This is a genomic window from Streptomyces apocyni (assembly GCF_009739465.1).
GTDB classification, from domain to species: Bacteria; Actinomycetota; Actinomycetes; order Streptomycetales; family Streptomycetaceae; genus Streptomyces; species Streptomyces apocyni.
Genome location: NZ_WHOM01000066.1, coordinates 1 through 57,671, shown reverse-complemented (window position 1 = coordinate 57,671; position 57,671 = coordinate 1). Strand labels below are relative to the sequence as shown.

Below are 57,671 nucleotides of genomic sequence, written 5' to 3'. Positions count from 1 at the left end.
CGCCCCGATGAGCCCGGCCCGCTCCGCGAGGCCGTTCTCCCGGACGTACGCGAGGGTCGCCGCGCCCGCCGCCATGGCGAGTTGGTTCCCGCGGAACGTACCGGCGTGCGCCCCCGGCTCCCAGACGTCCAGATCGTCGCGGTACACCACGACGGCCAGCGGGAGGCTGCCCCCGATCGCCTTGGACAGCACCAGCACATCGGGCACGATCCCGCTGTGCTCGACGGCCCAGAAGGCTCCGGTGCGTCCGACGCCGGTCTGTACCTCGTCGGCGATCAGCGGAATGGAGCGGTCCGCGGTGAGTTTCCGCATGCGGCGCAGCCAGCGGTCCGGCGCGGGGTTCACGCCGCCCTCGCCCTGGACGGGTTCGAGAATCATCCCGGCGGGGGCGGGCATCCCGGACTTGGGGTCGTCGAGCAGCGACTGGGTCCAGCGGGCGGCCAGTTCAGCGCCGCGCTCCCCGCCGACCCCGAACGGGCAGCGGTAGTCCTGCGGATACGGCAGCCGGGTGACCCGTACGTCCCGCGCGCCAGCGGACGCCTCCAGTGCGCCCGCCGTCATGCCGTGGTACGCGCCGGTGAAGGCGAGCAGCCCGTCGCGTCCGGTCGCCGTACGGACGAGTTTCAGGGCCGCCTCGACCGCGTCCGTACCGGCGGGGCCGCAGAACTGCACCCGGGCCCGGTCGGCCAGTTCCCCTGGCAGGGTGGCGAACAGTTCCGTGATGAACGCGTCCTTCACCGGTGTGGCCAGGTCCAGGACCTGTAGCGGCGCCTCCGAGTCCAGGACCTTCCTGATCGCCTCCAGGACCACAGGGTGGTTGTGCCCGAGCGCCAACGTCCCCGCACCGGAGAGGCAGTCCAGATAGCGCCGCCCGTCGGCACCCTCGATCGTCATCCCCCGCGCGCGTACGGGCACGATCGGCAGGGCCCGCGCGTAGGTGCGCGCGGCCGACTCGCGCAGCGACTGCCGCCGCAGAATCGCCTCCTGGGCCGCGCCGTCGGGTGACGCGGGGGGTGCGGTGGGCGGCCCCGCGGGCGCCTGCTCGGTCACGGACACGACGGTGGGTCCTCCAGGAGTACTAGGCGGCTGCGACGGAGAGTTGGGCGCTGCCGGTGCACGGGGCAGGCGCGGACCGGAGCAGGGGGAGGACGCGCGCCGCAGGTCCCCCGTACGTACCAACGACGCTGAAGCCGGAGGATCACGGGCACGGCGAAGATCCTTGCCGTGATCCTTGCCGTGACAGAACCGTTGCGGACCCGTCGGCAGTCCCCGATAGGGCCGTCATAGTGTGTGGGTGCTCAACAGCCCATGAAGTCCGCCGCAGTCCAGGGGGAGATCTCACCATGCGTCCTATTCGCCCACTCTTGTCCGTTCGCCGAGGGAGTGGCGCGCGTCGCAGAGCCTTCCCCGTTCCGGCCGTGGTCGCCGCGTGCGCCGCACTCGCCCTGACGGCGACGGCCTGCGAGTCCGACGACAACGCCGGTGACAAGGCGGACGACCAGCCCTCGGCCTCCGCCCCCGCCGACTCGGGCAGCGACCCGATCACGATCCCGGACGACCTGAAGGACAAGCTCAAGGACCACGGGATCGACCTGGACAAGTGGCGGGACGGCGCCTGGAAGGACTGGAGCAAGGAGAAGTGGCTCCGCGAGGCGGAGGACTACGTCAACCCGATCATCAAGGACCTGTGGGACCAGGACCGGATGCGGGACGCCGACAAGACCCCCGACAAGCCGGTCGATGACGACATCTCCGGTGACGAGAGCGTGACCGACCCGACTCCCGCGCCCGTCCAGGCGCAGGAGGTGGCGACTCCGTACCACGACAACGCCCCGGCGGCGGGCAAGCTGTTCTTCGACACGCCCCAGGGCAAGGCGGTCTGCTCCGCCACGGTGGTCGCGGACCCGGCGAACCCCGGCAAGTCCAACATGGTCTGGACGGCGGGCCACTGCGTCCACGCGGGCCAGCAGGGCGGCTGGTTCCGGAACATCGTCTTCGTCCCCTCGTACAACGACTCCGGGAAGTCGCTCGCCGAGCTCAAGAACGGGGAAGCGACGAAGGAGCAGGTCGCTCCGTACGGCTCCTGGTGGGCCGACTGGGCGCAGACGTCCGAGCAGTGGATCGAGCAGGGCGCCGCGACCGGCGGCCGGGGTGCTCCGTACGACTTCGCGGTGATGCACGTCAAGCCCGAGAACGGCGGCGGCAAGTCCCTTGAGGAGACGGTGGGCGCGTCGCTTCCGGTGGAGTTCAAGGCTCCCGCGGTGCCGGAGATGGACAGCATCACGGCGACCGGCTACCCGGCGGCTCCGCCCTTCGAGGGCCAGAAGGAGTTCTCCTGCACCGACAAGCCCGGCCGGCTGTCGCTGAAGAAGAACGACCCGACGATGTACCGCATCGGCTGCACCATGACCGGCGGTTCCTCCGGCGGCGGCTGGGTCGCCAAGGGCCAGGACGGCAAGCCCGCACTGGTCTCCAACACCTCCATCGGCCCGGTGACCGCCGGGTGGCTGGCGGGCCCGCGCCTCGGCGACGAGGCCAAGGGCATCTTCAGCGCGGTCAGCGACAAGTTCGCCAAGTAGGGCCTGACCCAAGCGCGTACGGTCCGCGGATCACGGGGACACGGCGCGGACAGGCCACGGTTACGGCGGCGGGGCTCTCCACATGATCGGCACGGCCCCGCCGCCGGCCGCCCACAACTCGCCCGGCATAGTGGAATCTCGCGTCTCAGCGCCGGGCACCGAAGTAACACTTCGAGTGACGCGAGCATGACACATAGGCACCTCACGCAGCATCAACCTATCGGGGGTTAACGCACCATGAGATCCATACGTCCAGCCCTGGCAGCGGTGTCGATCGCCGCGGCCCTGGCCCTGACCGCGACCGCCTGCGGGTCGAGCGACGACAAGGCGTCCGACAAGGCGTCCGACAAACCGGACGCCACCGCGAGCGCGGCCGGTGACTCCGGCAACGACGGCGGCGACAGCGACGGCAACGGCGACGACGGCCTGGAGCTTCCTTCGGACGTCACCGACCGGCTCAAGGAGAAGGGCATCGACGTCGACAAGTGGAAGGAGGGAGGCTGGAAGAACTGGGACAAGGACACCTGGCTGCGTGAGGCGAAGGACTTCGCCAACCCGGTCATCGACGGCCTGTGGGACCCCGAGCGCATGCACGACGCCAAGGACCCGGACAACACGATCAGCGCCCAAAGCACCAGCCAGGGCGGCACCGACGCCACCCCACGCCCCGTCACGGCGAAGCGGGAGAAGACCCCGTACCACAAGAACTCCGCCGCGGTCGGCAAGATCTTCTTCGACTCCCCCAAGGGATCGATGGTCTGCTCGGGCACCGTGGTGAAGGACCCGCGCAACCCGGGCAAGTCCAACCTGGTGTGGACCGCGGGCCACTGCATCCACGCCGGCGGTAAGGGCGGCTGGTACCGCAACATCATGTTCGTCCCGTCCTACAACGACCAGGGCAAATCCCCGGCCGCGCTGCGCAGCGCCGACCCCCGGCAGGTGGCTCCCTACGGCCAGTTCTGGGCGACCTGGGGCGCGACCTCCGGCGCCTGGATCAAGCAGGGCGGCACCAGCCAGGCGGCCTGGTCGCAGGACTACGCCGTGCTGAAGGTGAGGCCCGGCAAGAAGTCCCTTGAGGAGACCGTCGGTACCGCGCTCGAGGTCGACTTCTCCACCCCGTCGGCGCAGAGCGTGCGCGCGATGGGCGCCTGGGGCTACCCCGCGGCTCCGCCGCACAACGGCGCGCTGATGTACAAGTGCATCGACCGTCCGGGCCGCCTCACGATCGCTCCGGGCACGGCCACGATGTACCGCATCGGCTGCACCATGACCGGTGGCTCCTCCGGTGGCGGCTGGTTCCACAGGAAGTCCAACGGACAGCTGGCGCTGGTGTCGAACACCTCGATCGGCCCGGCTGGCGGCAGCGGTTGGGTCGCTGGCCCCCAGCTCGGCAGGGGCGCCAAGCAGATCATGAACGCGGCGAGCAAGAAGTGAGCCAGAAGTAGCGGCCAGCATCCAGTAGCCGTACGAGAACGCCGAAGGCCCGCCCCGACCGGGGCGGGCCTTCTTGGCGTTACGCGGACAGGCGGAGAGACTCCCTAGCGCTTGGCGGGTACGAACGTCATCAGCTCCGCGGCGAGCTCCTCATGCACCCGCGCCTTGAGCAGCGTGCCCTCCGCGAGGTGCTCCTCGGAGATCACCTCGCCCTCGGCGTGCGCACGCGAGACCAGCGCGCCCTGCGTGTACGGCACCAGAGCCTCGATCTCGATCTGCGGCCGCGGCAGTTCGACGTCGATGAGCGCGAGCAGCTCGCCAATGCCCTGGCCGGTACGCGCCGACACCGCGATCGCGTGCTTCTCGATCCGCAGCAGCCGCTGCAGGACGAGCGGATCGGCCGCGTCCGCCTTGTTGATCACCACGATCTCAGGGACGTTCGTGGCGCCCACATCGCGGATGACCTCGCGTACGGCGGCCAGCTGCTCCTCGGGGGTCGGGTGTGCGCCGTCCACCACATGCAGGATGAGATCGGACTCGCCGACCTCCTCCATGGTGGAGCGGAACGCCTCGACCAGGTGATGCGGCAGGTGGCGTACGAACCCGACCGTGTCGGCCAGGGTGTACAGCCGCCCGCTGGGCGTCTCGGCCCGGCGCACGGTCGGGTCGAGGGTGGCGAACAGGGCGTTCTCCACCAGGACGCCCGCGCCGGTGAGGCGGTTGAGCAGGGAGGACTTTCCGGCGTTGGTGTAACCGGCGATGGCGACCGACGGCACCTTGTTGCGCTTGCGCTCCTGGCGCTTGATCTCGCGGCCGGTCTTCAGCTCCGCGATCTCCCGGCGCATCTTCGCCATCTTCTCGCGAATCCGCCGCCGGTCCGTCTCGATCTTGGTCTCACCGGGACCACGGGTGGCCATACCGCCGCCACCGCTGGACCCGCCGCCGCCCATCTGACGGGACAGCGACTGACCCCAGCCACGCAGCCGCGGCAGCATGTACTGCATCTGCGCCAGCGCGACCTGCGCCTTGCCCTCTCGGGACTTGGCGTGCTGGGCGAAGATGTCGAGGATCAGGGCGGTGCGGTCCACCACCTTGACCTTGACGACGTCCTCAAGGTGGATGAGCTGACCCGGGGAGAGCTCACCGTCACAGACCACGGTGTCAGCCCCGGTCTCGAGCACGATGTCACGCAGCTCCTGGGCCTTGCCTGACCCGATGTACGTGGCCGGGTCGGGCTTGTCGCGGCGCTGGATCACGCCGTCGAGCACCAGCGCGCCCGCGGTCTCCGCGAGGGCCGACAGCTCCGCGAGGGAGTTCTCGGCGTCGTACACGGTGCCCGAGGTCCACACGCCGACGAGCACCACACGCTCCAGGCGGAGCTGGCGGTACTCGACCTCGGTGACGTCTTCGAGTTCTGTGGAGAGCCCGGCCACGCGGCGCAGCGCCGCGCGCTCGGAGCGGTCGAGCTGGTCGCCGTCCCGGGCTCCGTCGTTCTCGTGGCTCCAGGCGACGTCCTCTTCCATCAGGGCATCGGCCCGAAGTCCTTCGGGGAGGTTCTGCGCGGCGTTCTGCGCGTCCTGTGCGTCCTGGGAAGGGGAAGAAGAGGAGGTCATTGGGTCCTTAGGTCGTTCGCGCCGATGGCTTGTCGCATCGGCTGGGATGTCAGTGTCGTCAACGTACGAGGTGGCCCGGAGATTCCCCGGGTCCGGCCGTGCCGTCGGTCCGACGCCTTGCGACGCCTTGATGGTCGCACGACACGCCTCGTCTCGTCACCTGACTTATACCCCGGAGGAGGCGGGCGACGCGGACGACGCGGTGGAGACCGCCGAGGTCTTCCAGTCCGGGTGCCCGGGCATCGGCGGCGTGGTCGGGGCGTACAGCCACTCCTGGAAGAAGTCGCCGAGGTCACGGCCCGCGACCCGCCCCGCCATCCGCACGAAGTCCGCGGTGCTCGCGGACTGGTCGGCGTACGTGCGCACCCACCGGCGTTGCAGGCGGTCGAAGGCGGACTGCCCGATCTCCTGCCGCAGGGCGTAGAGCACCAGCGCGCTGCCGTCGTAGACGACCGCCCGGAACAGGCTGATCTTGTGTCCTGGCTCGGGCTGCTTCGGGGCCGCGGGCGGGCCGCCCCGGGCGCGCCACTCGTCGGACTTCTGGTAGGCATGCCGCATCCGGGCCTGTAGTGACGGCCCGTCCCGCTCTTCCGCGTAGAGGGCCTCGTACCAGCTGGCATGCCCTTCGTTGAGCCAGAGGTCGGACCAGCGGCGGGGGCTGACGCTGTCACCGAACCACTGGTGCGCCAGCTCATGGATCATGATCGATTCGACGTACCACTCGGGGTACTCGGGGCGGGTGAACAGCGACTTCTCGAACAGCGACAGGGTCTGGGTCTCCAGGGCGAAGCCGGTCTTGGCGTCGGCCAGCAGCATCCCGTAGGTCTCGAAGGGGTAGCGGCCCACCTTCCGCTCCATCCAGGCCACCTGCTCCGGGGTCTTCTCCAGCCAGCGCTCCAGGCTCGCGCGGTCCTTGGCCGGGACGACGTCACGCAGCGGCAGTCCGCCAGGTCCGGTGCGGCGCACCACGGCGGAGCGGCCGATGGAGACCTGCGCCAGCTCGGTGGCCATGGGGTGGCGGGTGCGGTAGGTCCAGGTGGTGGTCCGCTCGCCGTGGTGTCGCGTGGTGGCCAGTCCGTTCGCGACGGCGGTGAGGTGCTTGGGGGCGGTGATACGGAAGGTGAAGTGGGCCTTGTCCGCTGGGTGGTCGTTGCACGGGAAGACCCGGTGGGCGGCGTCGGCCTGGTTGGCCATGGCCAGCCCGTCGGCGGTACGGATCCAGCCGCCGTCTGACCCGGCCGCCGGGTCGCTGGTGTGCCGTACGGTGACGCGCATCGCGCCGCCGGGGCCGATCGGGGTCTTCGGGGTCAGGACCAGGTCCTCGCCGACGCTCTCGTGGCCCGCTGGGGCGCCGTTGACATCCACGGAGTGCACGGTGCCGCGCGCGAAGTCGAGGTTGATCCGGTCGAGCCGGTCCGTGGCCCGCGCGTCGATCTTGGTGATGGCGTCCAGCGGCTTGCGGTGGTCACCGCGGTACGTGAGGGCGATGTCGTACGAGGTGACGTCGTACCCCGGGTTGCCCAGGTGCGGGAAGAGCGGGTCGCCGATGCCGAGCGGGACGGCGGCGGGCGCGGGCAGGCTCGCGGCGAGCAGCGACGCGGAGGCGACGGCGAGCAGAGCGGCCCTGATCCGGGGCGAGAGCAACATGCACCACGGCTATCAGCGCACGTCGCCTTCGCCGCGACGGCGCGCGCCGCGCCCACTCGAACGGGGGCGGCCGGGGCTACTGCGTTGCCGTCGCCGAGTGCTGGGCACGTCCCACGTCGTACACACCCGCCACCTTGCGCATCGCGCGCATCAGGGAGGGGAGCAGGGCGGCGTCCGGGAGTTGCAGGGTGTACGTGTGGCGGACCCGTCCCTCGGTCGGCGGCTCCACGGTCGCCGAGACGATCTCCGCGCCCTCCAGGGCGATGGCTTCGGTGAGGTCGGCGAGCAGATGGGGCCGTCCGAAGGACTCGGCGAACAGCGTCACCCGGCACTCGGCGGTGTCCTCGGGGGCCGCCCAGCGGACGCCGACGGGCTCGCGGCCCGCGGTGGCCATCCGCTGCACGGCTGGGCAGGTCACCCGGTGCACGGTGACCACACCGCCGCGCACCGCGAAGCCGGTCACCGCGTCGGGCGGGACCGGCGTACAGCACCCGGCGAGGCGCACCGTCGCGCCGGGCAGGTCGGCCATGGCGCTGGGCCGCGCGGGCCGGGTGGCGGCCGCGTTGCCGTGCGAGGGCCTGGCGGCGGCCCCAGCGCCCAGGGCTCCCGGGCCTCCCGGGGCTCCAGGGGCTCCCGAGGTGCCTGCGGGAAGGCTGAGCTGCCGGTCATCGGCGGTGCGGGCGGCGGTGTCCGAAGCCGCGGCGGCCGGGTGGGCGGCGAGCCAGCGCCGGATCGCGATCCGGGCGGCGGGCGTACGGGTGTGGTCCAGCCAGTCGGGCGAGGGCCCGGAGCCGGTCTCCTGCGGGGCGAGCAGGAGTTGCACCGTGTCGCCGTCGCGGAGCACCGTACTGAGCGTCGCCAGGCGGCCGTTGACCCGGGCGCCGATGCAGCTGTGCGCGTCCTCGCCGTACTGGGCGTAGGCGGCGTCGACGCAGCTCGCGCCCGCAGGCAGGCCGAGGGTGCCGCCGTCGGTGCGGTAGACGGTGATCTCGCGGTCCTGGGCGAGGTCCTCGCGTAGCGAGGACCAGAAGGCGTCCGGGTCGGGGGTCGCCTGCTGCCAGTCAAGGAGACGGGAGAGCCAGCCGGGGCGGGTGGGGTCGGCGCGCTCGCCGTCACCGCGCTCGCCGTCACCGGGCTCCTCGGCGCCGGACGTGTACGGGTTGCCGAGCGCGACGACGCCCGCCTCGGCGACCTTGTGCATCTGGTGCGTACGGATGAGGACTTCAGCGACCGAGCCGTCCGGACGGGCGACGGCGGTGTGCAGCGACTGGTACAGGTTGAACTTGGGGACGGCGACGAAATCCTTGAACTCCGAGATGACGGGCGTGAAGCAGGTGTGCAGCTCACCGAGCACGCCGTAGCAGTCCGCGTCCTCGTTCACCAGGACCAGGACGCGGCCGAAGTCGGCGCCGCGCAGCTCGCCGCGTTTGATCCGTACCCGGTGCACGGAGACGAAGTGCCGTGGTCTGATCAGGACTTCGGCCTCGATCCCGGCCTCGCGCAGCACGGCCCGCATCTCTTCGACGATGTCCGCGAGGGGGTCGTGGCGTGCGGTGTTCTCGCTGATGAGGGCCTGGGTCCTGGCGTAGTCCTCGGGGTGCAGGATCGCGAAGACCAGGTCCTCGAGCTCGGTCTTCAGGGCCTGCACGCCAAGCCGCTCGGCGAGGGGGATGAGGACGTCCCGGGTCACCTTGGCGATCCGGGCCTGCTTCTCGGGGCGCATCACTCCGAGGGTGCGCATGTTGTGCAGCCGGTCGGCCAGTTTGATGGACATCACCCGGACGTCGTTGCCGGTGGCGACGAGCATCTTGCGGAAGGTCTCCGGCTCGGCGGCGGAGCCGTAGTCGACCTTCTCCAGCTTGGTCACGCCGTCGACGAGATAGCAGACCTCGGCGCCGAACTCCGCGCGCACCTGATCGAGCGTCACTTCGGTGTCCTCGACGGTGTCGTGGAGCAGCGACGCGGTGAGGGTCTTGGTCTCGGCGCCCAGCTCGGCGAGGATCAGCGTCACGGCGAGGGGGTGGGTGATGTACGGTTCGCCGCTCTTGCGCATCTGTCCGCGGTGCGAGGACTCGGCGAGGATGTAGGCGCGGCGCAGGGGGTCGAGGTCGGCGTCCGGGTAGTAGGCGCGATGGGCTTCGGCCACATGGCCGATGGCGGCTGGGAGCCGCCCCCGGGACGTCGTACCGAGCAGCGCGGCCCGTCCCAGCCTGCGCAGGTCGATGCGGGCGCGGCCGCGCCTGCGGGATGGCGCGGGGCTCGGGGGGTTCGGGGGGTTCGCTGGGCTTTCCCTCGCCGCCGCTTCCCCTGCCGCCTGGTCCGAGGCGCCTTGCGCCGCCCCGTTGGGTTCCGTACTCATGGGCACCTCCCGCAGCTCGACCGGCGGCGGGGCGGGCGGCGGCATCCCCCGACCGGGCCGGTGCTTGATGCTACCGAGCCCATCATGTGCCACTCACCGGCTCTCGCCCAGCATGAAACGGATCACCCATTCGAGCGAAGGTTCAGGGGATGAGGGTTGCGAACCACTCCTTGGAGATCTCACCCTCCGCGACGATGACGGCGGGGCCCGTCATCTCGATCGTGCCGTCCGGCCGCTCGGTGATCACCAGGCGGCCGCCCGGCAGGTCCACGGTGTACGACACCGGGGTACCGGTCACCGCGGGGTCGACGCCGTCCCGCCGGGCGGCGGCGACGGCCACCGCGCAGGCGCCCGTGCCGCAGGAGCGGGTCTCGCCGGAACCGCGCTCGTGCACCCGCATCGCGACATGGCGCTCGCCACGGTCGACGACGAACTCGACGTTCACCCCGTCCGGGTAGACGGCCGCGGGGCTGATGGACGGCGCGGTGAACAGGTCGCCCGCGTGGTCGAGGTCGTCGACGAAGGCCACGGCGTGCGGATTGCCCATGTTCACGTTCCGGGTGGGCCAGGTGCGCTCACCGACCGTCGTGGCCGCCTGCTCTTCGGGGAGCAGAGCCCGGCCCATGGAGACGGTGATGTCGCCATCGCTGGTGCTGCCTTCGGCGCCCTTGGCGACATGGACGCGCTTGACGCCGCCGCGGGTCGCGATGGCCAGGTCGCCCGCCGTGGTGTGCCCGGCGTACTGGAGGTAGCGGGCGAAGACCCGTACACCATTGCCGCACATCTCGGCGATCGAGCCGTCCGCGTTGCGATAGTCCATGAACCACTCGGCTTCGCCCGCCATGGCGCTGGCCTCGGGGTGCGCGGCGGAGCGGACCACATGCAGCAGGCCGTCGCCGCCGATCCCGGCCCGGCGGTCGCAGAGTGCGGCTACGGCGGCCGGGGGCAGGTCGATGGCGTTGTCCGGGTCGGGGACGATCACGAAGTCGTTCTCCGTACCGTGCCCCTTGAGGAAGGCGATCCGCGTGCTCATTCCTCGATCGTACGGGGTCGCTACGACAGTCCCCGAAGGCCGTAGCCCGCGGCCCGGAGCCCGGGCCCCGTAGCCCCGGACCCGTGTCAGCGGAGCCGGGCCACCCGCCACACGGCGAGCACCGCGACGGCGCCGACCATCAGGGTGTACGCGGCGATCACCCGCCAGTCCGGACGGCGCCCGGAACCACGGCCCGGCAGCCCCGGCCAGGTGAGGCCGACGCGACGGCCGGCCATCATGGCCCAGCCCGCGGCGCAACAGCTCAGCAGCAGGCCGAGCATGGCCACCACCGCGCCACCGTCGCCGAACTCGAAGGCCAGCGGGAAGGCGAACATCAGGGAGCCGACGGTCGCGAGCACCACGATCGGCGCGGTCTGCCAGATGCGCATCCTGCGCTGCGGCCGCAGCTCGACCTCGACCTCGTTCGCGGACGCCGCGGCGGCCTCGTCGGTGTCGTCCGGGCCGTCGTCGACGACGCCGGTCGTCTCAGGACCGTCGGGACTCAGCTGTCCCTGGTCCTCATGTGCGGTGTCGCGAGGGCTGGCCTCCATCGCCACGCGCCCTCCCAACTCGGACTCCACTGGCTCGATTGAAGCTCGATGATGGCACGCCCCCGCTGGCCGCGATGACCGCCGGAGCGTCCCGATGCCATGACGTGATCAGGCTGTAACCGCTCGTTCGACCAACGTCAGCGCCTGTGCCGGGAGTTCCCGTCGGTCCGCGGCACCGCCGCTGAGCCACTGCACGCGCGCGTCACGGCGGAACCAGGAGTCCTGGCGGCGGGCGAAGCGCTTGGTGGCCCGTACGGTCTCGGCGCGCGCCTCGTCCTCGCCGCACTCGCCGGCGAGCGCCGTGAGTACTTGCTGGTAGCCGAGCGCGCGGGACGCCGTACGGCCCTCGCGCAGGCCCTGCTCCTCCAGTGCCCGCACCTCGTCCACGAGGCCCGCGTCCCACATCCGGTCAACGCGCGTCGCGATGCGCTCGTCGAGCTCGGGGCGGGCGACGTCGACGCCGATCTGGATCGTGTCGTAGACCGCGTCATGGCCGGGGAGGTTCGCGGTGAACGGCTGCCCGGTGATCTCGATCACCTCAAGGGCGCGGACGATACGTCGGCCGTTGCTCGGCAGGATCGCCTTGGCCGCCTCGGGGTCGGCGGCGGCCAGCCGGGCATGCAGCGCGCCGGGGCCGCGCAGAGTCAGCTCCTCCTCCAGGCGAGCGCGGACCACGGGGTCGGTGCCAGGGAACTCCAGGTTGTCGACGGCCCCGCGGACGTAGAGGCCGGAGCCGCCGACCAGGATCGGCCAGCGGCCGTCGGCGAGCAGCCGGTCGATCTCGGCGCGGGCCAGTTTCTGGTACTCGGCGACGCTCGCCGCCTCGGTCACGTCCCAGATGTCCAGGAGGTGGTGCGGTACGCCGCCGCGTTCCTCGGGGGTCAGCTTGGCGGTACCGATGTCCATCCCTCGGTAGAGCTGCATGGAGTCGGCGTTGACGACGTCGCCGCCGAGTCGCTGGGCGAGGAAGACGCCGAGGTCCGACTTGCCGGCCGCGGTGGGGCCGACGACGGCGATGACCCGGGGGGTGGAAGCTGCGGTACTCACCTCCCCAGTCTCGCAAACCACGAGCATTCCCCCGAACGAGCGACGTGACACCACGGGCTCCGCGTCGTTGCCTGTTGCGAGGTTCTGGCCGCCGGTTGTGAGGACCGGAGCCCCGGGCGACGCAATGGGACGCTTCGGGTGGCGCGGAATTTCGCCCACACGAACAGCATCTGGAGTAGATATGGGCGTTTTTGCACGGTTCCGCCGCAAGGCCAAGGACGCGGACGAAGCGTCAACCAGCGAGGAGCCTGCGGCCACTCCCACGGCTGAGTCCCCGGTGAACGCCGATGACGCGACCAAGGACTCGAAGGACTCAGCGGACTCAGCGGACTCAGCGGACTCAGCGGAATCCTCCGAGCCGGTGAAGTCCGCGGAGCCTGCGGGGTCCACGGAGCCTGCGGGGTCCGCGAAGCCCTCGGAGTCCGGGGCCGAGAGCAAGGACGAGGACGAGGGCGACAAGGCGGCCGCCGAGCAGCCCGCGGACACCTGCGCCACAGCGGCCGAAGGAGTCGAGATCCCCAAGCAGCAGTCGACGGACAAGGCTGCCGACAGCGAGGTGGCCGAGGGCGCCGCCAAGTAGGCCAGCCGCCGCCTGACCAGCACCGGGACGGCCGTGGGGCTCGAAGACAAGCCCTCACGGCCGCCGCGGCGCGCTGCCAGCGCCTTGGACCTAGGACCAGGCCGCGACCAGATACCCCACGCCGTACGGAGCGTCGTCGTACAGCAGTTGGCCACGCGGCGAGGCGCCATCCGCCGCGCCCGCGAGCACCTGCCACGGCGCCCGGCCCGCCGCCTTCAGTTCGGCCGCCAGTCCCGCGTCGATGTCCACGAGCGCCGCCACGTCCACGGCCCCGAGCGCACGGGCTGCCTCGGCGTCGAAACCGGCCGCCCGCTCATCCAGATACCCCGGCGCCTTGAGCGTGCGGCAGGCACTGCCGTCACCCATCACCAGCAGGGCCACCCGCTCGGCCTGTGCCGCGATCTCGCCGCCGACCCGCGTGCACCGCTCGGTAGCGAGAGTCTCCTCCACACCGAGCCCTTCGACGGGCGACGCGGACCACCCGGTGCGGTCCAGCAGCCAGGCGGCCACCGCGAGCGCTGGCGGAAGCTCCCTCTCCGGGGACTCCCGCGGCGGGGCCGCCACCCCGAGCCGTACGTCGAAGGGCACACCAAAGCCCCGGAACGAACCCCGGGCACCCTGCGGATACGCACCCCGACCGCTCCGCTCCGCGGGCCCGACGACGACCAGACGGTCCGGCCGGGCCGCCGCCAGCACCCCGACAGCGTCGGTACAGGCCGCCCGCGCGGCGTCGAGTTCCGGTGCCGCGCCCGCGGCGACCTCGGGAACCAGGAGGGGCGGACAGGGACAGACGGCTGCGGCGACAAGCATGATCGGGAGCTTAAGCCCTGGGTCTTACGACGCCGAGCCCCACTCCACCGCGCGGCCCCGGTGCGCCGTCACCCGACCATCGGGCGCCTAGCTCCCCTCGTCCCGGCACCGGGCACCGTGCCCGCCGCAGTGCTGCCGCTCAGTCGATGGCGCAGCCGCCGGTCGCCGCGGGCAGCGGCTCCGGAACGCCCACCTGGGGCAGGCCAAGCAGGACACCGGCGGGCTTGTCGGCAGGCGCCGTGTCCGCGGAGTTGCGCTTCTCCCAGGCGTCGCCCGCGCGGGTGCGGCGTACCGCCAGCGGCTGGCCCTCGGCGAGGAGGTGGTGCGGGGCGGCGTAGGTGATCTCGACGGTGACCACGTCGCCGGGGCGTACCTCCTGCTCCGGCTTGGTGAAGTGCACCAGGCGGTTGTCGGGCGCGCGCCCGGAGAGGCGGTGCGTTGCGCCGTCCTTGCGGCCCTCGCCCTCGGCGACCATGAGGTCCAGAGTGCGGCCGACCTGCTTCTTGTTCTCCTCCCAGGAGATCTCCTCCTGGAGCGCCACCAGGCGCAGGTACCGCTCCTGGACGACCTCCTTGGGGATCTGGTTCTCCATCTCCGCGGCCGGGGTCCCGGGCCGCTTGGAGTACTGGAAGGTGAAGGCGCTGCCGAACCGCGCCTCGCGCACGACGTGCATCGTCTGCTCGAAGTCCTCCTCGGTCTCGCCGGGGAAGCCCACAATGATGTCGGTGGAGATGGCGGCGTGCGGGATGGCGGCGCGCACCTTCTCGATGATCCCCAGGTAGCGGTCCTGGCGGTAGGAGCGGCGCATGGCCTTGAGGATGGTGTCGGAGCCGGACTGCAGGGGCATGTGCAGCTGCGGCATCACGTTCGGGGTCTCGGCCATGGCCTCGATCACGTCGTCCGTGAAGTCACGGGGGTGCGGCGAGGTGAAGCGGACCCGCTCAAGGCCCTCAATACGGCCGCAGGCGCGCAGCAGCTTGCTGAAGGCCTCGCGGTCGCCGATGTCGCTGCCGTACGCGTTCACGTTCTGCCCGAGCAGGGTGATCTCGCTGACGCCCTCGGCGACCAGCGCCTCGACCTCGGCGAGGATGTCGCCGGGGCGGCGGTCCTTCTCCTTGCCGCGCAGGGCGGGGACGATGCAGAAGGTGCAGGTGTTGTTGCAGCCGACGGAGACGGAGACCCAGGCGGCGTAGGCGCTCTCACGGCGGGTGGGCAGCGTCGAGGGGAACGCCTCCAGCGACTCCGCGATCTCGACCTGCGCCTCTTCCTGTACGCGGGCGCGCTCCAGGAGCACCGGCAGCTTGCCGATGTTGTGCGTGCCGAAGACCACGTCGACCCAGGGGGCCCGCTGGACGATGGTGTCGCGGTCCTTCTGCGCGAGGCAGCCGCCCACGGCGATCTGCATGCCGGGGCGCTTGGTCTTCATCGGCGCGAGCCGCCCGAGGTTGCCGTACAGGCGGTTGTCGGCGTTCTCGCGGACCGCGCAGGTGTTGAAGACGACGACGTCGGCGTCGCCGTCGGCGTCTTTGGGGGCGCGGACGTAACCGGCGCCCTCCAGGAGACCGGACAGCCGCTCGGAGTCGTGGACGTTCATCTGACACCCGTAGGTTCGGATTTCGTAACTCTTGGATCCCTGAACGTCCACTGCGAGGCTCCGGTCGCTGCTGCTGGTCATTCGTCCAGGGTAAGCGTTGACGGTGTACGCGACGGACGGCCCGGTGCCTTGGTCCGGTGGGCCAGCCGGTGGGCAGGTCACAGGGCAGGCCTGAGGCACTCATGCTCTCTTGTGGTTACTCAGAAACCATAGGAGAGTGAACGCTGACGTCGAAGAACGCACTTCTCAGTAAACGCACTTCTCAGTGAACGCCTTCTCAGTAGCGGGAGAACCTGATGGTGACCAAGCAGTTCAGGGGCTCACCCGAGGAAGCGGACCTCAGCCGCGCGGATTCCCTGGCGCGGGAGATCTTCTCCGACGTCGCCAACAAGTGGGCGTTCCTGATCATCGAGACGCTCGGTGAACGCACCCTGCGCTTCAGCGAACTGCGGAACGAGATCGAGGGCATCAGCCACAAGATGCTCACGCAGAACCTGCGCATGCTGGAGCGCAACGGCCTGGTCGAGCGCACCGTGCACCCCACGGTCCCGCCCCGGGTCGAGTACGTCCTCACCGAGCCGGGCCAGGGCCTGCGCGCGACCGTCGACGGAATGTGCGCCTGGACCCACACCTACCTCGGCCACATCGAGGCCGCCCGCCGCCGCTTCACTGCCTGACGCCCGTCCGGAAAGCCGTCCTCGACGCCCACGCGGCGGGGAGGCTGTGAGGTCGGGCATAAGGCCTGTGCGCGGGCGGCCCGAGCTGACAGGATCGCGGGTATGTTCCCGGCAATCCCCCGCTTCGGCCGACGCCGTGCCTTCCAGGGCGCCGCCCTGGCGCTGGCCGTGTTCGGACTGCTGGTGTGGGCGCTGCTCCCGGCTGAGAAGTCGCCGGAGGGCAAGGTGATCTTCAGTACGGGTGTGGAGCGCGGGGTGTACGAGCGCTACGGCCAGCTGCTGCAGAAGGCCGCCGCGCGCGATCTGCCCGATCTGCGCATCCGCCTGCGGGGCAGCGAGGGATCGCAGCAGAACGTGGAGCGGGTGGCGACCAGCAAGGCCGACTTCACCATCGCCGCCGCCGACGCCGTCGACCAGTACCAGCGGGACGGCCTGCCAGGCGCCGACCGGCTGCGGGGCTGTGTCCGGCTGTACGACGACTACGTACAGCTGGTCGTGGCCAAGGACTCGCCGGTACGCGAGACCGCGGACCTCCAGGGCCGGAAGGTGGCCGTCGGACAGCCCGCCTCAGGGGTGCGGCTGATAGCGGAGCGGGTGCTGCGGGCGGCCGGGCTCGATCCCGTGCGGGACATCGAGCCGGTCTCCAGTGGGATCGGCCGGGCCACCGAGCAACTGGAGCGGGGCGACATCGACGCGTTCTTCTGGTCCGGCGGGCTACCGACGACGATCATCCGTGAGATGTCGGAGCGGGTCGACATCCGGCTGATCCCGCTGGGCGACCTGGTGGACGAACTGCACCGCCAGGGCGGCGTATCCCGGTACTACCGGGCCGCCGTGATGCCCGCCGACGCGTATCCCGCGGCACAGGTCGGCACCCCCGTACCCACACTCGCCGTGGCGAACCTCCTGGTCACCACGGACCGGGTGGACCCGGCGCTGATCGAGGGCCTGACCCGTACGGTCATCGACAGCCGGGACCACATCGGGTCACAGGTGCACGCGGCGCAGCTGGTTGACCTGCGGACCGCGATCTACACGGACCCGCTCGCGCTGCACGACGGGGCGCGCCACTACTACCGCTCGGTCAAGCCGTAGGCCCCGTCACCTCAGGCCCGGTGGCCTGGCCCAGTGACCTCAGCCCTCCTCTCAGCCCCTCACCGCGCCTCCGTGGGGCGGCTGCGCGGCACCGTCAAGGTCACGCACAGGCCGCGCGGGGCGTGGTGGGCGTAGTGGATCGAGCCGCCGCCCGCGGCCAGCAGAGCTCGGGTGATGGACAGGCCGAGGCCCGAGCCCGTGACGTTCTGGTGGCGGTTGCTGCGCCAGAAGCGGTCGCCGACCCGGGTCAGCTCGTCGTCCGTGAGCCCAGGGCCGCCGTCGGTGACGGTGATCGTGGAGGTGCTGCCGTTGGAGGCGGTCGTGACGGTGACGGTTTCGCCTTCGGGGGTGAACTTCAGGGCGTTGTCGATCACCGCGTCCAGCGCGCTGGAGAGGGCGATCGGGTCGGCCCAGGCGGTGGTCGCGGCGAGGCCCTCGCAGGTCAGTCGTACCCCCTTCGCTTCGGCGACGGGGCGCCAGGCGGCGGCCCGTTCGGTGGCCAGCTCGCCGATGTCGGTGAGCTGGAGGTCGGCTCCAGCATGCTCGGCGAGCGCCAGGTCGAGCAGGTCGTCCAGTACCCGCGCGAGCCGCTTGCCCTCCGTACGGACCGAGGCGATTTCCTCGTTCCCGTCGGGCAGTTCCAGGGCGAGCAGTTCGATACGGAGCAGCAAGGCGGCCAGCGGGTTGCGCAACTGGTGCGAGGCGTCGGCGACGAAGGCACGCTGTTGTTCCAGTACGTCCTCGACGTTGTCGGCCATCTCGTTGAACGACCGGACCAGGCTGCGTAGTTCCGGCGGACCGCCAGCGGCTGGCACCCGGGAGGTGAACCGTCCGGTCGCGATGTCGTGTGTGGTCGCGTCGAGGGTACGTACGGGCCGCAGCACCCAGCCCGTGAGCCGCAGCGCGGCGCCGATGGCGAGGAGCATCGCGGCGGCCTCACCGGCACCGATCAGCAGCCAGCCGCGCAGGATCTGCGAACGCATCTTGCCGGTGGGCGAGTCGGTGACGACGACCGCCACCACATCGCCGTCCAGGATCACCGGCGACGCGATGTACAGCCGCTGGCGCTGCCAGGGCCAGACCTGCTCGGAGTCCTGCCTGCTGTTGCTGTAGCGGGCCTGCTCGAAGGCCTTGTCGGCCTCCTCGGCGCGGAGGAAGTCCGCGTTGGGTTCGGCGGCCATCAACGTGCCATCGCGGTAGATCACGGCGGACCGGATGCCGTACACCTCGTAGTAGCGCTTGAGTTCGCGTTCCAGCCGCTTGAGCCGCTCGCCCTTGCCTGCCCGGCGGGAGCCGGTCGGGCCCTCCATGACGAACTGGGCGTGCCCGGCGAAGCGCGCGGTGTCGTCGATACGGTCCACCACGATCCGCTGCTGCTGAGCGGCGGCCAGGCTCACCCCGAGGGGAAAACCGAGCGCGAGCAGTACGCCCGCCATGAGGACGATGAGCAGCGGGAGCAGCCGATTGCGCACCAGGGGCCCTAGGCGGGCGGGTCGACGAGCCGGTAGCCGACGCCACGTACCGTCTCGATCAGGGCGGGCATCCGCAGCTTGGAGCGCAGCGAGGCGACATGCACCTCCAGGGTGCGCCCGGTCCCCTCCCAGCTGGTGCGCCACACCTCGCTGATGATCTGCTCACGGCGGAAGACCACACCGGGCCGCTGCGCGAGCAGCGCGAGCAGGTCGAACTCCTTGCGGGTCAGCGCGACGCACTCGCCCTCGACGGTGACCCGCCGCGTGGGGAGCTCGATCGCCACCGGGCCGAGCACCAGGGAGCTGTCACCGGACGCGGCGGCGTCCTCGGCGGCGTTGCGCCGGCTGACCGCGTGGATACGGGCGAGCAACTCGCCGGTGTCGTACGGCTTGACCACGTAGTCGTCGGCGCCGAGGTTGAGGCCGTGTATGCGGCTGCGTACGTCCGACCGCGCGGTCACCATGATGACCGGGATGGTGCTGCGATTGCGGATCTTGCCGCAGACCTCGTAGCCGTCCTGGTCGGGCAGGCCCAGATCGAGCAGGACGACGCCGAACGGCGGCTTGTCCGCCTGCCCTCCGCCGTGCCCGCCGCTGGGCCCAGCGCTGTGACGATCGCTCGGCAGCAGGGCCTGCAGCGCCTCCTCGCCGTTGCGGGCATGGACGACGTCGAAACCGTGCCGGGCCAGGATCGCGGAGAGGGCGGCGGCCACATGGTCGTCGTCCTCGACGAGCAACAGTCTCATTCCGGCCCCCTTCGGTTCATCACTCGTTCGGTCGACCCTGACAGGGTGCACCCTCAGGTCGTACATACATTCTCAGGTGCCGATCTCAGGTGCCGACAGGCATGCACTCTGGCATCCACGCCGATCAGCAAGGACCGCGTCAAGTGCGTTCCGATTACAGGGTCGTTCCGTTATGTAACCGGCACGGAGCGGAGCGTCCCGTTCACGCGGTGTGTCCGGTTGCGGCCGGATCGTTATGCTCAATTTCCCCTCAGATGTAATGACGCTGGTCGCACCGGGTTACTACTGTCCTCCCAACCGAGGAGGATGGAGCAACAAGCCGATGACCGATGTATCGGCGACCAAGGACGCCGTACCGGCGACCGACGAACTGGTCGTGCTGAAGAACGTCAACAAGCACTTCGGCGCACTGCATGTGCTCCAGGACATCGACCTGACCATCGCCCGTGGCGAGGTCGTGGTCGTCATCGGACCGTCCGGTTCGGGGAAGTCCACACTGTGCCGCGCCATCAACCGCCTGGAGTCGATCGACTCCGGAAGCATCTCCCTGGACGGCAAGCCGCTGCCCGCCGAAGGCCGCGAGCTGGCGAGACTGCGCGCCGACGTCGGCATGGTCTTCCAGTCCTTCAACCTCTTCGCCCACAAGACGGTCCTGGAAAACGTCACGCTGGGACAGGTCAAGGTACGGAAGAAGGACAAGGCCGCCGCCGAGGAGACCGCCCGCGCCCTGCTTGACCGGGTGGGCGTCGCCAACCAGGCGGACAAGTACCCGGCCCAGCTCTCCGGTGGCCAGCAGCAGCGCGTCGCGATCGCCCGGGCGCTGGCGATGGAGCCGAAGGTGATGCTCTTCGACGAGCCGACCTCGGCCCTCGACCCGGAAATGATCAACGAGGTGCTTGAGGTCATGCAGCAGCTCGCCCGCGACGGTATGACGATGGTCGTGGTGACCCATGAGATGGGCTTCGCCCGCTCAGCGGCCAACCGCGTCGTCTTCATGGCCGACGGTCAGATCGTCGAGGAAACCACGCCGGACCAGTTCTTCACCAACCCCCGTAGCGACCGGGCCAAAGACTTCCTGTCGAAGATCCTTCACCACTGAGAACCGCACTACCGGGCACCGCGCCATCGAGCACCCGGCCCGCGTCCCGCGTCCCGCGCCTGAGTCCCGCACCACCGAGCTTTCGGCACCCCCCGAAGAAGACAGAAGGATGTTCACGATGAATCTCCGCAAGGTCAGCGCCGCTGCCGCTACCGTCCTCGCTCTCTCCCTGACCGCTACCGCCTGTGGTTCCGACGACAAGGACAGCGGGTCCGGCGACGGTGACGGTAACGGTAAGAAGATCACCATCGGCATCAAGTTCGACCAGCCCGGCCTCGGCCTGAAGACGCCGGACGGTTACACGGGCTTCGACGTCGATGTCGCGACGTATGTAGCCAAGGAGCTCGGCTACGACGAGAAGGACATCACGTGGAAGGAGACCCCGAGCGCTGACCGCGAGGAGGCCCTCAAGCGTGGTGACGTGGACCTGATCGCGGCCACCTACTCGATCACGGACGAGCGTAAGGAGAAGGTCGACTTCGCCGGTCCGTACCTCCTTGCCCACCAGGACCTGCTGATCCGCGCCGACGACAACATCGCCAAGGGCGCGGACATCAACGGCAAGAAGCTCTGCTCGGTCGCCGGTTCGACCTCCGCGCAGAACGTCAAGAAGAGCATCGCGCCAGACGCCCAGCTTCAGGAGCGCAGCACCTACTCCGAGTGCCTGGATGCCGTCGCGAACGGCACCTTCGACGCCCTGACCACGGATGACTCGATCCTCGCGGGGTACGCGGCGCAGAAGCAGTACGAGGGCAAGTTCAAGCTCGCCGGGCTCAACCTGAGCAACGAGAACTACGGCATCGGCGTCAAGAAGGGCGACACCGAGATGCTGGACAAGGTCAACAAGGCCCTCGAGAAGATGGTCGCGGACAAGGCGTGGGAGAAGGCCGTCACGGACAACTTCGGCCCGGCCAACTACAAGAACGAGCCCGCCCCGAAGATCGGCGACATCGTCAAGTAATCCGGCCCGGCTGACCCGGCTGAGCTCATCGCTGGTACGCCGCCGTTCCCCGGCGGCGTACCAAGCACGCCATCACCACATCCGAGAGCGCGGGAGATCGTGTTCGACTTTCTTGAAGGCTACGACCTACTCGGGGCGTTCTGGGTCACGGTGCAACTCACCGTCTTCTCCGGTATCGGCGCCCTTGTCTGGGGCACGATTCTGGCCGCGATGCGCGTCAGCCCTGTTCCCCTCATGCGCGGTTTCGGTGCCGCGTATGTGAACCTCGTCCGGAACACCCCCCTGACCGTCATCATCGTGTTCACCTCGCTGGGCCTCGCCGACATCTTCAGCGTCACGCTCGGCGCGGGCGGGGACTTCGAAACCCAGAACTTCCGGCTCGCTGTCCTGGGACTGGCCGCCTACACGGCCGCGTTCGTCTGCGAGGCCGTACGGTCCGGCATCAACACGGTGCCCGTCGGTCAGGCTGAGGCTGCCCGTGCGATCGGGCTCAGCTTCACCCAGGTCCTCACGAACATCGTGCTGCCCCAGGCATTCCGCTCGGTCATCGGGCCACTCGCCAACGTACTGATCGCGCTGACCAAGAACACGACGGTCGCGGCGGCCATCGGCGTGGGAGAAGCCGCACTGCTCATGAAGGAAATGATCGAGACCGAGGCACAGTTGCTCCTCATCGCCGTGATCTTCGCGCTGGGATTCATGCTGCTCACGCTGCCCACCGGCCTCGTTCTCGGGTGGTTCAGCAAGCGACTGGCGGTGAAGCGATGAGCTCCGTTCTGTATGACAACCCAGGCCCCGCCGCCAAGCGACGCAACCTGATCTGGTCGATCGTCTTCTTCATCCTCCTCGCTCTGGGGCTCTGGTGGGTCTGGCGCGTCATGGATGACAACGAGCAGTTGGAGTGGGCCAAGTGGCGTCCCTTCCTCGCCGGTTCCGAGGCCTGGACGACGTACCTCCTACCCGGCCTCGTTAACACGCTCAAGGCCGCTGCCCTGGCCATGGTCATCGCTCTGCCGCTGGGCGCGCTCTTCGGCATCGGACGCCTCTCCGACCACCTCTGGGTTCGCATCCCGGCTGGTGCGGTAGTCGAGTTCTTCCGGGCCATCCCGGTGCTCATCCTGATGCTGTTCGCGAACGTCTTCTACGACAAGTTCACCGATATCAGCAGCGAGACACGCCCGCTGTACGCGGTCGTCACGGGTCTGGTGCTGTACAACGCCTCGGTCCTCGCCGAGGTGGTGCGCGCCGGAATCCTGTCGCTCCCCAAGGGCCAGACCGAGGCCGCCAAGGCGATCGGTCTGCGCAAGGGCCAGACGATGCGGACCATCCTGCTGCCGCAGGCCGTGACCGCGATGCTGCCCGCGATCGTCAGCCAGCTGGTCGTCATCGTCAAGGACACCGCGCTCGGCGGAGTGATGATCGGCTTCGCCGAGCTGCTCAACTCCCGCAAGACGGCGGCTGCCTTCTACGCGAGCGTGATCCCCAGCTTCGTCGCCGTCGCGGTGGTCTTCATCGTGCTGAACTTCGCCCTCACGAGCCTGGCCTCCTGGCTGGAGAAGCGGTTGCGCCAAGCTAAGAAGAGCACCGGCGCGGTCGTCGGCGTGGACGCGGTCGGGGAGCTCGCGACACCAGGCGCCCAAGAGCACCCGGACTTCCCCAAGGGTGACCAGCCACCAGACAAACCAGTCTGACGATATGCGCGGGAACGGAGGCAGCGGCGATCACGCCGCTGCCTCCGTCACTTGACGCAAGCACGCGCAATAGGTTGCATACGTTCTGTGATCGTGCACCTTGCTCCAACTGCCGGTAGCGGTACGACCCGTGCACCCCGTACATTCCGTGCGGCCTCCAGTGCGGCAGGAGTCGCTCCGTGGACCCGGTGATCGTCGTCGGGGCGGGGCCTGTCGGGCTCTCGCTCTCCCTCGCCCTGGCCCGCCAGGGCGTTCCCTCCGTCGTGCTGGACGAGGGGCCAGGTAAGGACGAGCAGCGGCCCGCGCGTACGGCCGTACTGCGTCCGGACACCGTGGACCTCGTCGAACGGCTGACTGGGGTCACCTTCAGTGACTGCCGGTGGGCGGGGTGGCGGTCGATGCGGCGCAGACAGGTGATGCGGCGGCTCGCGTTCGAGGACGTCGATATCGCTGAGGACTTCGAGGACTTCGGAGGGCCTGGCGACTCTGGTGACTTCGGTGACTTCGGGGATGGCGAGCGCGGCGGGGACCTCGCGAGCCCATACGGCCTACGCCGTCCGGGGGACGCGGGCGCGCCAGAAGACTCCGAGGATCTGGTGGCCGGCGGGCCGTCGCCCGTGCATGTGGCCCAGCATGTGCTCACCGGCGCTCTGCGGGACGCCGTCGCGGGTGAGCGGCTGATCAAGGTCGCGTTGGAGAGTCGGCTCGATTCCGTGGAGCAGGACGCGGGAGGTGTCACCGCGCACATCAGGGGGCCCAAGGGCACTTGGTGGCGCGGCAGTTACCTGGTTGGCTGCGACGGGCCGCGCTCCACGGTGCGCAAGCTCCTCGACATCCGCTTCCCTGGGCGTACGGCGGTGGAGCGGCGCGCGGTCGCCGCACTGCGTACTGAGCTCCCCTGGCCGGGCGAGGCGGTGCTGCACCGGGCGCCCCCATGGCGTGCCGCTCCCCCGGAGGTCACCGCGCGGCCGCTGGCCGGTGGGGTCTGGCGGCTGGACTGGCTGCTGCCCTCGCGTACGGAACTGGTCACGCCGGACGCTCTGGTGGCCCGGATCAGGGACACCCTGGCTGGCTGGTGCGGGGGGAGCACACCCCCGTACGAACTTCTCGACACCGGGGTGCACACGGTGCACCACCGGCTCGCCCGGCGCTGGCGGGTGGGCCGCTGCTTTGTGGCGGGGGACGCCGCGCATCTGCTGGGCGCGCTGGGCACCCAGGGGGTCGACGAGGGGCTGCGGGACGTCGACAACCTCGCCTGGAAACTGGGGCGGTGCTGGCACCACGGGCCGTCCAAGGCGCTGCTCGACAGCTACCAGGCCGAGCGGCGCACCGCCGTGGCCGCCCGGCTGCGCGCCTGCGACCAGGCACTGCCGATACTGCGTGGCGGAGGAGGCCTGCGCGCCCTCGTGCCGGGCGCGGCACGGGGACACGAGGCGCTGCTCACCGACGGCCACCTGGGACATGGGCCGTTGGGGGCACCGCCCTCCTATGGCGCGTCACCGCTGTCCCCGAAGAGCACCTCGGGAGTCTCGGGGGCCGCGTCCGTGTCCGCGGAGGTGACGGTCGGGACAGGAAGAGGGGCGCCGGTCGCGGACGTACGGGTGACGGCGCCGGACGGCTCCTCGGTACGGCTACGGGATCGGCTGGGGCTCGATCGGCTCCTGGTGGTCCTGGTCGCGCCGGGCACCGGTGTCTGGGAGCGGCGGCACTGGCTCACGGCGGGGGTGATGCCCCGCCTCGCGGGCGCGGTGTCGGCGCTTCCGGTACACGCCGAACTGCTGGTCGCGGAGAGCTACCCGGGCGCCGCCGCGCATACCGTGCTGCTGGTGCGGCCCGACGGCCATCTGGTGACGGCGTTCGCCGGGGTGCGCCCCGCGGAGCTGTACGCGGCGGCGGACACGGCCCGTGGCGGGGAGCCAGTGGCACGGCGAGCCAGGGCCCCGAAGCCCGAGCCTCAGGAACGGTCTGACAGCACACAGGCGGAGCCCCAGGGCACCGCCCCCGCCGCCGACACCGCGTAACGGCCTGCCCCTCCCTCGAGGGGTACGTCGATTCCGCCCCTCTCGGGAGGTGCCTGCCCACCGGAAACCGGCGTGGGCAGGCAGGCACGCGGCCGAGTGGCGAACCTAGAAACCCCCGTACTCCAGGTCCTGCGTGTCCTCGCCCTCTTCTTCCAGCGCCTGCCGCACCACCCGGAGCGCCATGCCCTCCGGGTAGCCCTTACGGGCCAGCATCCCGGCAAGGCGCCGCAGCCGCTTGTCGCGGTCCAGGCCTCTGGTCGCCCGCAGCTTGCGAGCGACCAGGTCGCGGGCGGCCGCCTCCTCCCGTTCGGAGTCGAGCTGCCCGACGGCCTCCGCGATCGTCTCCGCGTCGACGCCCTTGGTACGCAGTTCCCGCGCGAGCGCGCGCCTGGCCAGGCCCCGGCCGTGGTGCCGGGACTCCACCCACGCGTCCGCGAAGGCCGCGTCGTTGATCAGGCCCACGTCCTCGAAGCGAGCGAGGACCTGCTCAGCGACCTCGTCGGGGATCTCCCGCTTACGCAACGCGTCCGCGAGTTGCTTGCGCGTGCGCGGGGTGCCGGTGAGCAGGCGCAGGCAGATCGCCCGCGCCCGCTCAGCGGGGTCGGTCTTCCGCTCCCTGGGCCCACGCGACTCCCCGTCCCCGGCCCTCGACGCGTCAGGGGAGCCGCTGTCCCGCGTGCCAGCGGCCCGTCGGCGGCCACCGCGCCGACCGCCGCCGAGCGAACCGTCGTCACTCGGTCCGCCTTCCTGGTCGCCAAAGGCCCGACGCCGACCAGCACCACGTCGGCTGCCGCCGCCCGGCCGCCCTGCCGGGCCGCCCTCCTGGTCCTGGCCCAGGGCGTCGCCGGGTGGGCCATCGCCCCACAGTCCGTCGCCCAGCTCGCCCTGGCCCCGGGAGCCACTACGCGAGGACGTCGACCAACTGCCCAGCGGCCCCGCGTCCGCCGGGCCGAAGCCCTCAGGCGGCCCGTGCTCCTCCGGCCAGTCCGTTCGCCGTACCACGGGCTAGCTCTTGGCCGGCGCGGCCTTGGTCGCCTTGACCTTGGAGGCCGGTGCGGGCACCGACTTGGCCGCCGCGTCCTTGGCGTCCTTCGCGTCCTTGGCCACACCGTCGAGGGGGGTCGCGCCCGGCTCGCCCTCCTTCTCCTTGCTCTCGGGCTTCACCCCGACGCCCAGCTTCTCCTTGATCTTCTTCTCGATCTCGTCCGCGAGATCGGGGTTGTCCTTCAGGAAGTTGCGGGCGTTCTCCTTGCCCTGCCCAAGCTGGTCACCCTCGTACGTGTACCAGGCACCGGCCTTGCGCACGAAGCCGTGCTCCACACCCATGTCGATCAGGCCGCCCTCGCGGCTGATGCCATGGCCGTACAGGATGTCGAACTCGGCCTGCTTGAAGGGCGGCGCGACCTTGTTCTTGACGACCTTGACGCGGGTGCGGTTGCCGACCGCGTCGGTGCCGTCCTTGAGGGTCTCGATCCGGCGGATGTCGAGCCGCACCGAGGCGTAGAACTTCAGCGCCCGGCCACCGGTCGTGGTCTCCGGGGAGCCGAACATGACGCCGATCTTCTCGCGGAGCTGGTTGATGAAGATCGCGGTGGTCTTGGACTGGTTGAGCGCGCTGGTGATCTTCCGGAGCGCCTGGCTCATCAGACGGGCCTGCAGACCCACATGCGAGTCGCCCATCTCGCCCTCGATCTCCGCCCGCGGGACCAGGGCCGCGACAGAGTCGATGACGATCAGGTCGAGCGCGCCGGAGCGGACCAGCATGTCGACGATCTCGAGCGCCTGCTCACCGTTGTCCGGCTGGGACAGGATGAGGTTGTCGATGTCGACGCCGAGCTTCTTCGCGTACTCCGGGTCGAGGGCGTGCTCGGCGTCCACGAAGGCGACCTGGCCGCCCGCCTTCTGCGCGTTGGCCACGGCGTGCAGCGTCAGCGTCGTCTTACCGGAGGACTCCGGTCCGTACACCTCCACCACACGGCCGCGGGGGATGCCGCCGACACCGAGGGCGATGTCGAGCGCGGTCGACCCGGTGGGGATGACCTCGATGGGTTCGTTCGGCCGCTCGCCCATGCGCATCACGGCGCCCTTGCCGAATTGCCGTTCAATCTGTGCGAGCGCGGCGTCCAGCGCCTTCTCGCGGTCAGTTCCTGCCATGGGTTCCACCCGATTTGCTTGAGTCGATCGCTTCACGTCCACGACGCTAACGCCTGCCACTGACAATGCGCCCCGAGGTCGGCCCCGGCCTGTGGATAACCCGCCGGGAGACCCCGGAAAATCCGGGCTGGAGCAGGGCCAGAGATCCCATCAGAATGGATGTTCGATTTTTGTGTCAAGCGCACCACGCGCCCGCCCCGCCCCGTCCACCCGGGCAGTCGGGGTCGCTCATCGCCATCAGCCGCACGCCGAGGAGGACTGATCAGCGCCGCTCGGGTGGCACGCCCATCGACGTGCAAACCGCGCGCCAGACGTCCTTCGCCTCAAGGCCCGCGGCCAGCGCCTCGTGCACGGTGCGCCCACCGAGCTCCGACATCACATGATCGCTCGCGAAGGACTCGACGTAGCCCGCACCAAAGTGCTCCGCCATCCGCTCCCAGAAGACCGTCAACCGCATGCGTTACTCCGTACCCACTGTGACCTGCGTCTTTCCTGCCCCTCCTGGCCCTGCGCAGCCACCAGGGGGCCCCGGGGGAGTCCGCCTCCCCGCATGAGGTGTGTGTATGTACGCAGGGTAAACCTGGAGGGCCCGGTGAAACTTCCACTGACCTTGCCTCGTCCCCTTACGTGCCGAGGCAACCGCAGACGGGTACTCCTCCCCCGTTCGGAACACATGGAGGGAAGACGCTGTGAGCGGCAAGAGGATCGTGATGACGGGAGCAACCGGGAACCTTGGCACAGCGTGGCGAAACAGCTGCATGAAGATCCGCGCGTCGAGTCGATCCTGAGGATCGCCCGCAGAGTCCCCAACTGGGCACCCCCGAAGACGGTGGTCTTGGACACCCTCGGTCTCGTCTCCGCAGGCACCCCTTGGACCACACCACCAGGAGGAACCAGTGTCATACCCGCAACACCTGCTCACCCCCGAGGAGAAGCTCGCCGACGCGAAGAAGCAGTTGAGCCTCCCGCGTATCGTCGTGATCTGCGGCTCCACCCGCTTCATGACCGAGATGAGCGAGGCCGACCTGCGGGAGACCAAAGCCGGAAAGATTGTCGTCAAACCGGGCTGTGACATGAAGTCGCCGCACGAACTTTGGTCCGATCCTGTCGAGGCCGAGGCGCTGAAGGTTCGACTCGACGATCTGCACCGGGCGAAGATCCGGCTCGCTGATGAGGTGCTCGTTGTCGGCGACTACATCGGAGACAGCACCCGAGCCGAAATCGCCTACGCCCGGTCGCTGGGCAAGCCCGTGCGGTTCACGCACCCCGAAGTCGACCCTGACGCCTGACCGCCCGCTGCCACCATCTAGCGGCTGCCCCACAACTTTCCGCACGGCCCAGGAGCCGACGGGGTGCCCCGGGGGCCCGGCGGCCCCGGGCAGGCGGCAAGGGACGCAAGCCGACGCGGTCGGTCTGGCACAGGGACGTTTGCGGGTGCCCGGTCCGGCAACTCGTGAGGGAGGCCGGATGGGGCGGTCTTGAGGGTATTGGGGACACATAGGGAGGCGCCGCGATCGCGGCGCCTCCCTATGTCGGTTGGCCGGGTCTCTACCGGCCGGCCTTCTTCGCCCGGTCCGCCGCCTTCGAAGCCACCTCCTGCACCTGGCCCTGCGCTTGCTCGGCGCGCCCTTCCGCCGTCATACCCTTGTCGTCCATGGCCTTACCCGCGGCCTCCTTGAACTTGCCCTTGGCCTGCTTCGCCTTACCCTTTGCCTTACTCATGGTGAGCACTCCTCGCTCTGTGTAGGGGCGCTTCAACCCTGCGCTGGCCGGGCGAGGCTCGCAACCGCTGCGCCTCCGGGCCCCCTGGCGGCCTGGCGGCCTTTCGCCGCGCTTGGATCTCGTCAACCGCATGCCCCCGGTATCACGCCCCTAGGAGTGCACCACGGGCCGAGGGGCTGCCCCTGGGCGCCAACCGCCCTACGGTCGGTGCATGCCTGAATCCGTAGCCGGAGCGCCCACAGGCTCCGCTGACTCCCCGCGTCCCACACGCTCACGGCTCGCCCGTGCCGAACGGTTCGTCTGGCTCACCGCGCGCGTGCTGGAGCAGCGCCGCTTCGCCCACCATTTCCTCGGCGGGTCCGCGGACGCGGTCGAGGCCGCCCTGTCCGCGTACCGCAACGAGGACGAGGGGTACGGCCACGGGCTCGAACCTGACCTGCGCGGCCCCGTCAGCCAGCCGCTGCACACGGCGCACGCGCTGCGCGTCCTGGATGCCATCGGGCGCTGCGGCGGGCAGCGCGTGGAGCGGGTGTGCCGCTACCTCTCCGAGGTGTCGACCTCCGATGGCGCGCTTCCCGCGATCCATCCCAGCCAGCGCGGCTACCCGACGGCTCCGTTCGTGCCGGTCGTCGACGATCCGCCGAGCGACCTGCTCGCCACCGGCCCCGTGGTGGGGCTGCTGCACCGCAACAAGGTATGGCACGCCTGGCTGTTCAGGGCCACGGATTTCTGCTGGACGGCCGTCGAGACCCTGGGGAAGTCCCACCCGTACGAGGTCCACGCGGCCGTCGCCTTCCTGGACGGCGCCCCGGACCGGTCGCGCGCCCAGGCAGCGGCCGACCGGCTCGGCCGCCTCGTCAGGGAGCAGCGCCTCGCGGTGCTCGACCCGGAGCGGCGCGCCGAGTACCCCGTGGCGCCGGGCTACGCACCGGGCGAGCACCACTTCCCGCACGACTACGCGCGCGTGCCCGAGTCGATGGCCCGTTCCTGGTTCACCGACGAGGAGATGGCGCGCTCGCTGGACTTCCTTCAGAGCGAGCAGCAGGAGGACGGCGGCTGGCCCATCACCTGGCGCCAGTGGGCTCCGAGCGCGGCCATGGAGGCACGGCCGATCGTCACCCTTGAGGCACTGCGCACCCTGCGGGCCTATGGGCGCGCCCTGGGCTGACGGCCGCCGACCCAGGGTCAGCCTCCGATGGCCCGTACGCCCGCGGTAACCACGACGGCCGCCGCGATGATCACCAGGAACGGTGCGCGCAGCAGCAACGCGACCGCCGCCGCGGCGAGCCCCGCCGCCTTGGCGTCCAGCACCATCTGGCTGCCGTCGGCGAAGGTCTGCTGCGCGGTGAGCGCGGCCAGCAGGGCGACGGGCAGCAGCGCGGCCATGCGCTTGACCAGCGGGCGCTCGACGACGCCCGCTGGCACCAGCAGGCCCAGCAGTTTCACGGCGTAGCAGCCGACCGCGGTCACCGCGATCGCGATCCAGATGGTCATCTACCGGTCCCTTCCGTGGTGGTGCGACGGCCTTGTACGAAGAGCACGAGGGGTGCCGCGAGCGCGGCCACCAGCACCGGAACCCCGGCGGGCAGCACCGGCAGCAGGCCGAGTCCAAGGAGCACGGCGAGCGCGGCGACGGCACGCTCGGTGGCCGTACGCAGCATCGGCGCGAGCAAGGCGAGGAACGTCGCGGGCCCCGCGGCGTCGAGCCCCCATGCCTCGGTGTCTCCGATGGCCTCGGCACCCAGGGCGCCCAGCAGTGTGGTCAGGTTCCACAGCACGTAGAGGGTGAGTCCGGTGACGGCGAAGCCGATGCGGCGGGCGCGCCGGGTGGGCTGGGCGAGCGTAACGGCGGTCGTCTCGTCGATGACCCAGTGCGCCCCGAAGGGGCGTACCCAGCGCGGCATCGCGAGCAACTGCGACAGGCGCAGCCCGTAGAACGCGTTGCGCATGCCGAGGAAGAACGCGCCCGCGGCCGCGGTGACCGGATTGCCGCCGCCCGCCAGCGCACCGACGAGTGCGAACTGTGAGGCGCCGGTGAAGACCAGCAGGCTGAGCGCGCAGGCCTGGAGCAGGCTCAGGCCGTTACCGACAGCGGTCACGCCGAAGGCGAACCCGGACAGGCCTACGGCGATGCCTACGCCGAGTGAGTCCCGTACGACGGCGGAATCCGGCTTCTCCGCCGCACCCGGTTCGCCGACGTGAGGTCCGGCCTCGGGGTGTGGCGCTTGTGTCGCTATGACTGCTGGCTGTTCTCCCACGCCCGTGACGCTACGTGGATGCCCGTGGCCTGGTCTTGTACGTTCTTGCGCCCCCCGTTGGTACGCCCTCGTTGGTACGCGCCCGGGGGCACTCCGACGATCCGCGTGAAGTGCCGGTTGAGGTGCGGCTGATCCGTGAACCCGACGGCAACAGCCACCTGGGCGGGGGCGGTGCCCGCGTCCAGCAGCCCACGGGCGCGACGCACCCGGGCGTCGGTGAGCCAGGTGTGCGGTGGCATTCCGTACGCCGCTTTGAAGGCACGCGACAGCGCGAAGGGGCTGGTGCCGAGGTCCCGCGCCAGCTGGTCCAGGGATGGCGGGTCGACTATCCGCTCCTCCAGCACCGCTCGTGCGCGGGCCACGTCGCGCGTACCCGCCGTGAGCGGACGGCGCGCGGGAAGGCGGCCTCCGTGACCGCGCAGCAGCCGCGCCGTGACCAGCCGCAGCAGACTGTCCGCCGCCAGCGCGTTGCCCGCCTCGGCCGCGCGGTGTACGGCGACGACCAGCCGGGCCGCGTACGGGTCGTCTACGACGGGGCTGGTGAAGGCCACCGAGCCGCGCAGGGAGGTGGTGTCGGCGGCGATCGACTCGACGAGTTCGGCGGTCGGGTACAGGGTGCGGTAGGTCCAGCCCTCGGGGACGCCCGCGTGACCGGTGTGCGAGGTGTCCGGGTTAACCACGGCGAGCTGCCCTGGCGCCGCGTGCACCAGCTCGTCGCGGTGGTGGAACGCCTCGACGCCTTCGGTGATCGCTGCGAAGACGAAGGTCTCGTGGGTGTGCCGGGCGAACGTCTTGTGGATGTAGCGGGCGTGCAGGAGGTCCACTCCGGGCAGGTCGGGGTACTGCCAGTACCGCGCCTGCTCCGCTGCCGCCATGCGTCCATTGTGTGGCACGGGACAAGTGGTCCGGCCCGTGGATTTCCCCAGGTCCGGGCGATTGTCAGTGGTGCGGTGCACGATGGGGACCATGACCGGGAAAGCGCTCGACTCGTTCTCCCTCGCGACCCGCAGTTGGTTCACGGGGGCCTTCTCCGCGCCCACGGCCGCCCAGGAGGGCGCCTGGCGGGCGATCGGAGAGGGGTCGGACGTGCTGGTCGTGGCTCCGACCGGTTCGGGCAAGACGCTGGCCGCCTTCCTCTCCGCGCTCGACTCGCTCGCCAGCACACCGCCGCCCGCGGACCCCAAGAAACGCTGCCGGGTGCTGTACATCTCACCGCTGAAGGCCCTCGCGGTCGACGTGGAGCGCAATCTGCGCTCTCCGCTGACCGGCATCCGGCAGGAGTCCGTGCGCCTGGACCTGCCGGAGCCCGAGGTGAGGGTGGGAATCCGTTCCGGGGACACCCCGGCCGCTGAGCGGCGCTCCCTGGCGACCAAACCACCAGACATTCTGATCACCACCCCCGAGTCGCTGTTCCTGATGCTGACCTCGGCCACCCGGGAGGCCCTGACAGGCATCGAGACCGTGATCCTGGACGAGGTGCACGCGGTGGCGGGCACCAAGCGCGGGGCGCATCTGGCGCTCTCCCTGGAGCGGCTGGACGAGTTGTTGCCGCGCCCGGCCCGCCGCATCGGCCTGTCGGCGACGGTCCGCCCGGTGGACGAGGTGGCGCGGTATCTCTCGCCGCGGCGCCGGGTGGAGATCGTCCAGCCGCCGTCGGGCAAGGAGTTCGACCTCTCGGTGGTCGTCCCGGTGGAGGACCTGGGGGAGCTGGGTGGTTCACCGGCCACCGGCTCCGGCCAGGACGAGGGCGAGCGCCCCTCCATCTGGCCCCACGTCGAGGAGAGGATCGCCGACCTGGTCCAGGCGCACCGCTCCACGATCGTCTTCGCCAACTCCCGGCGCCTCGCGGAGCGGTTGTGCAACCGCCTCAACGAGATCGCCTACGAACGGGCGACAGGTGAGCCGCTCCCCGAGGCCCACTCTCCCGCCGAGCTGATGGCCGAGTCGGGCGCCGCCAAGGGCGCCCCGCCGGTCCTGGCCCGCGCACACCACGGCTCGGTCTCCAAGGAACAGCGCGCCCTGGTCGAGGAGGACCTCAAGGCGGGGCGCCTCCCAGCCGTCGTGGCCACATCGAGCCTGGAGCTGGGCATCGACATGGGCGCGGTGGACCTGGTGGTGCAGGTCGAGTCTCCCCCGTCGGTCGCCTCCGGACTGCAGCGCGTCGGCCGGGCCGGGCACCAGGTGGGCGCGGTCTCCACGGGCGTGGTCTTCCCCAAGTACCGCGGCGATCTGGTGCAAGCCGCCGTGGTCACCGAGCGGATGCGCACGGGCGGCATCGAGTCGCTCCGGGTGCCCGCCAACCCGCTGGATGTGCTGGCCCAGCAGCTCGTCGCCATGGTCGCCCTCGACACCTGGCAGGTGGACGATCTCCTGGCGGTAGCCCGCCGGGCGGCACCCTTCGCCGCGCTCCCGGAGTCCGCGTTCCACGCGGTCCTGGACATGCTCGCGGGCCGCTATCCGTCCGACGCGTTCGCCGAGCTGCGCCCGCGCGTCGTGTGGGACCGGGTCGCCGGTACGGTCACCGGGCGCCCCGGCGCGCAGCGCCTCGCCGTCACCTCGGGCGGCACGATTCCCGATCGCGGGCTGTTCGGCGTGTTCCTCGCGGGAGCCGACCCGAAGAAGGGCGGTGGCCGGGTCGGGGAGTTGGACGAGGAGATGGTCTACGAGTCCCGGGTCGGCGATGTGTTCACCCTCGGCACCAGCTCCTGGCGCATCGAGGACATCACCCGCGACCGTGTCCTGGTCTCACCCGCGCCAGGCGTCCCCGGGCGGCTGCCGTTCTGGAAGGGCGACCAGCTGGGCCGCCCGCTGGAACTGGGCCGCGCGCTGGGCGCGTTCCTGCGCGAGATCGGTGGAGCCCCCGCGCAGGAGGCCCGGCGGCGGCTGGCGGACGCGGGCCTGGACACCTGGGCGGCGGACAACGTCCTCGCGTATCTCGACGAGCAGCGCAAGGCCTGTGGCCATGTGCCGGACGACCGGACCATCGTGGTCGAGCGCTTCCGTGACGAGCTCGGCGACTGGCGCGTCGTGGTGCACTCCCCCTTCGGCGCCCAGGTGCACGCCCCGTGGGCGCTGGCCCTGGCAGCCAGACTCACCGAGCGGTACGGCATGGACGCGCAGGTCGTGCACGCCGACGACGGCCTGGTGCTACGGCTACCCGACGCCGACCTGCTGGGACTCGATCTCCTTGACCAGGAGCCCTCGAAACCCGGCCTGGAGTACGACTCGGAGCAGGCTCCGGTTGGCGCCGCCGATGTCGCCTTCGACCAGGGGGAGGTCCATCAGCTCGTCACCGACCAGGTGGGCGGCTCGGCCCTGTTCGCCTCCCGTTTCCGTGAGTGTGCCGCCCGCGCCCTGCTGCTGCCGCGCCGCAACCCGGGCAAGCGCACCCCGCTGTGGCAGCAGCGCCAGCGCGCCTCGCAGCTCCTCCAAGTGGCCAGCGAGTTCGGCTCGTTCCCGATCGTCCTGGAGGCCGTGCGTGAATGCCTCCAGGATGTCTTCGACGTCCCCGGGCTCACGGACCTCATGGGTGACATCGAAGCCCGCCGTGTCCGCCTGGTCGAGGTGACCACTCCCGAGCCGTCGCCTTTCGCCCGCTCGCTGCTCTTCGGCTATGTCGCACAGTTCCTCTACGAGGGAGACTCACCGCTCGCCGAGCGGCGCGCCGCTGCCCTGTCGCTGGACTCGCGCCTGCTGGCCGAACTCCTCGGCCAGGCCGAACTACGCGAACTCCTGGACGCCGAGGTACTCACCGAGCTGGAACGCGAGGTGCAGTGGCGCACCGACGACCGGCGCGTCAAGGACGCCGAAGGCGTGGCCGACCTGCTGCGACTGCTCGGCCCACTCACCGCGGAGGAGCTGGCCGAGCGCGGCGCCGACCCGGACTGGGCCGGGCAGCTGGGCAGGGCTCGCCGGGCCATCCGGGTCCGTATCGCGGGGGCCGACCACTGGGCGGCGATCGAGGACGCGGGCCGCCTGCGTGACGCGCTCGGCACAGCCCTTCCCGTGGGGGTGCCAGAGGCGTTCACCGAACCAGTCAAGGACCCGCTCGGCGACCTGCTCGCCCGCTACGCCCGTACGCACGGCCCGTTCACCTCGGTCGCCGCGGCCGCCCGCTTCGGCCTCGGCACGGCCGTGACCGAAGGCGCCCTCCAGCGCCTGGCCGCCCATGGCCGTGTCGTACAAGGCGAGTTCCACCCGGCCGGGATCGGCCAGGAGTGGTGCGACGCCACCGTCCTCAGACGGCTCAGGCGCCGCTCCCTGGCCGCCCTGCGCCAGGAGCTGGAGCCGGTGCCGCCCGCCGCGCTCGCCGGGTTCCTGCCTCAGTGGCAGCACCTGGGCGGGCACGGGCTGCGGGGCATCGACGGACTGGTGCGCGCCATCGAGCAGTTGCAGGGCGCCACGGTCCCCGCGTCGGCGCTGGAGAAACTCGTGCTGCCGTCCCGCGTGCAGGGCTACACCCCCGCGCTGCTCGATGAACTCACCACCACCGGAGAGGTGGTGTGGGCGGGGGCCGGGGCGCTGCCCGGCAAAGACGGCTGGCTGTCGCTGTATCTGGCCGACTCCGCACCCCTGCTGCTGCCCGAACCCCACCCGCTGGAACTCACCGCGCTCCACCAGTCCGTTCTGGACGCGCTCTCGGGCGGGTACGGCCTGTTCTTCCGTCAGATCACCGACCAGGTCCGCGCCACCACCCACCCCGACGCCACCGATCCACAACTGGCCGACGCGCTCTGGGAGCTGGCCTGGTCCGGACGGCTCACCAACGACACCCTCGCCCCGATGCGCTCCCTGCTCGGCTCAGGCCGCACCGCCGGCTCGACCGCGCACCGCGCCAAGCGCACCGTCCCCCGCGGCCGGTACGGCTCGCTCACCGGCGCCGCCCGCCCGGTGTCGCGCACCGGCCCGCCGACCGTCGCGGGCCGCTGGTCGCTGCTCCCGGACCGCGAACCCGACGCCACGACGCGCGCCCACGCCCGAGCGCGTACGCTCCTCGACCGCCATGGCGTCGTCACCGGGGGCGCGGTCGCCGCGGAGGGGGTCGAGGGCGGCTTCGCGGCCACGTACCGCGTCCTGTCCGCCTTCGAGGACAGCGGTCAGGCCCGGCGCGGCTATGTCGTCGAAGGTCTCGGCGCGGCCCAGTTCGCGATGGACGGCGCGGTGGACCGGCTGCGTGCGGCGGCGAACGCCCGCGACCGCGGCGACAGCCACGAAGGTCCGCGTGCGACGGTCCTCGCGGCGGCCGACCCGGCGAACGCCTACGGCGCGGCGCTTCCCTGGCCGGAACCTCCCGCGCAGGCCAGCCACAAACCAGGCCGTAAGGCGGGCTCGCTGGTCGTCCTGGTCGACGGCGTCCTCGCGCTGTACATGGAGCGCGGCGGCAAGTCCCTCCTCGCCTGGCCCACCGACCCCGAGGACGAGACCGCGGCGGACGACTCCCGGCTCCACACCGCCGCCGCGGCCCTGGCGTCCGCGGCCAGCGCGGGAGCCCTCGGCACGGTCACCGTGGAGCGCATCAACGGCGCGGCCGCCCTGACCTCCCCGCTCGGCCGCCTGCTGGAGTCCGCGGGCTTCCACGCCACCCCGCGCGGCCTGCGCATGCGCGCGTGACGCGGGCGGGCGTGACCCGGGCGCGCGTGACGCGGGAGATCCAGGGCGCGCCCATGTCACCCTGGCCCCATGCCCGAGGGAGACACCGTCCACCAGGCCGCCCGGCGGCTGCACAGCGCGCTCGCGGGCCGTGTCCTGACCCGCTCGGATCTACGCGTGCCCCAGTACGCCACGGCCGACCTCACCGGCCGGACCGTCCTGGACGTCACCGCCCGCGGCAAGCACCTCCTCACCCGTATCGAGGGTGGCCTCACCCTGCACTCGCATCTACGGATGGACGGGGCCTGGAAGGTCTACGCCCCCGGTGAGCGCTGGAGCGGCGGCCCTGCCCATCAGATCCGGGCGATCCTCGGCACCGTCGAGCACACCGCCGTCGGCTACCGCCTACCTGTACTCGAACTGCTCCGCACCCAAGACGAGACTCAGGCCGTAGGCCACCTCGGCCCCGACCTCCTGGGCCCCGACTGGGACCAGGAGACCGCCGTGCGCAACCTTCTCCAGGACCCCGCGCGCCCGCTCGGCGAGGCCCTGCTCGACCAGCGCAACCTCGCGGGCATCGGCAACGTGTACAAGTCCGAGCTGTGCTTCCTGGCCGCCACCACTCCCTGGTTCCCGATCGGCGAGCTCCCGACGGCCACCGTCGAACGCCTGGTCACCGCCGCCAGAAGACTCCTCGAGGCCAACCGTGACCGCCCCGCCCGCAGCACGACCGGCCGACGCGACCCCCGCCTGTACGTCTACGGGCGCGTGTCCCGCCCCTGTCTGCGCTGCGGCACCCCGATCCGCACCGCGAACCAGGGCGCCCCCGCCCGCGACCGCCCGACCTACTGGTGCCCCCGCTGCCAGCTCGGCCCCACCCCGTAGCCAGGCGACCCGCCCCGTCGCCCCCATCAATCCCGTGCAGGTAATTGACGACCCGTCAGAAGACCTCGTACGGTCCGGTCATGCCCGTCAAGGCGTACGACCTCACCGGCCGCACCGCGTTCCTCACCGGCGCAGCGAGCGGCATAGGCCGCGCGAGCGCGATACTCCTCGCCCAGGCGGGCGCCACCGTGCACTGCGCGGACCGCGACGAGATCGGCCTGCACGAGACCGCCGCCACGATCAAGGCCACGGGCGGCACGGCGTACACCCACCCACTGGACGTCACCGACCGCACCCAGCTCAAGACCGCGATCAGCCAACCGGAACGGCTGGACATCATGGCGGCGATCGCCGGTGTCATGCACAGCAGCCCGGTCCTGGAGACCCGGGACGAGGACATCGACCGCGTGTTCGCGGTCAACTTCAAGGGCATCCTGTACGCCTGCCAGGAGGCGGCCCGCCGGATGATCGCCACCGGAACCCGCGGCAGCCTCATCACCATGGCCTCTGGAGCCATCGACACCGGCGCCCCGGGCCTGCTCTGCTACGGCGCCTCCAAGGCGGCCATCGTCCAGCTCACCAAGACCCTGGCCATCGAGATCGGCCCGCACGGCATCCGCGTCAACGCCGTCGCCCCGGGCTGGGTCCGCACCCCGATGACCGAGCGGCACAACAACAGCGAAGCCCAGGCCCACACCGCGGCGCTGATGTCCCGCAGGTCACCGCTGGGCCGAGTCGGCGAGCCTGAGGACATCGCGCACGCCGTCCTGCACCTGGCATCCGACGCCTCGCCCTTCACGACGGGCCAGATCCTGCGTCCGAACGGCGGCGTCGCCATGCCCTGGTAGCCGGCTTCGGCACACAGTGCAGGGGCAGCAGGCTGAGCCCCCATCCCCCCACCGCGACCGCGCCCTCCACCACCCCCGACCGCTCAGGCACCACAGCCAGCCGCAGCACGGCCCACCACCACACCGCGCCAAGCCCCAGCGCCAGCGGCACCACCAGCGCCCGGGGTATGGACCACCGCCGCAGTCCGCGCCACTCCATAGAGCCTCCTCCGAAGAGCCTCCCCCGACCGAAGACCGACGACCGACGCTAAGCCCGCGCGATCACCGGGCGGGAGGGCGCACAGGAGGCACTGGGGGCACTGGAGGCGCTGGAGGCGCTGGGCGCTCCGCAAGCACCCAAAGCGCTGTCAGCCGTTCTCGGCCTGAAACATCCAATGATGCTTCTCAAGATCCGCCGTGATCCCGATGAAGATGTCCTGACTCACGGGGTCCGGCTCCCCGGTCGCCCCGACCCGATCCCGCATCCGCGCGATCACCGCACCCAGCGCGTCGACCAGGGCACCCACCGCGTCCGTGTCCTTCACCCACCCCCCGGACACCGCCCCGATTCCGCTGCTCTGCGCCACCGTCGCCACCCGCCCGTCCGGAGACACCCCGAGCGTCGAGGCCCGCTCCGCGACCGTGTCAGAGTGCCGCCGGGCCGAGTCCACGACCTCGTCGAGCTGCAAATGTACGGAGCGGAAGCGCGGGCCGACCACGTTCCAGTGGATCTGCTTGGCCACCAGCGAAAGGTCCACCAGGTCCACCAGCGCCCCCTGCAGCGCCTCGGAGACCGTCTTCAGATCCGCGTCGGGGAGCGGGCTCTTCACAACGTACATACGGCTTCCTCCAACCGTCAGCACTTCCCCGAGTACTCACTAACCATGACACAGCGCTCACTACCGGTCATATCGACTCAGAGAAGCCCAGATCGGAGGCGCCCAGACCAGAGACGCCCAGATCAGACGCCAAGGCAAGCAGCGCCCCCGGCCCGGGCATGCGAAAACCCCGGCCGAGAGCCCCGGCCGGGGTTCACACACAAGCGATCGTCAGGCTGCGACGACGTCTACTGCTTCGGCGGGTGCCTTGATCGTGACGCGTTCCGGTGGGACACCCGTTACGGACACCGCGTTGAGCATCGGTCGCACCCTCGCCGGTACGGACTCGCGCACCGGCTCGGCCGCGGCCGAAGCGGCCAGTTCGGCGAGCGAAAGCTCGTCGCTGACTTCGCGCATGAGCTCGGACATCCGTACGTCAAGCGCGTCGCAGATCGCGGAAAGCAGCTCGGAGGAAGCCTCCTTCTGCCCCCGCTCCACCTCGGAGAGATAGCCGAGTGAGACTCGGGCGGACGAGGAGACTTCGCGCAGAGTACGGCCCTGGCGCTGGCGCTGCCGACGCAGCACGTCACCCAGCAGGCGACGGAGCAGAATCATCGGTGGCTCCCTCCTCGGACCGTGTAACCGCATCCTTCATGCACCACCGTACCGCCTCGCGACGCGGCCGTGCGGGGAGCGATGTCGTGTTCACTCAGGGCTGTAAACATCAAATCCCCCCGTGTTGTTCCGTATCCTGTGCCCGCACATTCTTGATCAGTTCGCCTGACGCTGTGGTCAGCTCCGCCGCGAGCAGCTGGAAAACGCTCCGTACACTCTCTCTACGGATTTCCGCGCGGCTGCCGTTCAACCGCAATCGGACGACTTTCCCACCCACCAGAGAGCCGGAACCAGCCATCCCGGATACCGTCTCGGCCATCCCGGATACCACCTCAGGTGTCCCTCCGGCCACAGCGACATAGACCGTACCGACCTGCTGCCCGTCCTGTGGCTCGGGGCCGGCGACGCCAGTGGTCGCGATCCCCCAGTCCGCCCCGAGCACCCGGCGTACGCCCTGGGCCATCTGCCGTGCGACCTCGGCGTCCACCGCGCCGCGCTCGGCCAGGAGGGTGCGGTCGACCCCGAGCAGCCGCTGCTTGAGCTCGGTCGCGTACGCGGTCACCGACCCCCGGAAAGCCTTCGACGCACCAGCGACCCCGGTGAGCTCCGCCGCGACCAGGCCGCCGGTCAGCGACTCGGCGACGGCAAGGGTCTCCCCCCGCGCGACCAGCAGCGCAAGCACCTCAGCGGCATCCGAGGCCTCAACGGCATCCGAGCCCCCGGCGCCACGCGCGGCCCCCGCCTCACCCGGCCTCACGCCGACTGCTCCGCCGCCCGCCCGCTGCGCCGCAGCACCACGGCCTGCCGCACATAGTCGAGCCCGGTGGCCACGGTAAGGACCACGGCCACCGCCATCACCCAGAACCGCAGCGTGGCCAGCGGCCCGGTCAGCGCCAGGATGTACATGCCCACCGCGATGCCCTGCAGCAGCGTCTTGAGCTTCCCGCCCCGGCTGGCCGGGATGACGCCGTACCGGATCACCCAGAACCGCATCAGCGTGATCCCGAGCTCCCGCCCGAGGATCACTCCGGTCACCCACCAGGGCAGATCGCCGAGCCAGGACAGACAGATCAGCGCGGCCCCCATGATCGCCTTGTCAGCGATCGGGTCCGCGATCTTGCCGAAGTCCGTGACCAGGTTGTACGTACGCGCCAGATGTCCGTCGAAGAGGTCCGTGATCATCGCCACGGCGAACGCCGCCCAGGCGAAGGAGCGCCACGCGGGGTCGTATCCGCCCGCCGCCAGCATCAGCATCACGAAGCCCGGTACCAGCAGCAGCCGCACCATGGTGAGGATGTTGGCGATGTTCCACAGGCTGGCCTGGTTGACGGCCGCAGCGCCCAGCTTGCCACCGCCGGCCACCGGCTTCCGGCCGGTTCCGCCCGCCGCGGACGCGGGGACTTGGGTCATCTGCCCGCCTCCTCAGCGCCTTCCAGCGGTTCGGCCACCAGGTCGACACCTTCCGTACCGACCACCTTCGCCTCGACCATACGACCGACGGTCAAGCCCTCGCGGGTGGTGAACACGACCTGCCCGTCGGTCTCCGGCGCCTGGTGAGCGGCGCGGCCCACCGCGCCGTCCTCGCCGTCGACGGACTCGACCAGCACCGACAGGGTCTCCCCGACCCGCTCGTCGGCTCGCTGCGCGGTCAGTTCCTCCGCGAGCCGCGAGACGCGGGCCAGCCGCGCGGCGACCACGTCCTCGCCCAGCTTGTTCTCGTACGTCGCCGCTTCCGTGCCGTCCTCGTCGGAGTAGCCGAACACGCCGATGGCGTCCAGCCGCGCCCCGGTGAGGAACCGCTCCAGCTCGGCGACGTCGTCCTCGGTCTCACCGGGGAAGCCCACGATGAAGTTCGACCGCACTCCGGCCTGCGGAGCCTTGGCACGGATCTGGTCCAGCAGCTCAAGGAACCGGTCGGTGTCGCCGAAGCGGCGCATCGCCCGCAGCACGCCGGGCGCGGAGTGCTGGAAGGACAGGTCGAAGTACGGTGCGACGTTCGGCGTCGAGGTCAGTACGTCGATGAGGCCGGGCCGCATCTCGGCGGGCTGCAGGTAGCTGACCCGTACCCGCTCGATCCCGTCGATCTCGGCCAGCTCGGGCAGCAGCGTCTCCAGGAGCCTGATGTCACCGAGGTCCTTGCCGTACGAGGTGTTGTTCTCGGAGACCAGCATGACCTCCGACACGCCCTGCTCGGCCAGCCAGCGCGCTTCGTTCAGCACATCGCTGGGCCGCCGCGAGATGAAGGACCCGCGGAAGGAGGGGATGGCGCAGAAGGAGCAGCGTCGGTCACAGCCGGAGGCCAGCTTCACGGAGGCGACGGGCGACGCGCCCATCCGGCGGCGCAGCGGCGCCCGCGGGCCAGAGGCCGGGGCGAGCCCGTCCGGGAGGTCCTCAGGCTGGTTCTCAGGCTCCTGGGCGTGGCCGGGCAGCGCCACGTCGGGGGCGTCCTGCCGCTCGGCCGGGCTGATCGGGAGCAGCTTGCGCCGGTCGCGCGGGGTGTGGGCGGCGTGGATGCCGCCGCTGAGGATGGTCTGCAGGCGGCCGGAGATGTCGGCGTAGTCGTCGAAGCCGAGCACTCCGTCGGCCTCGGGCAGCGCCTCGGCGAGCTCCTTGCCGTACCGCTCGGCCATACAGCCGACGGCGACCACGGCCTGCGTCTGGCCGTGGTCCTTGAGGTCATTGGCTTCGAGCAGGGCGTCGACGGAGTCCTTCTTGGCCGCCTCGACGAATCCGCAGGTGTTGACGACGGCGACATCCGCGTCCGCGGCGTCCTCGACGAGCTCCCAGCCGTCCGCCTCCAAGCGGCCTGCGAGCTCCTCCGAGTCCACCTCGTTACGGGCGCAGCCAAGAGTGACGAGAGCGACGGTACGGCGTTCGGGCATGGGGCCAAGCGTACGTGGTTATCGTCCCGGTCCCCGCCGCGAGGGCGGCGACGCGGTCAGGGGCGTACGTCACAACGTCCCGGCAGTCGATCAGGCACCCCCGTCAAACCGCCCGTCAGGCACCCCGTCAGCCACTCCGTCAAGCGCCCGGTCAGACGGACGGCTCAGCCGCCCGGTCAGACGGACGGCTCAGCCAACTCCGGGCTCGTCCTCCGGGTCGTCCTTGGTGTAGGACAGCCGCTCGACCTGCCCCGGCTTGAACTCGTCCTTGATCTCCTTGCCGTTCACGAAGAGCTTGATCGCGCCCGCGTTGCCGAGTACGAGGTCGATCTGCTGCTTGTCCGTGAAGGACTTGGACTCGCCCTTTTTGAGGAGGCCGTCGAACATCAGCCGGCCGTTGTGGTCCTTGGCCGAGATCCAGCTCCGGTCGTCCGCGGCGCTCACCAGCACGGTGACCTTGTTCTTGGGGGCGCCCGCGATCGCGCTGGCCGCCGGGTCCGGCTTGGGGTCGGCTGGCTTGGCCGGGGTGGGTGTCGGCTCGGGCTTCGGTGAGGGCGAGCCGCCGGCCACCGGGTCCTTCGCCTGCTGGCCGCTGTCGTCGCCGCTGAAGAGCGTGAAGCCGACAAAGCCGATCACGGCGACGATGGCCGCGACCATGGCAGCGGTCCAGTTCGGACGGCGTCGTTCGGGTCTGATCCGCTCGGCTTCGAACAGCGGTGCCGCCGGTGTCGGCGCGGGGCGCCCGCCGTGCTCCCCGTCGTACTGGTCGAGGAGCAGGGCGGGGTCAAGGCCGACGGCGCGCGCCAGGGTCCTGATGTGCCCACGGGCGTAGACATCGCCGCCGCAGCGGGAGAAGTCGTCCTGCTCGATCGCGTGGATGATGGGCGCGCGCACCCGGGTGGTGCCGCTGACTTCGTCAACGGTCAGCCCGGCGTCGATGCGCGCACGCCGGAGCGTGTGCCCCACCGAGGGGCGGTCGGCCTCGATGGCGGCTTCGGCGGTGGCGTCAGGCGACGCGTCGGGCGACGCTGCGGCCGCGGCCGAAGGGTCAGTCGAGGCGTCAGCCGAAAGCTCAGCCGAAGGGCGGTCGTCTTCAGGGGAGTTGCCGATGGACACGGGGAGGCCTTTCGAGCGTGTAACCACCTGCTGGAGGTTCAGTCTAGAGGGGGTACGAAAGGGTGGGGCAACCGGGCGGGTGCACTTTGTACGCCATCGGAATGGCCGGACATCCCACTGGACATCCCGATGCTGGGGCATTATCCCGCCCCGCTGCCCAACTTGACGTCAAGCGAAGGGAAACGGTTGCTCGCCGTCCCCTTACGGGTGAGCCTCCCCCCGGATGACCGCGAGCACGCCATCCAGATCGTCCGGTTTGACGAGGACATCCCGAGCCTTGGACCCTTCGGTCGGCCCGACGATGCTCCGCGACTCCATCAGGTCCATCAGCCGCCCGGCCTTCGCGAAGCCGACGCGCAGCTTGCGCTGCAGCATCGACGTCGACCCGAACTGGGTGGATACCACCAGCTCAGCGGCCTGGCAGAGCAGATCGAGGTCGTCACCGATGTCCTCGTCGATCTCCTTCTTCTGCTTGGTGCCGACCACCACGTCGTCCCGGAAGACCGGGGTCATCTGATCCTTGCAGTGTCGTACGACGGCCGCGACCTCATCCTCGGTCACAAAGGCGCCCTGCATACGGGTCGGCTTGTTCGCGCCCATCGGCAGGAACAGCCCGTCGCCCTTGCCGATCAGCTTCTCGGCGCCCGGTTGGTCGAGGATGACCCGGCTGTCGGCGAGCGAGGAGGTCGCGAAGGCGAGCCGGGACGGCACGTTCGCCTTGATCAGACCGGTCACCACGTCCACGCTGGGCCGCTGCGTCGCGAGTACCAGGTGGATACCGGCGGCGCGGGCCAGCTGTGTGATCCGCACGATCGAGTCCTCGACGTCGCGCGGGGCGACCATCATCAGGTCCGCGAGCTCGTCGACGATCACCAGCAGATACGGGTAGGGCTGCAGCTCCCGCTCACTGCCTTCGGGTGAGCTGACCTTGCCGCTGCGCACGGCCGCGTTGAAGTCGTCGATATGCCGGAAGCCGTACGCGGCGAGGTCGTCGTAGCGCAGATCCATCTCGCGCACGACCCACTGCAGCGCCTCCGCGGCCCGCTTGGGATTGGTGATGATCGGCGTGATCAGGTGCGGAATGCCCTCGTACGCGGTGAGCTCCACCCGCTTGGGGTCCACCAGCACCATCCGGACGTCCTCGGGGGTCGCCCGGACCATGATCGAGGTGATCAGGCAGTTGATGCAGGACGACTTTCCGGAGCCGGTGGCACCGGCGACCAGGATGTGCGGCATCTTCGCCATGTTCGCCATGACGTAGCCGCCCTCGACGTCCTTGCCGAGCGCGACCAGCATCGGGTGGTCGTCCTCGGCGGCGTCGGCCAGGCGCAGCACATCCCCGAGGTTGACCATCTCGCGGTCGGTGTTCGGGATCTCGATGCCGACCGCGGACTTGCCGGGGATGGGGCTGATGATCCGGACGTCGGGGCTGGCGACGGCGTAGGCGATGTTCTTGGTGAGCGCGGTGATCCGCTCGACCTTCACGGCCGGGCCGAGCTCGACCTCGTAGCGGGTGACGGTGGGGCCGCGGGTGAAGCCGGTGACGGCCGCGTCGACCTTGAACTCCCTGAAGACGTTGGTGAGCGAGGCGACGATCGCGTCATTGGCGGCGCTGCGCGCCTTGCCGGGGCCGCCGCGCTCCAGGAGGTCGAGTGAGGGCAGCGAGTAGGTGATGTCACCGGAGAGCTGGAGCTGTTCGGCACGGGGCGGCAGGTCGCGTGGCGCCTCGGGGGCGGCCTTGGTCAGATCGGGGACGGCGGAGTCGGCGGCCTTGCCCTGAGCGGCGCCACGGGCCTTCGGCCGCGCGGTCGGCATGGCTCTGCGCTCGGGCTCCGGGTCGCGCTCTGACTCGGGCCGCTCCCCGGCGACGCCCTGGGTCAGATCGGCGACCAGCGGGGAGGGCGGCATGCCGTGCATGACCGCACCGTCCAGGGCCGCGGCGGCGGCAGCCGCGACGTCGACCGCGTCCATCGGCCGGTCGAGTTCCGCCTTGGCGCCCGTACGGCGCGGCCTGCGCCGCTTGGTGAGCGCCGCCTCCTCCGCCTGATCCGGGTGGTACGCGTCCGGGGCCGGGGGGGCGGCGGCGGTGCGGCGGCGCTGCTTGGCGGGCAGGGCCGTCCGCCACTGCTCGTCGTAGCGCTCGTCGTCCGTGGCGTACCCGCCGGAGTGCTCTGCCAGGTCGGCCTCGATCAGGCCGAGCCGCTGGCCGAGCAGCCGCAGCCGCTGCGGGATGGCGTTCACGGGGGTCGCGGTGACCACCAGCAGTCCGAAGACGGTCAGCAGTACCAGCAGCGGTACGGCGAGCATCTCGCCCATGGTGGAGATCAGCGGCCGGGAGGAGGCCCAGCCAATGAGCCCACCGGCATCTCTTATGTCCTGGACGCCCTCGCCGCGGCCGGGGGCGCCGCAGGCGATGTGGACCAGGCCGAGCACTCCGAAGACCAGCGCGGAGAGGCCGATCACGATACGGCCGTTGGCCTCGGTCTTCTCGGGGTGTCGGATGAGACGTACGGCGATGGCCCCGAGGAGTAGCGGCGCCAGCAGGTCGAGCCTGCCGAAGGCGCCGGTCACCAGTGTCTCCACCAGATCGCCGACGGGACCACGCAGTTGGGACCAGGTGCCGGCGGCGACGATCAGGGCGAGACCGAGGAGCAGCAGCGCGAGCCCGTCCTTGCGGTGCGCGGGATCGAGGCCTTTGGCACCGCGCCCGACACCGCGGAACGCCGCCCCGACGGCGTGTGCGAGACCGAGCCAGCAGGCGCGCACGATCTTGTAGAGGCCGCTGGTGGGGTTCGGGGGTGGCGCCGACGCCGGCTTCTTGGCCGGGGCCTTCTTCGCCGGGGCCTTCGCCGGAGCCTTCTTCGGAGCGGCCGCCTTCTTCGCGGGAGCCTTCTTGGCTGCGGACTGACGTGAGGCCATGGGGGTGAGGTTACCGGTGGAGGCGACGGTCGACACATGTGCCCACCGCTTCACCCTTTCGTGTCGCCCCGGTCCCGGCGGGAAACTGACGCGACCTCACCCGCGTGGCAGCCACCCGCGGGGGCGGGTGACCCGTGTCAGTTCCCCGACGACAGCCGGTCAGTTCTGCGACGGCAGAGCGGCCGTCCCGGCTCCGGTGCCTGGCTCGAGCGCGTCCAGCGCCCTGCGCAGGCCGGTCAGTTTGCGCTCCAGGTGGGCAGCCGTGGCGACTGCCGCCGCGTCGGCCGCGTCGTCGTCCAGCTGCTTGGACAGTGCCTCGGCCTGCTCCTCAACGGCCGCGAGCCGCGCGGAGAGTTCGGCGAGCAGCCCGGCGGGCTCCTGGCTGTTCCCGATCGCCGCCTGGTCGGTGCCCTCAAGCTGGAGCCGCAGCAGTGCCGCCTGCTCGCGCAGTTGGCAGTTCTTCATATACAGCTCGACGAACACCGAGACCTTCGCCCGCAGCACCCACGGATCGAAGGGCTTGGAGATGTAGTCCACCGCACCCGCCGCGTAGCCACGGAAGGTGTGGTGCGGACCGTGGTTGATCGCGGTGAGAAAGATGATCGGGATGTCGCGGGTCCGCTCGCGGCGCTTGATGTGCGCCGCGGTCTCGAAACCGTCCATGCCCGGCATCTGGACATCCAGCAGAATGACCGCGTAGTCGTCCGTGAGCAGTGCTTTGAGCGCTTCCTCCCCGGACGATGCCCGTACCAGTTTCTGATCGAGCGCAGAGAGGATCGCCTCCAGCGCCAGCAGATTCTCCGGCCGGTCATCGACCAGGAGGATCTTGGCCTTCTGCACCATGGCCCGTCCTCCTCGCCCCGGCATCGCACCGGTCGCCGCCCCAGGGGACGACTCTCTTGCGCCGCCCGTCCTTGTGCCGGTCATCGTAGCCGCACCCCACCTGTCGCCACACCCTGTCACCGTGATGTCACTGTGCACGTAGCAGAAACGTAGTGGGAGACCAGAAGGTTCCCCGAATATCGCCCTCTTACACGAGGTCGACCACGTTCTGTCAGCAACTCCCCCGGATTCGTACGCGAGGTGTAGGCGATCCGCTCACTCACCCGTCACGCTTCGCTCATCCACCGCTCCATCACCGAGAGCAGATGATCAGGGTCAACCGGCTTCGTCACATAGTCGGAAGCGCCGGATTCCAGGGCCTTCTCCCGGTCGCCCTTCATCGCCTTCGCGGTGAGCGCGATGATCGGCAGCCCGGCGAACTGCGGCATCCTGCGGATCGCCGTCGTCGTCGCGTACCCGTCCATCTCCGGCATCATGATGTCCATCAGCACGACCGTCGCGTCGTCGTGCTGCTCCAGGACCTCGATGCCCTCACGGCCGTTCTCCGCGTACAGCACCGAAAGGCCGTGCTGCTCCAGCACGCTGGTCAGCGCGAAGACGTTGCGGATGTCGTCGTCGACGATCAGCACCTTCTCTCCGTGGAAGCGGAAGGTACGACGCTTGCGAGGGGCTGGTCCGTCATCGGGCGTGGGCTGCGTCACTCCCGCTCCCGGCTGCTGCCCCGGCAACGCGGGCCGCTGCTCCGAGGCCCGCAGGGCGGACCTGCGGTGGCGCCGGAACAGCAGACCGGACTCCTCCCCCGCGTCCGTCTCCGGCGCGCCCTCCGGCTCGCTGCCGGTGTCCGCGGCGCGCTCCGCCTCGACCGCCGCCGACGCGGGCTCCTCCGGTGTCCGGTCCCGGGAGTCCGCCGCGCGAGCCGCGGCCGGCGGCAGCTGCGGATAGCCCTGGGGCGGCAGCTCGCTGGGGTGCAGCGGCAGGTAGAGCGTGAACGTGGAGCCGCGCCCCGGCTCGCTCACCGCGTGGATCTCACCGCCGAGCAGACGGGCGATCTCCCGGCTGATGGAGAGCCCAAGGCCGGTGCCGCCGTACTTGCGACTGGTGGTGCCGTCCGCCTGCTTGAACGCCTCGAAAATCACCCGCATCTTGCTGGAGGCGATACCGATGCCGGTGTCGGTGACCGAGTACGCGATCAGGTCGGCGTCCGCGTCCCGCAGCGAGCCCGCCTCCAGCAACTGCTCACGGATCTCCGTGGGCACGTCCGTGTTGGCGGTTCTGATGACCAGCTCGACGGCCCCGCTGTCGGTGAACTTCACGGCGTTCGACAGCAGGTTCCGCAGCACCTGCAGCAGCCGCTGCTCGTCCACATGCAGCGTCGCGGGCAGCTCGGACGACACCCGTACCGAGAAGTCCAGCCCCTTCTCCGCGGTGAGCGGCCTGAAGGTCGCCTCCACGTAGTCGACGAGCTGGACGAGGGCGATCCGGGTCGGGCTGACGTCCATCTTGCCCGCCTCGACCTTCGCCAGGTCCAGGATGTCGTTGATGAGCTGGAGCAGATCGGACCCGGCCCCGTGGATCGTCTCGGCGAACTCCACCTGCTTACGGGAGAGGTTGCCCTCGGCGTTGTCCGCGAGCAGCTTCGCGAGGATGAGCAGCGAGTTCAGTGGCGTACGCAGCTCATGCGACATGTTCGCCAGGAACTCCGACTTGTAGCGCATCGAGACGGCGAGTTGCTCGGCGCGCTCCTCCAGAACCTGCCGGGCCTCCTCGATCTCGGTGTTCTTGACCTCGATGTCGCGGTTCTGCCGGGCCAGCAGCTCGGCCTTCTCCTCCAGTTCGGCGTTGGATACCTGCAGCGCCCGCTGCCGGTTCTCCAACTCCTCGGACCGCTCCCGCAGTTGCTCGGTCAGTTCCTGCGACTGCTTGAGCAGCAGCTCGGTCTTGGTGTTGACGCTGATGGTGTTGACGCTCGTCGCGATCATCTCGGCGATCTGGCTGAGGAAGTCCCGCTGGATCTGGGTGAACGGCTGGAACGAGGCCAGCTCGATCACCCCGAGCACCTTGTCCTCGAAGAGCACCGGCAGCACGATCACCTGGGCGGGCGGGGCCTCACCAAGCCCCGAAGCGATCTTCAGATAGCCGGACGGCGCGTTCTCCACCAGGATGGTGCGCTTCTCCAGCGCGGCCGCGCCGATCAGTGTCTCGCCTGGCTTGAACGAGGTCGGCATGGACCCCATCGAGTAGCCGTAACTGCCCAGCATGCGCAGCTCGTACGCCTCGTCATCGCCCTCGGCCACCACGTCAGAGCCCTGCTCGGTCGGCGTCGCCACGAAGAACGCGCCGTGCTGCGCCGAGACCACCGGGGTCAGCTCGCTCATGATCAGCCCGGCCACGTCGTCGAGGTCGCGACGGCCCTGCATCAGGCCGGAGATCCGGGCGAGGTTGCCCTTGAGCCAGTCCTGCTCCTTGTTGGCGATCGTGGTGTCGCGCAGATTGGCGATCATCGTGTTGATGTTGTCCTGCAGGACCTGGATCTCGCCCGCCGCGTCCACGTCGATCTTGAGGTTGAGGTCACCGCGGGTCACCGCGGTGGCGACGGCGGCGATCGCGCGGACCTGCCGGGTGAGATTTCCGGCCATCTCGTTCACGGACTCGGTGAGGTCACGCCACGTACCGTCGACGTCCCGGACCCGCGCCTGGCCGCCCAACTGGCCTTCGGTACCCACCTCTCGGGCCACCCTGGTGACCTGGTCGGCGAAGCTGGAGAGCTGGTCGACCATGGTGTTGATGGTGGTCTTCAGCTCAAGGATCTCGCCCCTCGCGTCGATGTCGATCTTCTTGGTGAGGTCGCCCTTGGCGATCGCGGTGGTCACCATGGCGATGTTGCGGACCTGTCCGGTCAGGTTGGAGGCCATGCCGTTCACGGACTCCGTCAGGTCCTTCCACGTACCGGAGACGCCCGGAACGCGCGCCTGTCCGCCGAGGATGCCGTCCGTACCCACCTCGCGGGCCACCCGCGTCACCTGGTCGGCGAACGACGACAGCGTCTTCACCATGGTGTTGACGGTGTCGGCGAGCTGGGCGACCTCGCCGCGCGCCTCGACCGTGACCTTCTTGGTCAGGTCACCGTTGGCGACGGCCGTGGCGACCTGGGAGATGTTCCGCACCTGGCTGGTCAGGTTGTTGGCCATCAGGTTGACGTTGTCGCTGAGGTCCTTCCAGATGCCGGTGACGCCGGGCACCCGCGCCTGACCGCCGAGTTGGCCCTCCGTGCCCACCTCGCGGGCCACGCGCGTGACCTGCTCGGCGAACGACGACAGCTGGTCCACCATCGTGTTGACGGTGGTGACCAGTTCGAGGATCTCGCCCTTCGCGTCAACGGTGATCTTCTTGGAGAGGTCGCCCATCGCGACCGCCGTGGTGACCTCGGCGATGTTCCGCACCTGCAGGGTGAGGTTGTTCGCCATGCCGTTCACGGACTGGGTGAGGTCCTTCCACGTACCAGAGACCCCCTGGACCTCCGCCTGACCGCCCAGGATGCCGTCGGTACCCACCTCGCGGGCCACCCGCGTCACCTGGTCGGCGAAGGCGGACAGCTGGTCCACCATCGTATTGAGGGTGTTCTTCAGCTCCAGCATCTCGCCGCGCGCGTCCACGTCGATCTTCTGCGACAGATCACCACGCGCCACCGCCGTCGCGACCTGAGCGATATTGCGCACCTGGGCGGTGAGGTTGCCCGCCATGCCGTTCACCGAGTCGGTCAGATCACGCCACACACCGGCCACTCCCGGCACCTGCGCCTGACCACCGAGCCGCCCCTCGGTGCCCACTTCGCTGGCCACCCGCGTCACCTGGTCGGCGAAGGCCGACAGCTGGTCGACCATGGTGTTGATGGTGTTCTTCAGCTCAAGGATCTCGCCGCGCGCGTCCACGTCGATCTTCTGCGACAGATCACCACGCGCCACCGCCGTCGTCACCTGAGCGATCTGCCGCACCTGCGAAGTCAGGCTGCCCGCCATGAAGTTGACGGAGTCGGTCAGTTCCTTCCAGGTACCGGATACGCCGGGGACCCGCGCCTGGCCGCCGAGGCGGCCCTCCGTGCCCACGTCACGCGCCATCCGCGTCACCTGGTCGGCGAAGGCGGACAGCTGGTCCACCATGGTGTTGACGGTGTTCTTCAACTCCAGCATCTCGCCCGCGACATCCACCGTGACCTTCTGCGACAGATCACCGTTGGCGACCGCCGTCGTCACCTGCGCGATGTTCCGGACCTGCCCACTGAGGTTACGGAAGGCGGTGTTGACCGAGTCGGTCAGGTCCTTCCAGGTGCCCGCCGCGCCCTGCACCTCGGCCTGGCCGCCCAGCTCACCCTCGACACCGATCTCCCGCGCCACCCGGGTGACTTCGGCGCCGAACGCCTGGAGCTGGTCCACCATCGTGTTGACGGTGTTCTTCAACTCCAGCATCTCGCCCGCGACATCCACCGTGACCTTCTGCGACAGATCACCGTTGGCGACCGCCGTCGTCACCTGCGCGATGTCCCGCACCTGCGTGGTGAGGTTGCGGAAGACCGTGTTCACCGAGTCGGTCAGGTCCTTCCAGGTCCCGGCCGCGCCGGGCACGTTCGCCTGACCACCCAGCTGTCCCTCGGCACCGACCTCGTTCGCCACCCGGGTGACCTCGTCCGCGAACGTCCGCAGCGTCTCGGTCATCTGGTTGATCGTCTCGGCGAGCTGGGCGACCTCGCCCCGTGCGCTCACCGTGACCTTCCGCGACAGGTCGCCGCTCGCGACCGCCGTCGTCACCTCGGCGATCCCCCGCACCTGCGCGGTCAGATTGCCCGCCATCAGGTTCACCGAATCGGTGAGGTCCTTCCACACCCCGGCCACACCCGGCACCTGTGCCTGGCCGCCGAGCTCCCCTTCGGTGCCCACCTCACGAGCGACCCGCGTCACCTCGGAGGAGAAGGAGGACAGCTGGTCCACCATCGTGTTGACGGTGTTCTTGAGCTCCAGCATCTCGCCGGCCACATGGACAGTGACCTTCCGTGACAGATCGCCCTTGGCGACCGCGGTCGTCACGAGAGCGATGTCACGCACCTGGGCCGTGAGGCGGTACGCCATGGTGTTGACGGAGTCCGTGAGGTCCTTCCACGAACCCGACATTCCCCGCACCCGGGCCTGCCCGCCCAGCTTCCCCTCGGTGCCCACCTCGCTGGCCACCCGGGTCACCTCGTCGGTGAACCGCGACAACTGGTCGACCAGGTTGTTGACCGTACGCCCGACCTTGAGGAACTCCCCGCGCAGCGGGTGCCCGGCGCCGTCCGCCCGCTGCGCCCGCAGCTCCATCCGCTGCTCAAGATCGCCCTCGGCGACCGCCGACAGCACCCGGCCGACCTCGGACACCGGGCGTACGAGATCGTCCACCAGCGCGTTCGACGCGTCGATCGCCGCCGCCCAGGACCCCTCACCGGCCCCGTGCTCCAGTCGCTCCGTGAGTTTTCCCTCACGTCCGACCACCCGACGCACCCGCGCCAGCTCACCGGTCAGGTGCAGATTTCGGTCAGCGACCTCGTTGAACACGGCGGCGATGTCCGCCATGACGCCGTCATTGGACACCGTCAGCCGCTTGCGGAAGTTTCCGTCCCGCATGGCCACAAGGCCCGCCAGAAGCCTGTTCAGCGCCGCGGTATCCACCTCGGTGGTCCCGCTGCCCTGACTGTTCCGGGACGGGCCGCCTTTCGCCCGCGTGCTGGTGCCACGCGTCGCTGCGCCAGACTCCACTGTGTCCCTCCCGCAAGGGTCGACCGTACTACTCGGGTTGTTCAGGCCATCTATCTGAGCTTGCCCAGTGTTTCACCCTGCTCGAACCAGGCCATAACAGTTCGGCAGCTTGGTACCGTCCGTGCACTCTCCGGACGGAAACACTGACGACCGGCATCCGCATGGACGGCGAAGGTAAGTAACCTGGCATCCGGCTGTCCAACCACCCCGGTCCGCCCGGCCTGGGCGGTGGCTTGAGATCGACGGGCAATCGGAGGGGCGGCCGCACCATGAGTACGGGAGATCTCAGTGTCGAAACCCGGACAAGGAGTTCTGTGATCACCGCGCGGGCGGCAGCCAGTTTTGATCCCGTCGGGCGCTCGGTAGCGACCGCCCGCGGTTTTGTCCGCGACACCCTACAAGGGTGGGGTTTCACGGACGTCATTGACGACGCGGTCGTCCTCACCAGCGAACTGGTGACGAACGCGGTCGTACACGCGGGCACCACCGCTGAGGTGTGCTGCCTGCGCTCCGAAGACACCGTACGCATCGAGGTCGCCGATCGCTATCCAGAGCGCGAGATCCCCCTCCAGCAGTCCGCCAGCAGCATGGGCAGCCCTGACCGCGAGGGCGGCCGCGGCCTCCAACTGTGCGCGGCCCTGGCTACCCGCTGGGGCGTTGAGTACACCCCCACGCACAAAGAGGTCTGGTTCCAGCTCGACCTCCCCGACCGCCCCATCGGCACCCGCAGCGCGGGCCCGCCCCTGCCCGTGGACCTGCTCCCCCGCGCCGATGGCCGGATTCGTGTCGCCGTGGTCCAGATCGACCGTAACGGCTCGGTCACGTCCTGGAGCGAGGACGCGGACGCTCTATTCGGCTATGCGGCTGAGCAGGTCACCGGCAAGCAGTTCACCGACTTCGCGGCCTGGCCGCACACCCCGGGCACCGGCACCGGCATCGCCGAGGCGCTCCAGCTCTCCCGCTGGGAGGGCAGCTACGGCCTCCGCGGCGCCGACGGCCGCGTCATCCCCGTATACGCCGCACATCTGCGCGTGCGGGACAGCGACGGCGAGCCCTCGACCCTCTGCCTGCTGGTCCGCGAGAACGAACGCGCCGTCCTGCAGACCCCGACCCGCGGCCCCGCGTCGGACGCCGCCAGCGGCCAGGAGGGCCAGGGCCGCGACCCCTTCGACACGTTCATCGGTTCACCCGCCCCCGACGACCTCGACGGTCTGCTCCAGCGCACGGTCGAGCGGTCCCGCGACATGCTCGACGGTGACGCCGCCTTCCTGCTGCTCGCCACCGACGACGAGACAGAGCTTGAGGTACGCGCCTCCACCGGCCTGCCGTCGGTCCGCCAGCGCTTCGCCCGCGTCCCCGTGGAGGCCGGTACGGGACGCTACGGCTCGGCCCGGATGCCCACCGTCCACGAGGACCTGGCCACCGTCCCGGACGCCGCCCCGCTGCTGAACGGCACGGGGATGCGCTCGGTGGTCACCGTCCCGCTCAAGGTCGAAGGCCGACTCACCGGCTCACTGGGCGTCGCCGCCGAATCCCCCGGGCGGTACACGAACGAAGAGGCCATGCGCCTCCAGTTCGCCGCCGACCGCATCGCGCTGGCCGTGGAGTCGGCCCGCCTCGGCGAGCTGGAACGGCTCCGCCGCGGCTCCCTCTCCTTCCTCGTCGAGGCCTCCGACCTCCTCGCCGGAACGCTGGACCGCGACCAGACCCTGGCCCTGATGGCCCAGATGACAGTCCCGACCCTCGCCACCTGGTGCGCCGTCTATACGATCGCGGACCAGTCATCAGACCCGTACCTCTCCTATGTCCTGCACGAGGACGAGGAACGCATCGACGGCCTCAAGGCCCTGCTCTCGCGCATCGATCCCCCCGACCCGGTGCCCACACCCGGCGCCCGCATCTGGAACGCCCCGTCCGACGCCGCCCACCAGGCGGCCCTGCGCTCGTCCATGCGCAGCCTCGGCCTCGGCGAGCCGGCCCAACTCGGCATCGGCACCACCCTCACCACCGCGGCCGCGGTCGGTGGTGAGACGGTCGTTCTGCCCCTGGTCGCCCGCAACCGCGTCATCGGCATGCTGACCCTGGGCAAGCCCTCGGACGAACACTTCCGTCAGGAGATCCTCGAGCTCGCCGAAGACCTCTCCCGACGTGCCGCACTCGCCCTCGACAACGCGCGCCTGTACTCAGAACGCATGGCCATCAGCCAGTCACTGCAGCGCAGTCTGCTGCCCCCGGGACTTCCTCAGGTCCCCGGCGTGGAGGTCGACGTCATCTACCGCGCCGCGGGCGAAGGAAACGAAGTCGGCGGCGACTTCTACGACCTGTTCCCGATCCGCGACGGCGCGTACGGCTTCGCCATCGGCGACGTCTGCGGTACGGGCCCCGAGGCGGCTGCGGTCACCGGACTGGCCCGGCACGCCCTGCGGCTGCTCGCCCGCGAGGGCTTCGGCGGCCCCGCCGTCCTGGAACGCCTGAACGCGGCGATCCTCGACGAGGGCGCCCGCAGCCGCTTCCTGACGCTCCTGTACGGCGAGTTGTGGCCCCAGGAGGACGGCAGCGCGATCCTCAAGATCGTCTGCGCCGGACACCCGCTCCCGCTGCGTCTTCGCCAGGACGGCACCGTCGAGCCGTACGCGGAACCACAGCCGCTGCTCGGCGTCATGGAGGACCTGGAACTCTACGAGCAGACGGTGACCCTGGACCCGGGCGACGTCCTGCTCTGCGTCACGGACGGCGTCACCGAACGCCGCGAGGGCACCCGGATGCTCGGCGACGACGGCCTGGCCGACGTCCTGACCACCTGCACGGGCCTCACCGCCGGGGCGGTCGCCGCCCGCATCATGCGCGCCGTCGAACGCTTCGCCAGCGATGCCCCGTCCGACGACATGGCCATCCTGGCGATGCGCGTACCGGAGCCCCCGTCGAGCTGAACTCGGGGCATCCCGGGGGTCTCTCGGGACGCCCCCGGGATACCCCCGGGCACACAGATAAGGCCTCCGCCCGAATCGGGCGAAGGCCTTATCTCACTGAGCCCCCAAACGGAATCGAACCGTTGACCTTCTCCTTACCATGGAGACGCTCTACCGACTGAGCTATAGGGGCCTGCTGCTTGGCGGGTTTTCCGCGCGGCAACGGGATAGATCATACCCCGAACACCCCGGTGTGCCGAATCGCCCCGGACCGGAAGCGGCTACCGCCTCAACAGGCCTGTCTAGAAGGCAGGCTGAAGCAATCCACCAAGCATGTTGCAGACCGAGACGATCCGCTGCAGATCCCGCCGCGCGAGCGTCGCCCCGACCGGCAGGGCCAGGGTCTCGTCGGCCGCACGCTCGGTCTCCGGCAGGACGACGTCCCGACGGTAGTCGGGCAGGCGATGCACCGGCGTCTTCACCGGAACCCGGCAGTCAACCCCCTTGGCCCGTACGGCCCGCGCGAAGGCGTCCCGATCCGGCCGCCCGTTCCCCGGCACCCGCACCACGTATTGCCGGTACGTATGCCCCTCGACCGGCACCGGCGTCACCACTCCCGCGAGCCGCGCGGTCAGATACTCGGCATGCGCACGCCGCCAAGCCGTGTCGGCTGACGTCTCGACCCCGTCGGTCCGTTCCATGACGAGGAGGCCATGCCTGAGCCCGACTTCACCCAACAGCCTCATGTCCGCAGGGTGTCCGAAGCGGTGTACGGCGATCACCGCCGCCGTCCGCGATGTCACAGCCGCGGCTACCGCCCCGGCATCGAGGCAGTACGTCGCCGGGTCCACGTCAGCGAACACCGGCAGCGCCCCCGTCAGCGCGACGGCCTCGGCCATCTCGGCGTTCCCGTACGCGGACACGATGACCTCGTCACCGAGTCCGACGCCTGCGGCTCTGAGCAGCTCAACTGTCCCCATGCCTGGGATGCTCGCTGCGCAACGTGAACATCAAGTGACCAAAAGCAAAAAGACGCTGGTCCCCGAACCGAAGTTCGGGGACCAGCGTCCTTTTAAGATTAGTTCGGCGGCGTCCTACTCTCCCACAGGGTCCCCCCTGCAGTACCATCGGCGCTGTAAGGCTTAGCTTCCGGGTTCGGAATGTAACCGGGCGTTTCCCTCACGCTATGACCACCGAAACACTATGAAACTGTCAACCGCACCACGCTCTGTGACAAACGTGGGGTTGTTCGTGGTTTCAGAACCAACACAGTGGACGCGAGCAACTGAGGACAAGCCCTCGGCCTATTAGTACCAGTCACCTCCACCCGTTACCGGGCTTCCAG

Annotated in this window: 45 protein-coding genes, 1 tRNA gene and 1 rRNA gene (1 of these 47 running past the window's edge); 16 read left to right on the top strand and 31 right to left on the bottom strand. The window is 70.2% G+C overall.

Annotated elements, in window-relative coordinates; all coding sequences use genetic code 11:
- Positions 1-1,056 carry the 5' portion of a diaminobutyrate--2-oxoglutarate transaminase family protein gene (locus tag GCN81_RS21925; protein WP_156726367.1) on the bottom strand. It extends 339 nt beyond the left edge of the window, so 1,056 of the gene's 1,395 nt are visible here — the first part of the coding sequence; the start codon lies at positions 1,054-1,056; the stop codon falls past the left edge of the window.
- A 287-nt stretch (positions 1,057-1,343) separates the two neighbouring features.
- Between GCN81_RS21925 and GCN81_RS21920 the strand changes: the two genes are divergently transcribed.
- Both GCN81_RS21920 and GCN81_RS21915 read left to right on the top strand, forming a co-directional pair.
- Entirely contained in the window at positions 1,344-2,579 is a 1,236-nt protein-coding gene (locus tag GCN81_RS21920) for a trypsin-like serine peptidase (protein ID WP_197287747.1), read from the top strand.
- A gap of 237 nt (positions 2,580-2,816) precedes the next feature.
- Positions 2,817-4,013, top strand: coding sequence for a trypsin-like serine peptidase (locus GCN81_RS21915; protein WP_156726366.1), 1,197 nt, complete (start codon positions 2,817-2,819; stop codon positions 4,011-4,013).
- Positions 4,014-4,117: 104 nt separating this feature from the next.
- Here GCN81_RS21915 and hflX read toward each other — a convergent pair whose 3' ends face one another.
- The 6 genes from hflX to miaA form a co-directional block, all read right to left on the bottom strand.
- Positions 4,118-5,626 (bottom strand): GTPase HflX, encoded by a 1,509-nt coding sequence (gene hflX / locus GCN81_RS21910; RefSeq protein WP_156726365.1) that lies wholly within the window; start codon positions 5,624-5,626, stop codon positions 4,118-4,120.
- Between the two features lie 165 nt (positions 5,627-5,791).
- Positions 5,792-7,273 carry a M1 family metallopeptidase gene (locus GCN81_RS21905; protein WP_156726364.1) on the bottom strand — a complete coding sequence of 494 codons (1,482 nt, stop codon included), beginning with the start codon at positions 7,271-7,273 and terminating at the stop codon, positions 5,792-5,794.
- A gap of 76 nt (positions 7,274-7,349) precedes the next feature.
- Positions 7,350-9,632 (bottom strand): RelA/SpoT family protein, encoded by a 2,283-nt coding sequence (locus GCN81_RS21900; RefSeq protein ID WP_156726363.1) that lies wholly within the window; start codon positions 9,630-9,632, stop codon positions 7,350-7,352.
- 142 nt (positions 9,633-9,774) lie between these two features.
- Positions 9,775-10,665, bottom strand: a complete 891-nt coding sequence (dapF, locus tag GCN81_RS21895) for a diaminopimelate epimerase (RefSeq protein WP_156726362.1) — start codon at positions 10,663-10,665, stop codon at positions 9,775-9,777.
- 86 nt (positions 10,666-10,751) lie between these two features.
- The gene (locus tag GCN81_RS21890; RefSeq protein WP_231626900.1) at positions 10,752-11,216 is read right to left on the bottom strand and encodes a hypothetical protein; all 465 of its coding nucleotides are present in this window, start codon (positions 11,214-11,216) and stop codon (positions 10,752-10,754) included.
- Positions 11,217-11,324: 108 nt separating this feature from the next.
- A complete protein-coding gene (gene miaA, locus GCN81_RS21885) occupies positions 11,325-12,290 on the bottom strand; it encodes a tRNA (adenosine(37)-N6)-dimethylallyltransferase MiaA (RefSeq protein ID WP_407698005.1) in 966 nt (321 codons plus the stop codon).
- 154 nt (positions 12,291-12,444) lie between these two features.
- On the opposite strand from miaA, the gene GCN81_RS21880 reads away from it, so the two are divergent.
- Positions 12,445-12,843, top strand: a complete 399-nt coding sequence (locus tag GCN81_RS21880; protein WP_156726360.1) for a hypothetical protein — start codon at positions 12,445-12,447, stop codon at positions 12,841-12,843.
- 90 nt (positions 12,844-12,933) lie between these two features.
- Here GCN81_RS21880 and GCN81_RS21875 read toward each other — a convergent pair whose 3' ends face one another.
- Together GCN81_RS21875 and miaB are read right to left on the bottom strand one after the other, a co-directional pair.
- On the bottom strand, positions 12,934-13,653 hold the full coding sequence (locus GCN81_RS21875) for a class III extradiol dioxygenase subunit B-like domain-containing protein (protein WP_156726359.1): 720 nt from the start codon (positions 13,651-13,653) through the stop codon (positions 12,934-12,936).
- A 139-nt stretch (positions 13,654-13,792) separates the two neighbouring features.
- Entirely contained in the window at positions 13,793-15,328 is a 1,536-nt protein-coding gene (gene miaB, locus GCN81_RS21870; RefSeq protein ID WP_156726358.1) for a tRNA (N6-isopentenyl adenosine(37)-C2)-methylthiotransferase MiaB, read from the bottom strand.
- A gap of 215 nt (positions 15,329-15,543) precedes the next feature.
- On the opposite strand from miaB, the gene GCN81_RS21865 reads away from it, so the two are divergent.
- Together GCN81_RS21865 and GCN81_RS21860 are read left to right on the top strand one after the other, a co-directional pair.
- Entirely contained in the window at positions 15,544-15,924 is a 381-nt protein-coding gene (locus GCN81_RS21865) for a winged helix-turn-helix transcriptional regulator (protein WP_156726357.1), read from the top strand.
- A 102-nt stretch (positions 15,925-16,026) separates the two neighbouring features.
- On the top strand, positions 16,027-17,019 hold the full coding sequence (locus tag GCN81_RS21860; protein WP_156726356.1) for a TAXI family TRAP transporter solute-binding subunit: 993 nt from the start codon (positions 16,027-16,029) through the stop codon (positions 17,017-17,019).
- 59 nt (positions 17,020-17,078) lie between these two features.
- Here GCN81_RS21860 and GCN81_RS21855 read toward each other — a convergent pair whose 3' ends face one another.
- Positions 17,079-18,491, bottom strand: coding sequence for a sensor histidine kinase (locus tag GCN81_RS21855; RefSeq protein ID WP_156726355.1), 1,413 nt, complete (start codon positions 18,489-18,491; stop codon positions 17,079-17,081).
- Between the two features lie 8 nt (positions 18,492-18,499).
- Positions 18,500-19,237, bottom strand: coding sequence for a response regulator transcription factor (locus GCN81_RS21850; RefSeq protein ID WP_156726354.1), 738 nt, complete (start codon positions 19,235-19,237; stop codon positions 18,500-18,502).
- A gap of 322 nt (positions 19,238-19,559) precedes the next feature.
- Between GCN81_RS21850 and GCN81_RS21845 the strand changes: the two genes are divergently transcribed.
- The 5 genes from GCN81_RS21845 (at position 19,560) to GCN81_RS21825 (ending at position 25,009) form a co-directional block, all read left to right on the top strand.
- Positions 19,560-20,336: an amino acid ABC transporter ATP-binding protein gene (locus tag GCN81_RS21845; RefSeq protein ID WP_156726353.1), complete on the top strand. Its 777-nt coding sequence runs from the start codon at positions 19,560-19,562 to the stop codon at positions 20,334-20,336.
- A gap of 118 nt (positions 20,337-20,454) precedes the next feature.
- Positions 20,455-21,297, top strand: coding sequence for a glutamate ABC transporter substrate-binding protein (locus GCN81_RS21840; RefSeq protein ID WP_156726352.1), 843 nt, complete (start codon positions 20,455-20,457; stop codon positions 21,295-21,297).
- 99 nt (positions 21,298-21,396) lie between these two features.
- Complete coding sequence (locus GCN81_RS21835; RefSeq protein ID WP_156726351.1) at positions 21,397-22,065, top strand: amino acid ABC transporter permease; 669 nt, start codon at positions 21,397-21,399, stop codon at positions 22,063-22,065.
- Positions 22,062-22,988, top strand: coding sequence for an amino acid ABC transporter permease (locus tag GCN81_RS21830; protein ID WP_156726350.1), 927 nt, complete (start codon positions 22,062-22,064; stop codon positions 22,986-22,988). The genes GCN81_RS21835 and GCN81_RS21830 overlap by 4 nt, the downstream gene beginning before the upstream one ends.
- Positions 22,989-23,167: 179 nt before the next feature.
- On the top strand, positions 23,168-25,009 hold the full coding sequence (locus GCN81_RS21825; RefSeq protein ID WP_156726349.1) for an FAD-dependent monooxygenase: 1,842 nt from the start codon (positions 23,168-23,170) through the stop codon (positions 25,007-25,009).
- Positions 25,010-25,114: 105 nt separating this feature from the next.
- Here the strand turns inward: GCN81_RS21825 and recX are convergent, their stop codons facing one another.
- From recX to GCN81_RS21810, 3 genes are all read right to left on the bottom strand, one after another.
- Entirely contained in the window at positions 25,115-26,011 is an 897-nt protein-coding gene (recX, locus tag GCN81_RS21820; RefSeq protein ID WP_407698003.1) for a recombination regulator RecX, read from the bottom strand.
- Positions 26,012-26,014: 3 nt separating this feature from the next.
- Positions 26,015-27,163, bottom strand: a complete 1,149-nt coding sequence (recA, locus tag GCN81_RS21815; RefSeq protein ID WP_156726348.1) for a recombinase RecA — start codon at positions 27,161-27,163, stop codon at positions 26,015-26,017.
- A 262-nt stretch (positions 27,164-27,425) separates the two neighbouring features.
- Positions 27,426-27,620, bottom strand: a complete 195-nt coding sequence (locus GCN81_RS21810; RefSeq protein WP_156726347.1) for a DUF3046 domain-containing protein — start codon at positions 27,618-27,620, stop codon at positions 27,426-27,428.
- 439 nt (positions 27,621-28,059) lie between these two features.
- Between GCN81_RS21810 and GCN81_RS21805 the strand changes: the two genes are divergently transcribed.
- Entirely contained in the window at positions 28,060-28,452 is a 393-nt protein-coding gene (locus GCN81_RS21805; RefSeq protein WP_156726346.1) for a hypothetical protein, read from the top strand.
- Between the two features lie 259 nt (positions 28,453-28,711).
- On the opposite strand, the gene GCN81_RS21800 is transcribed toward GCN81_RS21805, so the two are convergent.
- Positions 28,712-28,885, bottom strand: coding sequence for a CsbD family protein (locus GCN81_RS21800; RefSeq protein WP_156726345.1), 174 nt, complete (start codon positions 28,883-28,885; stop codon positions 28,712-28,714).
- A 211-nt stretch (positions 28,886-29,096) separates the two neighbouring features.
- On the opposite strand from GCN81_RS21800, the gene GCN81_RS21795 reads away from it, so the two are divergent.
- Positions 29,097-30,053: a hypothetical protein gene (locus GCN81_RS21795; RefSeq protein ID WP_156726344.1), complete on the top strand. Its 957-nt coding sequence runs from the start codon at positions 29,097-29,099 to the stop codon at positions 30,051-30,053.
- Positions 30,054-30,070: 17 nt separating this feature from the next.
- On the opposite strand, the gene GCN81_RS21790 is transcribed toward GCN81_RS21795, so the two are convergent.
- Genes GCN81_RS21790 through GCN81_RS21780 form a run of 3 tightly spaced genes read right to left on the bottom strand, consistent with a single transcriptional unit; the run spans position 30,071 to position 32,018 of the window.
- Positions 30,071-30,379 carry an AzlD domain-containing protein gene (locus GCN81_RS21790; protein ID WP_156726343.1) on the bottom strand — a complete coding sequence of 103 codons (309 nt, stop codon included), beginning with the start codon at positions 30,377-30,379 and terminating at the stop codon, positions 30,071-30,073.
- Positions 30,376-31,122 (bottom strand): AzlC family ABC transporter permease, encoded by a 747-nt coding sequence (locus GCN81_RS21785; RefSeq protein WP_156726385.1) that lies wholly within the window; start codon positions 31,120-31,122, stop codon positions 30,376-30,378. The genes GCN81_RS21790 and GCN81_RS21785 overlap by 4 nt, the downstream gene beginning before the upstream one ends.
- Positions 31,119-32,018, bottom strand: coding sequence for an AraC family transcriptional regulator (locus GCN81_RS21780; RefSeq protein ID WP_156726342.1), 900 nt, complete (start codon positions 32,016-32,018; stop codon positions 31,119-31,121). The genes GCN81_RS21785 and GCN81_RS21780 overlap by 4 nt, the downstream gene beginning before the upstream one ends.
- Positions 32,019-32,109: 91 nt before the next feature.
- Between GCN81_RS21780 and GCN81_RS21775 the strand changes: the two genes are divergently transcribed.
- The 3 genes from GCN81_RS21775 to GCN81_RS21765 all read left to right on the top strand — a co-directional run bounded on the left by GCN81_RS21775 (position 32,110) and on the right by GCN81_RS21765 (position 38,465).
- Entirely contained in the window at positions 32,110-36,753 is a 4,644-nt protein-coding gene (locus tag GCN81_RS21775) for an ATP-dependent helicase (protein ID WP_156726341.1), read from the top strand.
- A 69-nt stretch (positions 36,754-36,822) separates the two neighbouring features.
- Positions 36,823-37,617 (top strand): Fpg/Nei family DNA glycosylase, encoded by a 795-nt coding sequence (locus GCN81_RS21770; protein WP_156726340.1) that lies wholly within the window; start codon positions 36,823-36,825, stop codon positions 37,615-37,617.
- Between the two features lie 80 nt (positions 37,618-37,697).
- Positions 37,698-38,465 (top strand): SDR family NAD(P)-dependent oxidoreductase, encoded by a 768-nt coding sequence (locus GCN81_RS21765; protein WP_156726339.1) that lies wholly within the window; start codon positions 37,698-37,700, stop codon positions 38,463-38,465.
- On the opposite strand, the gene GCN81_RS33020 is transcribed toward GCN81_RS21765, so the two are convergent.
- From GCN81_RS33020 to GCN81_RS21720, 10 genes are all read right to left on the bottom strand, one after another.
- Positions 38,413-38,664 (bottom strand): hypothetical protein, encoded by a 252-nt coding sequence (locus tag GCN81_RS33020; RefSeq protein ID WP_231626899.1) that lies wholly within the window; start codon positions 38,662-38,664, stop codon positions 38,413-38,415. The genes GCN81_RS21765 and GCN81_RS33020 overlap by 53 nt on opposite strands.
- A gap of 148 nt (positions 38,665-38,812) precedes the next feature.
- Positions 38,813-39,283: a Dps family protein gene (locus tag GCN81_RS21760; protein ID WP_156726338.1), complete on the bottom strand. Its 471-nt coding sequence runs from the start codon at positions 39,281-39,283 to the stop codon at positions 38,813-38,815.
- Positions 39,284-39,493: 210 nt separating this feature from the next.
- Positions 39,494-39,877, bottom strand: a complete 384-nt coding sequence (locus GCN81_RS21755; RefSeq protein ID WP_156726337.1) for a helix-turn-helix domain-containing protein — start codon at positions 39,875-39,877, stop codon at positions 39,494-39,496.
- 109 nt (positions 39,878-39,986) lie between these two features.
- Positions 39,987-40,634: a CinA family protein gene (locus tag GCN81_RS21750; protein WP_156726336.1), complete on the bottom strand. Its 648-nt coding sequence runs from the start codon at positions 40,632-40,634 to the stop codon at positions 39,987-39,989.
- Entirely contained in the window at positions 40,631-41,287 is a 657-nt protein-coding gene (gene pgsA, locus GCN81_RS21745) for a CDP-diacylglycerol--glycerol-3-phosphate 3-phosphatidyltransferase (protein WP_156726335.1), read from the bottom strand. Before pgsA ends, GCN81_RS21750 begins: the two co-directional genes overlap by 4 nt.
- Positions 41,284-42,759, bottom strand: coding sequence for a 30S ribosomal protein S12 methylthiotransferase RimO (gene rimO / locus GCN81_RS21740; protein ID WP_156726334.1), 1,476 nt, complete (start codon positions 42,757-42,759; stop codon positions 41,284-41,286). Before rimO ends, pgsA begins: the two co-directional genes overlap by 4 nt.
- Positions 42,760-42,948: 189 nt before the next feature.
- Positions 42,949-43,875, bottom strand: a complete 927-nt coding sequence (locus GCN81_RS21735; protein WP_231626898.1) for a helix-turn-helix domain-containing protein — start codon at positions 43,873-43,875, stop codon at positions 42,949-42,951.
- A gap of 201 nt (positions 43,876-44,076) precedes the next feature.
- The gene (locus tag GCN81_RS21730) at positions 44,077-46,830 is read right to left on the bottom strand and encodes a DNA translocase FtsK (protein WP_156726332.1); all 2,754 of its coding nucleotides are present in this window, start codon (positions 46,828-46,830) and stop codon (positions 44,077-44,079) included.
- A gap of 123 nt (positions 46,831-46,953) precedes the next feature.
- Positions 46,954-47,637, bottom strand: a complete 684-nt coding sequence (locus tag GCN81_RS21725) for a response regulator (protein ID WP_156726331.1) — start codon at positions 47,635-47,637, stop codon at positions 46,954-46,956.
- A gap of 266 nt (positions 47,638-47,903) precedes the next feature.
- On the bottom strand, positions 47,904-53,417 hold the full coding sequence (locus GCN81_RS21720) for a HAMP domain-containing protein (protein WP_197287746.1): 5,514 nt from the start codon (positions 53,415-53,417) through the stop codon (positions 47,904-47,906).
- 269 nt (positions 53,418-53,686) lie between these two features.
- Between GCN81_RS21720 and GCN81_RS21715 the strand changes: the two genes are divergently transcribed.
- Positions 53,687-56,347, top strand: a complete 2,661-nt coding sequence (locus tag GCN81_RS21715) for a SpoIIE family protein phosphatase (RefSeq protein ID WP_156726330.1) — start codon at positions 53,687-53,689, stop codon at positions 56,345-56,347.
- A 99-nt stretch (positions 56,348-56,446) separates the two neighbouring features.
- Here GCN81_RS21715 and GCN81_RS21710 read toward each other — a convergent pair.
- The 3 genes from GCN81_RS21710 to rrf form a co-directional block, all read right to left on the bottom strand.
- Positions 56,447-56,519 (bottom strand) — tRNA-Thr (locus tag GCN81_RS21710).
- A 109-nt stretch (positions 56,520-56,628) separates the two neighbouring features.
- Positions 56,629-57,306 carry a DegT/DnrJ/EryC1/StrS family aminotransferase gene (locus GCN81_RS21705; RefSeq protein ID WP_156726329.1) on the bottom strand — a complete coding sequence of 226 codons (678 nt, stop codon included), beginning with the start codon at positions 57,304-57,306 and terminating at the stop codon, positions 56,629-56,631.
- A gap of 101 nt (positions 57,307-57,407) precedes the next feature.
- A 5S ribosomal RNA gene (rrf, locus tag GCN81_RS21700) occupies positions 57,408-57,524 on the bottom strand.
- Positions 57,525-57,671 lie beyond the last annotated feature (147 nt).

What these genes read in the sequence shown, in the direction of transcription:
- GCN81_RS21920 (WP_197287747.1), top strand. Translation starts at nt 1,344, where the DNA reads ATGCGTCCTATTCGCCCACTCTTGTCCGTTCGCCGAGGGAGTGGCGCG.
- GCN81_RS21915 (WP_156726366.1), top strand. Translation starts at nt 2,817, where the DNA reads ATGAGATCCATACGTCCAGCCCTGGCAGCGGTGTCGATCGCCGCGGCC.
- hflX (WP_156726365.1), bottom strand. Translation starts at nt 5,626, where the DNA reads ATGACCTCCTCTTCTTCCCCTTCCCAGGACGCACAGGACGCGCAGAAC.
- GCN81_RS21905 (WP_156726364.1), bottom strand. Translation starts at nt 7,273, where the DNA reads ATGTTGCTCTCGCCCCGGATCAGGGCCGCTCTGCTCGCCGTCGCCTCC.
- GCN81_RS21900 (WP_156726363.1), bottom strand. Translation starts at nt 9,632, where the DNA reads ATGAGTACGGAACCCAACGGGGCGGCGCAAGGCGCCTCGGACCAGGCG.
- dapF (WP_156726362.1), bottom strand. Translation starts at nt 10,665, where the DNA reads ATGAGCACGCGGATCGCCTTCCTCAAGGGGCACGGTACGGAGAACGAC.
- GCN81_RS21890 (WP_231626900.1), bottom strand. Translation starts at nt 11,216, where the DNA reads ATGGAGGCCAGCCCTCGCGACACCGCACATGAGGACCAGGGACAGCTG.
- miaA (WP_407698005.1), bottom strand. Translation starts at nt 12,290, where the DNA reads ATGCTCGTGGTTTGCGAGACTGGGGAGGTGAGTACCGCAGCTTCCACC.
- GCN81_RS21880 (WP_156726360.1), top strand. Translation starts at nt 12,445, where the DNA reads ATGGGCGTTTTTGCACGGTTCCGCCGCAAGGCCAAGGACGCGGACGAA.
- GCN81_RS21875 (WP_156726359.1), bottom strand. Translation starts at nt 13,653, where the DNA reads ATGCTTGTCGCCGCAGCCGTCTGTCCCTGTCCGCCCCTCCTGGTTCCC.
- miaB (WP_156726358.1), bottom strand. Translation starts at nt 15,328, where the DNA reads ATGACCAGCAGCAGCGACCGGAGCCTCGCAGTGGACGTTCAGGGATCC.
- GCN81_RS21865 (WP_156726357.1), top strand. Translation starts at nt 15,544, where the DNA reads ATGGTGACCAAGCAGTTCAGGGGCTCACCCGAGGAAGCGGACCTCAGC.
- GCN81_RS21860 (WP_156726356.1), top strand. Translation starts at nt 16,027, where the DNA reads ATGTTCCCGGCAATCCCCCGCTTCGGCCGACGCCGTGCCTTCCAGGGC.
- GCN81_RS21850 (WP_156726354.1), bottom strand. Translation starts at nt 19,237, where the DNA reads ATGAGACTGTTGCTCGTCGAGGACGACGACCATGTGGCCGCCGCCCTC.
- GCN81_RS21845 (WP_156726353.1), top strand. Translation starts at nt 19,560, where the DNA reads ATGACCGATGTATCGGCGACCAAGGACGCCGTACCGGCGACCGACGAA.
- GCN81_RS21840 (WP_156726352.1), top strand. Translation starts at nt 20,455, where the DNA reads ATGAATCTCCGCAAGGTCAGCGCCGCTGCCGCTACCGTCCTCGCTCTC.
- GCN81_RS21830 (WP_156726350.1), top strand. Translation starts at nt 22,062, where the DNA reads ATGAGCTCCGTTCTGTATGACAACCCAGGCCCCGCCGCCAAGCGACGC.
- recA (WP_156726348.1), bottom strand. Translation starts at nt 27,163, where the DNA reads ATGGCAGGAACTGACCGCGAGAAGGCGCTGGACGCCGCGCTCGCACAG.
- GCN81_RS21810 (WP_156726347.1), bottom strand. Translation starts at nt 27,620, where the DNA reads ATGCGGTTGACGGTCTTCTGGGAGCGGATGGCGGAGCACTTTGGTGCG.
- GCN81_RS21800 (WP_156726345.1), bottom strand. Translation starts at nt 28,885, where the DNA reads ATGAGTAAGGCAAAGGGTAAGGCGAAGCAGGCCAAGGGCAAGTTCAAG.
- GCN81_RS21795 (WP_156726344.1), top strand. Translation starts at nt 29,097, where the DNA reads ATGCCTGAATCCGTAGCCGGAGCGCCCACAGGCTCCGCTGACTCCCCG.
- GCN81_RS21790 (WP_156726343.1), bottom strand. Translation starts at nt 30,379, where the DNA reads ATGACCATCTGGATCGCGATCGCGGTGACCGCGGTCGGCTGCTACGCC.
- GCN81_RS21780 (WP_156726342.1), bottom strand. Translation starts at nt 32,018, where the DNA reads ATGGCGGCAGCGGAGCAGGCGCGGTACTGGCAGTACCCCGACCTGCCC.
- GCN81_RS21775 (WP_156726341.1), top strand. Translation starts at nt 32,110, where the DNA reads ATGACCGGGAAAGCGCTCGACTCGTTCTCCCTCGCGACCCGCAGTTGG.
- GCN81_RS21770 (WP_156726340.1), top strand. Translation starts at nt 36,823, where the DNA reads ATGCCCGAGGGAGACACCGTCCACCAGGCCGCCCGGCGGCTGCACAGC.
- GCN81_RS21765 (WP_156726339.1), top strand. Translation starts at nt 37,698, where the DNA reads ATGCCCGTCAAGGCGTACGACCTCACCGGCCGCACCGCGTTCCTCACC.
- GCN81_RS33020 (WP_231626899.1), bottom strand. Translation starts at nt 38,664, where the DNA reads ATGGAGTGGCGCGGACTGCGGCGGTGGTCCATACCCCGGGCGCTGGTG.
- GCN81_RS21760 (WP_156726338.1), bottom strand. Translation starts at nt 39,283, where the DNA reads ATGTACGTTGTGAAGAGCCCGCTCCCCGACGCGGATCTGAAGACGGTC.
- GCN81_RS21755 (WP_156726337.1), bottom strand. Translation starts at nt 39,877, where the DNA reads ATGATTCTGCTCCGTCGCCTGCTGGGTGACGTGCTGCGTCGGCAGCGC.
- pgsA (WP_156726335.1), bottom strand. Translation starts at nt 41,287, where the DNA reads ATGACCCAAGTCCCCGCGTCCGCGGCGGGCGGAACCGGCCGGAAGCCG.
- rimO (WP_156726334.1), bottom strand. Translation starts at nt 42,759, where the DNA reads ATGCCCGAACGCCGTACCGTCGCTCTCGTCACTCTTGGCTGCGCCCGT.
- GCN81_RS21725 (WP_156726331.1), bottom strand. Translation starts at nt 47,637, where the DNA reads ATGGTGCAGAAGGCCAAGATCCTCCTGGTCGATGACCGGCCGGAGAAT.
- GCN81_RS21715 (WP_156726330.1), top strand. Translation starts at nt 53,687, where the DNA reads ATGAGTACGGGAGATCTCAGTGTCGAAACCCGGACAAGGAGTTCTGTG.
- GCN81_RS21705 (WP_156726329.1), bottom strand. Translation starts at nt 57,306, where the DNA reads ATGGGGACAGTTGAGCTGCTCAGAGCCGCAGGCGTCGGACTCGGTGAC.